Annotated in this window: 55 protein-coding genes and 1 tRNA gene (1 of these 56 cut by a window edge); 27 read left to right on the top strand and 29 right to left on the bottom strand. The window is 41.1% G+C overall.

Annotation, left to right across the window (positions count from 1 at the left end):
- The 3 genes in view from D9K81_RS11305 to D9K81_RS11295 are tightly spaced (at most 17 nt apart) and all read left to right on the top strand, a layout consistent with a single transcriptional unit that may run on beyond the window.
- Nucleotides 1-673, top strand: the 3' portion of a protein-coding gene (locus D9K81_RS11305) for an alpha/beta hydrolase (protein ID WP_120375848.1). 221 nt of this gene lie to the left of the window's left edge; 673 of the gene's 894 nt are visible here — the last part of the coding sequence; the start codon falls outside the window, past its left edge; the stop codon is at nucleotides 671-673.
- Between the two features lie 4 nt (nucleotides 674-677).
- Nucleotides 678-1,109: a thioredoxin TrxC gene (gene trxC / locus D9K81_RS11300; protein ID WP_120375849.1), complete on the top strand. Its 432-nt coding sequence runs from the start codon at nucleotides 678-680 to the stop codon at nucleotides 1,107-1,109.
- 17 nt (nucleotides 1,110-1,126) lie between these two features.
- Nucleotides 1,127-1,555 (top strand): acyl-CoA thioesterase, encoded by a 429-nt coding sequence (locus D9K81_RS11295; RefSeq protein WP_120375891.1) that lies wholly within the window; start codon nucleotides 1,127-1,129, stop codon nucleotides 1,553-1,555.
- A 67-nt stretch (nucleotides 1,556-1,622) separates the two neighbouring features.
- On the opposite strand, the gene D9K81_RS11290 is transcribed toward D9K81_RS11295, so the two are convergent.
- The 3 genes from D9K81_RS11290 to D9K81_RS11280 form a co-directional block, all read right to left on the bottom strand.
- Entirely contained in the window at nucleotides 1,623-2,126 is a 504-nt protein-coding gene (locus D9K81_RS11290; protein ID WP_120375850.1) for a nuclear transport factor 2 family protein, read from the bottom strand.
- A gap of 132 nt (nucleotides 2,127-2,258) precedes the next feature.
- Nucleotides 2,259-2,762, bottom strand: a complete 504-nt coding sequence (locus D9K81_RS11285) for a DUF4442 domain-containing protein (RefSeq protein ID WP_120375851.1) — start codon at nucleotides 2,760-2,762, stop codon at nucleotides 2,259-2,261.
- A 29-nt stretch (nucleotides 2,763-2,791) separates the two neighbouring features.
- Nucleotides 2,792-3,280, bottom strand: a complete 489-nt coding sequence (locus D9K81_RS11280) for a YajQ family cyclic di-GMP-binding protein (RefSeq protein WP_106984567.1) — start codon at nucleotides 3,278-3,280, stop codon at nucleotides 2,792-2,794.
- A gap of 91 nt (nucleotides 3,281-3,371) precedes the next feature.
- Here D9K81_RS11280 and D9K81_RS11275 point away from each other — a divergent pair, with 91 nt between their 5' ends.
- Nucleotides 3,372-3,686, top strand: a complete 315-nt coding sequence (locus tag D9K81_RS11275) for a rhodanese-like domain-containing protein (RefSeq protein ID WP_120375852.1) — start codon at nucleotides 3,372-3,374, stop codon at nucleotides 3,684-3,686.
- Nucleotides 3,687-3,754: 68 nt separating this feature from the next.
- Here D9K81_RS11275 and mnmC read toward each other — a convergent pair whose 3' ends face one another.
- The 4 genes from mnmC to D9K81_RS11255 all read right to left on the bottom strand — a co-directional run bounded on the left by mnmC (nucleotide 3,755) and on the right by D9K81_RS11255 (nucleotide 7,186).
- Entirely contained in the window at nucleotides 3,755-5,656 is a 1,902-nt protein-coding gene (gene mnmC, locus D9K81_RS11270; RefSeq protein WP_407923635.1) for an FAD-dependent 5-carboxymethylaminomethyl-2-thiouridine(34) oxidoreductase MnmC, read from the bottom strand.
- A gap of 78 nt (nucleotides 5,657-5,734) precedes the next feature.
- The gene (locus D9K81_RS11265; RefSeq protein ID WP_120375854.1) at nucleotides 5,735-6,238 is read right to left on the bottom strand and encodes a hypothetical protein; all 504 of its coding nucleotides are present in this window, start codon (nucleotides 6,236-6,238) and stop codon (nucleotides 5,735-5,737) included.
- 4 nt (nucleotides 6,239-6,242) lie between these two features.
- Nucleotides 6,243-6,545, bottom strand: coding sequence for a YciI family protein (locus D9K81_RS11260; protein ID WP_120375855.1), 303 nt, complete (start codon nucleotides 6,543-6,545; stop codon nucleotides 6,243-6,245).
- 29 nt (nucleotides 6,546-6,574) lie between these two features.
- Nucleotides 6,575-7,186 carry a septation protein IspZ gene (locus D9K81_RS11255; RefSeq protein ID WP_106984572.1) on the bottom strand — a complete coding sequence of 204 codons (612 nt, stop codon included), beginning with the start codon at nucleotides 7,184-7,186 and terminating at the stop codon, nucleotides 6,575-6,577.
- 46 nt (nucleotides 7,187-7,232) lie between these two features.
- On the opposite strand from D9K81_RS11255, the gene D9K81_RS11250 reads away from it, so the two are divergent.
- Nucleotides 7,233-8,084, top strand: a complete 852-nt coding sequence (locus D9K81_RS11250; RefSeq protein ID WP_120375856.1) for a PHP domain-containing protein — start codon at nucleotides 7,233-7,235, stop codon at nucleotides 8,082-8,084.
- A 97-nt stretch (nucleotides 8,085-8,181) separates the two neighbouring features.
- Here the strand turns inward: D9K81_RS11250 and D9K81_RS11245 are convergent, their stop codons facing one another.
- Both D9K81_RS11245 and radC read right to left on the bottom strand, forming a co-directional pair.
- Nucleotides 8,182-9,093, bottom strand: coding sequence for a bestrophin family protein (locus tag D9K81_RS11245; RefSeq protein ID WP_120375857.1), 912 nt, complete (start codon nucleotides 9,091-9,093; stop codon nucleotides 8,182-8,184).
- Between the two features lie 77 nt (nucleotides 9,094-9,170).
- Complete coding sequence (gene radC / locus D9K81_RS11240; RefSeq protein WP_120375858.1) at nucleotides 9,171-9,860, bottom strand: RadC family protein; 690 nt, start codon at nucleotides 9,858-9,860, stop codon at nucleotides 9,171-9,173.
- 112 nt (nucleotides 9,861-9,972) lie between these two features.
- Here radC and coaBC point away from each other — a divergent pair, with 112 nt between their 5' ends.
- Nucleotides 9,973-11,247 (top strand): bifunctional phosphopantothenoylcysteine decarboxylase/phosphopantothenate--cysteine ligase CoaBC, encoded by a 1,275-nt coding sequence (gene coaBC, locus D9K81_RS11235; protein WP_120375859.1) that lies wholly within the window; start codon nucleotides 9,973-9,975, stop codon nucleotides 11,245-11,247.
- Nucleotides 11,248-11,359: 112 nt separating this feature from the next.
- Here coaBC and dusA read toward each other — a convergent pair whose 3' ends face one another.
- Nucleotides 11,360-12,376: a tRNA dihydrouridine(20/20a) synthase DusA gene (gene dusA, locus D9K81_RS11230; RefSeq protein ID WP_121523285.1), complete on the bottom strand. Its 1,017-nt coding sequence runs from the start codon at nucleotides 12,374-12,376 to the stop codon at nucleotides 11,360-11,362.
- 309 nt (nucleotides 12,377-12,685) lie between these two features.
- Here dusA and D9K81_RS11225 point away from each other — a divergent pair, with 309 nt between their 5' ends.
- A complete protein-coding gene (locus D9K81_RS11225) occupies nucleotides 12,686-13,330 on the top strand; it encodes a HEPN domain-containing protein (RefSeq protein ID WP_120375399.1) in 645 nt (214 codons plus the stop codon).
- Between the two features lie 77 nt (nucleotides 13,331-13,407).
- Here the strand turns inward: D9K81_RS11225 and D9K81_RS11220 are convergent, their stop codons facing one another.
- Entirely contained in the window at nucleotides 13,408-14,601 is a 1,194-nt protein-coding gene (locus tag D9K81_RS11220) for an MFS transporter (protein WP_120375398.1), read from the bottom strand.
- Between the two features lie 18 nt (nucleotides 14,602-14,619).
- Nucleotides 14,620-15,045 carry a RidA family protein gene (locus D9K81_RS11215; protein ID WP_120375397.1) on the bottom strand — a complete coding sequence of 142 codons (426 nt, stop codon included), beginning with the start codon at nucleotides 15,043-15,045 and terminating at the stop codon, nucleotides 14,620-14,622.
- Nucleotides 15,046-15,114: 69 nt separating this feature from the next.
- Here D9K81_RS11215 and soxR point away from each other — a divergent pair, with 69 nt between their 5' ends.
- Entirely contained in the window at nucleotides 15,115-15,621 is a 507-nt protein-coding gene (soxR, locus tag D9K81_RS11210) for a redox-sensitive transcriptional activator SoxR (RefSeq protein ID WP_120375396.1), read from the top strand.
- 32 nt (nucleotides 15,622-15,653) lie between these two features.
- On the opposite strand, the gene D9K81_RS11205 is transcribed toward soxR, so the two are convergent.
- Complete coding sequence (locus D9K81_RS11205) at nucleotides 15,654-16,571, bottom strand: DMT family transporter (protein WP_120375395.1); 918 nt, start codon at nucleotides 16,569-16,571, stop codon at nucleotides 15,654-15,656.
- 886 nt (nucleotides 16,572-17,457) lie between these two features.
- Here D9K81_RS11205 and D9K81_RS11200 point away from each other — a divergent pair.
- The 4 genes from D9K81_RS11200 (at nucleotide 17,458) to D9K81_RS11185 (ending at nucleotide 20,910) form a co-directional block, all read left to right on the top strand.
- Nucleotides 17,458-18,585 (top strand): Re/Si-specific NAD(P)(+) transhydrogenase subunit alpha, encoded by a 1,128-nt coding sequence (locus D9K81_RS11200; protein WP_120375394.1) that lies wholly within the window; start codon nucleotides 17,458-17,460, stop codon nucleotides 18,583-18,585.
- Between the two features lie 11 nt (nucleotides 18,586-18,596).
- Nucleotides 18,597-18,917 carry a proton-translocating transhydrogenase family protein gene (locus D9K81_RS11195; protein WP_120375393.1) on the top strand — a complete coding sequence of 107 codons (321 nt, stop codon included), beginning with the start codon at nucleotides 18,597-18,599 and terminating at the stop codon, nucleotides 18,915-18,917.
- Between the two features lie 3 nt (nucleotides 18,918-18,920).
- The gene (locus D9K81_RS11190) at nucleotides 18,921-20,375 is read left to right on the top strand and encodes an NAD(P)(+) transhydrogenase (Re/Si-specific) subunit beta (RefSeq protein ID WP_120375392.1); all 1,455 of its coding nucleotides are present in this window, start codon (nucleotides 18,921-18,923) and stop codon (nucleotides 20,373-20,375) included.
- 283 nt (nucleotides 20,376-20,658) lie between these two features.
- Nucleotides 20,659-20,910 carry a hypothetical protein gene (locus D9K81_RS11185; protein WP_120375391.1) on the top strand — a complete coding sequence of 84 codons (252 nt, stop codon included), beginning with the start codon at nucleotides 20,659-20,661 and terminating at the stop codon, nucleotides 20,908-20,910.
- A gap of 54 nt (nucleotides 20,911-20,964) precedes the next feature.
- Here D9K81_RS11185 and rsfS read toward each other — a convergent pair whose 3' ends face one another.
- From rsfS to D9K81_RS11160, 5 genes are all read right to left on the bottom strand, one after another.
- Nucleotides 20,965-21,363: a ribosome silencing factor gene (rsfS, locus tag D9K81_RS11180; RefSeq protein ID WP_120375390.1), complete on the bottom strand. Its 399-nt coding sequence runs from the start codon at nucleotides 21,361-21,363 to the stop codon at nucleotides 20,965-20,967.
- A gap of 82 nt (nucleotides 21,364-21,445) precedes the next feature.
- The gene (locus D9K81_RS11175; protein ID WP_120375389.1) at nucleotides 21,446-22,234 is read right to left on the bottom strand and encodes a hydroxypyruvate isomerase family protein; all 789 of its coding nucleotides are present in this window, start codon (nucleotides 22,232-22,234) and stop codon (nucleotides 21,446-21,448) included.
- 46 nt (nucleotides 22,235-22,280) lie between these two features.
- Nucleotides 22,281-23,150 (bottom strand): NAD(P)-dependent oxidoreductase, encoded by an 870-nt coding sequence (locus tag D9K81_RS11170; protein ID WP_120375388.1) that lies wholly within the window; start codon nucleotides 23,148-23,150, stop codon nucleotides 22,281-22,283.
- A 34-nt stretch (nucleotides 23,151-23,184) separates the two neighbouring features.
- Nucleotides 23,185-23,973 carry a crotonase/enoyl-CoA hydratase family protein gene (locus D9K81_RS11165; protein ID WP_120375387.1) on the bottom strand — a complete coding sequence of 263 codons (789 nt, stop codon included), beginning with the start codon at nucleotides 23,971-23,973 and terminating at the stop codon, nucleotides 23,185-23,187.
- Nucleotides 23,974-24,053: 80 nt separating this feature from the next.
- Nucleotides 24,054-26,867: a GacS-like sensor histidine kinase gene (locus tag D9K81_RS11160; protein ID WP_120375386.1), complete on the bottom strand. Its 2,814-nt coding sequence runs from the start codon at nucleotides 26,865-26,867 to the stop codon at nucleotides 24,054-24,056.
- A gap of 153 nt (nucleotides 26,868-27,020) precedes the next feature.
- Between D9K81_RS11160 and cysM the strand changes: the two genes are divergently transcribed.
- The 5 genes from cysM to D9K81_RS11135 all read left to right on the top strand — a co-directional run bounded on the left by cysM (nucleotide 27,021) and on the right by D9K81_RS11135 (nucleotide 33,308).
- On the top strand, nucleotides 27,021-27,941 hold the full coding sequence (gene cysM, locus D9K81_RS11155) for a cysteine synthase CysM (RefSeq protein WP_120375408.1): 921 nt from the start codon (nucleotides 27,021-27,023) through the stop codon (nucleotides 27,939-27,941).
- Between the two features lie 21 nt (nucleotides 27,942-27,962).
- Entirely contained in the window at nucleotides 27,963-28,781 is an 819-nt protein-coding gene (locus D9K81_RS11150) for a 3'-5' exonuclease (RefSeq protein WP_106984615.1), read from the top strand.
- A gap of 6 nt (nucleotides 28,782-28,787) precedes the next feature.
- The gene (gene rlmD / locus D9K81_RS11145; RefSeq protein WP_120375385.1) at nucleotides 28,788-30,203 is read left to right on the top strand and encodes a 23S rRNA (uracil(1939)-C(5))-methyltransferase RlmD; all 1,416 of its coding nucleotides are present in this window, start codon (nucleotides 28,788-28,790) and stop codon (nucleotides 30,201-30,203) included.
- A 16-nt stretch (nucleotides 30,204-30,219) separates the two neighbouring features.
- Complete coding sequence (locus D9K81_RS11140; protein ID WP_120364009.1) at nucleotides 30,220-32,526, top strand: RelA/SpoT family protein; 2,307 nt, start codon at nucleotides 30,220-30,222, stop codon at nucleotides 32,524-32,526.
- Nucleotides 32,527-32,639: 113 nt separating this feature from the next.
- Complete coding sequence (locus tag D9K81_RS11135; protein ID WP_120375384.1) at nucleotides 32,640-33,308, top strand: hypothetical protein; 669 nt, start codon at nucleotides 32,640-32,642, stop codon at nucleotides 33,306-33,308.
- A 92-nt stretch (nucleotides 33,309-33,400) separates the two neighbouring features.
- Here the strand turns inward: D9K81_RS11135 and D9K81_RS11130 are convergent, their stop codons facing one another.
- Nucleotides 33,401-33,787: a MerR family transcriptional regulator gene (locus tag D9K81_RS11130; protein WP_120375383.1), complete on the bottom strand. Its 387-nt coding sequence runs from the start codon at nucleotides 33,785-33,787 to the stop codon at nucleotides 33,401-33,403.
- Between the two features lie 70 nt (nucleotides 33,788-33,857).
- Here D9K81_RS11130 and D9K81_RS11125 point away from each other — a divergent pair, with 70 nt between their 5' ends.
- Nucleotides 33,858-34,349 carry a DUF2938 family protein gene (locus D9K81_RS11125; protein ID WP_171406918.1) on the top strand — a complete coding sequence of 164 codons (492 nt, stop codon included), beginning with the start codon at nucleotides 33,858-33,860 and terminating at the stop codon, nucleotides 34,347-34,349.
- 138 nt (nucleotides 34,350-34,487) lie between these two features.
- On the opposite strand, the gene secF is transcribed toward D9K81_RS11125, so the two are convergent.
- The 8 genes from secF to queA all read right to left on the bottom strand — a co-directional run bounded on the left by secF (nucleotide 34,488) and on the right by queA (nucleotide 42,682).
- Entirely contained in the window at nucleotides 34,488-35,459 is a 972-nt protein-coding gene (secF, locus tag D9K81_RS11120) for a protein translocase subunit SecF (protein WP_120375381.1), read from the bottom strand.
- Between the two features lie 10 nt (nucleotides 35,460-35,469).
- Nucleotides 35,470-37,368 (bottom strand): protein translocase subunit SecD, encoded by a 1,899-nt coding sequence (gene secD / locus D9K81_RS11115; RefSeq protein WP_120375380.1) that lies wholly within the window; start codon nucleotides 37,366-37,368, stop codon nucleotides 35,470-35,472.
- 53 nt (nucleotides 37,369-37,421) lie between these two features.
- Nucleotides 37,422-37,751, bottom strand: coding sequence for a preprotein translocase subunit YajC (gene yajC / locus D9K81_RS11110; RefSeq protein ID WP_120364013.1), 330 nt, complete (start codon nucleotides 37,749-37,751; stop codon nucleotides 37,422-37,424).
- A 104-nt stretch (nucleotides 37,752-37,855) separates the two neighbouring features.
- A complete protein-coding gene (tgt, locus tag D9K81_RS11105; RefSeq protein WP_120364014.1) occupies nucleotides 37,856-38,986 on the bottom strand; it encodes a tRNA guanosine(34) transglycosylase Tgt in 1,131 nt (376 codons plus the stop codon).
- A 117-nt stretch (nucleotides 38,987-39,103) separates the two neighbouring features.
- Complete coding sequence (locus D9K81_RS11100; protein ID WP_120375379.1) at nucleotides 39,104-39,961, bottom strand: DUF4303 domain-containing protein; 858 nt, start codon at nucleotides 39,959-39,961, stop codon at nucleotides 39,104-39,106.
- A gap of 50 nt (nucleotides 39,962-40,011) precedes the next feature.
- The gene (locus D9K81_RS11095) at nucleotides 40,012-40,578 is read right to left on the bottom strand and encodes a LemA family protein (protein WP_120375378.1); all 567 of its coding nucleotides are present in this window, start codon (nucleotides 40,576-40,578) and stop codon (nucleotides 40,012-40,014) included.
- Nucleotides 40,579-40,601: 23 nt separating this feature from the next.
- The gene (locus D9K81_RS11090; protein ID WP_120375377.1) at nucleotides 40,602-41,630 is read right to left on the bottom strand and encodes a hypothetical protein; all 1,029 of its coding nucleotides are present in this window, start codon (nucleotides 41,628-41,630) and stop codon (nucleotides 40,602-40,604) included.
- Between the two features lie 11 nt (nucleotides 41,631-41,641).
- Entirely contained in the window at nucleotides 41,642-42,682 is a 1,041-nt protein-coding gene (queA, locus tag D9K81_RS11085) for a tRNA preQ1(34) S-adenosylmethionine ribosyltransferase-isomerase QueA (protein ID WP_120375376.1), read from the bottom strand.
- Nucleotides 42,683-42,855: 173 nt separating this feature from the next.
- Here queA and D9K81_RS11080 point away from each other — a divergent pair.
- Nucleotides 42,856-42,942 (top strand) — tRNA-Leu (locus D9K81_RS11080).
- A gap of 356 nt (nucleotides 42,943-43,298) precedes the next feature.
- Here D9K81_RS11080 and D9K81_RS11075 read toward each other — a convergent pair.
- Nucleotides 43,299-45,533: an NADP-dependent isocitrate dehydrogenase gene (locus tag D9K81_RS11075; protein ID WP_120375375.1), complete on the bottom strand. Its 2,235-nt coding sequence runs from the start codon at nucleotides 45,531-45,533 to the stop codon at nucleotides 43,299-43,301.
- 1,012 nt (nucleotides 45,534-46,545) lie between these two features.
- Between D9K81_RS11075 and D9K81_RS11070 the strand changes: the two genes are divergently transcribed.
- From D9K81_RS11070 to D9K81_RS11035, 8 genes are all read left to right on the top strand, one after another.
- Nucleotides 46,546-47,826 carry a sensor histidine kinase gene (locus tag D9K81_RS11070; protein ID WP_120375374.1) on the top strand — a complete coding sequence of 427 codons (1,281 nt, stop codon included), beginning with the start codon at nucleotides 46,546-46,548 and terminating at the stop codon, nucleotides 47,824-47,826.
- Nucleotides 47,827-47,910: 84 nt separating this feature from the next.
- Nucleotides 47,911-50,670: a bifunctional [glutamate--ammonia ligase]-adenylyl-L-tyrosine phosphorylase/[glutamate--ammonia-ligase] adenylyltransferase gene (gene glnE, locus D9K81_RS11065; protein WP_120375373.1), complete on the top strand. Its 2,760-nt coding sequence runs from the start codon at nucleotides 47,911-47,913 to the stop codon at nucleotides 50,668-50,670.
- Between the two features lie 18 nt (nucleotides 50,671-50,688).
- On the top strand, nucleotides 50,689-51,615 hold the full coding sequence (locus tag D9K81_RS11060) for a branched-chain amino acid transaminase (protein ID WP_120364018.1): 927 nt from the start codon (nucleotides 50,689-50,691) through the stop codon (nucleotides 51,613-51,615).
- Nucleotides 51,616-51,698: 83 nt separating this feature from the next.
- Complete coding sequence (locus tag D9K81_RS11055; protein ID WP_120375372.1) at nucleotides 51,699-52,604, top strand: ELM1/GtrOC1 family putative glycosyltransferase; 906 nt, start codon at nucleotides 51,699-51,701, stop codon at nucleotides 52,602-52,604.
- A 143-nt stretch (nucleotides 52,605-52,747) separates the two neighbouring features.
- Entirely contained in the window at nucleotides 52,748-53,776 is a 1,029-nt protein-coding gene (locus D9K81_RS11050) for a glycosyltransferase family protein (RefSeq protein WP_120375371.1), read from the top strand.
- Entirely contained in the window at nucleotides 53,776-54,531 is a 756-nt protein-coding gene (locus D9K81_RS11045; RefSeq protein ID WP_120364021.1) for a polysaccharide deacetylase family protein, read from the top strand. The genes D9K81_RS11050 and D9K81_RS11045 overlap by 1 nt, the downstream gene beginning before the upstream one ends.
- Nucleotides 54,528-55,301, top strand: a complete 774-nt coding sequence (locus D9K81_RS11040; protein ID WP_121523283.1) for a glycosyltransferase family 2 protein — start codon at nucleotides 54,528-54,530, stop codon at nucleotides 55,299-55,301. Before D9K81_RS11045 ends, D9K81_RS11040 begins: the two co-directional genes overlap by 4 nt.
- Nucleotides 55,298-56,335: a glycosyltransferase gene (locus D9K81_RS11035; RefSeq protein ID WP_120375369.1), complete on the top strand. Its 1,038-nt coding sequence runs from the start codon at nucleotides 55,298-55,300 to the stop codon at nucleotides 56,333-56,335. The genes D9K81_RS11040 and D9K81_RS11035 overlap by 4 nt, the downstream gene beginning before the upstream one ends.
- Here the strand turns inward: D9K81_RS11035 and D9K81_RS11030 are convergent, their stop codons facing one another.
- Nucleotides 56,336-57,223 (bottom strand): glucosamine inositolphosphorylceramide transferase family protein, encoded by an 888-nt coding sequence (locus D9K81_RS11030; RefSeq protein ID WP_120375407.1) that lies wholly within the window; start codon nucleotides 57,221-57,223, stop codon nucleotides 56,336-56,338.
- Nucleotides 57,224-57,402: the final 179 nt, after the last annotated feature.

Below are 57,402 nucleotides of genomic sequence, written 5' to 3'. Positions count from 1 at the left end.
TGGTCGACCACGTGAGTTGGTGAGTATTCAAGAACAATTAAGTGATTGGCGGACGATGCTCATGCATGTGTCACAACGTAAGTCGATTAATTCACGTAAAATTGTGTTGTGGGGAATTTCTTTAAGTGCAGGTTATGTGTTGGAATTGGCTTCGGAAAATAAAAATATTCAAGCGGTGATTGCACAAAATCCATTTATTGATGGTGCTGAAACTGCTAAAAATTTTCCTTTAAATTTATTGCCCAAAGCACTCAAAATTTCCAGTCAAGACTATATGGGGGCTAAGGTCGGCATGTCGCCACGGACATTGGCAGTAGCAGACCCATCGGGATTGTGTTTTGTACAAACTCCAGATGCTTATGCAGGCTACCAATCGATTATACATCCTGATTATTATTGGAGTGGGCAAGTGCCTGCTCGGGTGTTTTTTAATCTGATACGTTATAGGCCTATTCAAAATTTACGTAAGATTGCGGTTCCTGTACTGTATATCGCGTCGAAGAATGATAGTCTCATTCCAATTGAATCTAGCCGTGAAGCTGCCACCAATATTGCGCCTTATGTTGAGTATTATGAATGGGATATGGCTCATTTTGATATTTATCATGGTACATGGTTTGAAAAAGCAGTGGCAAAACAGCTAGATTTTTTAAATCAGCATGTAGGAGTGTGAGTTAATGATTATTGTGTGCCCTCAGTGTTTGGCAAAAAATCGTGTGCCAGAAGAAAAGTTGGCAGAGCAACCTGCATGTGGTCAATGTCATGCTGGGCTAATTCCACTGGCGCCAATTGAACTGAATGAACAAAATTTTAGTCAGTTTATTAGTCATAGCGATTTGCCTATTTTAATTGATCTATGGGCTGAGTGGTGTGGGCCATGTAAGATGATGGCACCACATTTTGCGAATGTTGCTAAGCAATATCCAAATGTGATTTTTGCCAAAATTAATACTGAAGAAAATCCACGTTTAAGCAGTGCTTTTAATGTACGAAGCATTCCAACCTTAGTTTTGATGAATAAAACTAACGAACTTGCTAGAATAAGTGGTGCGCTACGCTCAAGTGAATTGCAGCAGTGGCTCGATCAACAATTGACTGCCCATTCATAATGGGGCTTGGAGTTAAAGTGTCAGAAACTCATGTAAAACCGGAAGGTACGCTATCACTACAAACAATTGCAATGCCAGCAGATACCAACTGGAGCGGTGATGTGTTTGGTGGTTGGATCGTGTCACAAATGGACTTGGCAGGTGCGATTCATGCAGAGCGCTTTAGTAAAGGCCGCTGTGCGACGATTTCCATTAACCAAATGACATTTTTAGTGCCGGTAAAAGTGGGTGATGTCATTAGTTGCTATACCAAAATTTTAAAAGTGGGTAATACCTCAATTCAAATGCAAATTGAAGTCTGGGATAGCCATGACAGCTCACGTGATCCAATTCGTGTGACGGAAGGGGTATATACCTTTGTTGCTGTCGATGTCAAAGGTTCAAAACGCCAAATTCCTGCGGAAGCAAAACAGTTATTTGAAGCATCTCAAACTAAAGCAGAATAAGCTTCTGATAAGCAGTTTGAAACAAAAAAACCAGCCTGAGCGCTGGTTTTTTTGTTTCAAAGAGGTCTTAAAACATGCTGTTTTGATTTGCACTTTCAGCTGGAATCGCTTGCTGCACATCCCAATGCTCAACAATTTTTCCTTCTTTTACTCTGAAAATATCCACAATCGCAACGCCTCTATCTTGTGGGTTTTCTTGAGAATGTACATGTAAATACACCAAATCACCCTCTGCTGCTGAGCGTTTAATTACACTTTTTGCCTGCGGATGATCTTTAAAATATTGGCTAAAATAATTCACAAAAGGTGCTTTGCCATTAGGTACATGTGGATTATGTTGAATATATTCTGCACCAATATATTGATCTGCATACGCTTTGACTTGATGCTTTTGGAACACACCATTATAAAAATCGGTCACCAATTTTTTGTTGTATTCGGCTTGTTGAGCTTGCGCTGTTAGCACTTTATTTTGCACATTTTGAGGTGCTTTTTGTACAGGTGAGTTTGCTTGTGCGGTGATAGAAATAAAGGCACACACTATGGCACTCGTGATCAATAAGCGTTTCATTTAGTTTTACTCTTGTGATGAATATATCACCATGATGAGCAAGTATGCGCTATAGAAATAGCGCTCTTTGGTAAAGATTTGGTCTAGATTAAGTAAGTAATAGACTTACCTAAGAGTAAGTTTTATTTACAATTATTTCTTTTTCAGGTAGGACTTTTCTACCCAAGCCCATAGCATTTCACATTGAATGGGCGCCTCGCCAGATTCGTCGGTTACGGTCACTTGAACTAGGGTTTCGCCACGGTCTGTGGTGCGCATGAGTTGTTGCTGTTCTGTGGTCAAAATGGCAGTTGCTTGCATTGCGCCTTTACTTGGACGTTGGAAGTCCACTTTAAAGGATTTGATGAGCACAATGGCACTGTCTGGCACATTCATTGCGGTGACAAAACCAGTGGCGGTCTCTGCAATTAATGCCATAGCACAGGCATGTAATTGCCCAATATGGTTTTGCATAGCCTTGTGATTGGCAATGCTGACAGTGACACGGGAAGGAGTCACTTCAAGATAGCGAATTTTGGCAGAACCGACCATTGGGACGATTTTGCCAAACGCTTTGGACCATAGCGCAGTGCGAATGCTTTGCGGAAATTTCGATGTTGAACTGACCAGCTTGGATAAACGATTGCCTTGCGCCATGATGCCTCTGCTTGGCAGGTGAGCCTGCCTTAATCTTTAAAGTTGTTGAACTGTAAAGGCACACCGAATTGCTGTTCTTTTAAAAATGCCATCACTTGTTGCAAAGTATCGCGTTTTTTATCAGTCACACGGATTTTGTCGCCTTGAATAGAAGATTGCACTTTCACGCCACTTTCTTTAATGGCTTTATTAATTTTTTTTGCAGTATCAGAGTCAAGGCCATCTTTGAGTTTGATCACTTGAATCACATTTTTGCCAGAAGCGGTCATTTTTTGTGGATCAAGTGCTTGAATGTCGACTTTACGTTTAAAGAAATGATTTTCTAGCATCGTATAGACTTGTTCACATTGGAAATCACTTTCAGTACTGATTTTGATTTCTTTGTTTTTTTCGTTTAGCTCGATAGAAACATCTTGTCCACGGAAATCAAAACGGGTCGCAATTTCTTTTTGCGTGTTTTGAACTGCATGATTTACTTCAAAAACTTCTAATTCTGAAACAATATCGAAAGAAGGCATAGTTTAGACCTTTACAAAGGGAAAGAATATCTGAGATGCTAGGGATGTTTTCTTCATTTGCCAAGTGTTGTTTACATCAAAGGAGTGCGCAATGATCCGTAAACAAGAAATTACAACATTTGAGTTCCCAGAAAATGCGATTATCTGGGATGTCCGTGACGCTAGTGCATTTACTGAAGCACACCTAAAAGGTGCTGTGAATCAGCCAATCACTGATTTGTCTGCAGATAGTTTGACTCAGGTGTCAACGGATCAGCCCATCTACATTTTATGTGGTGGTGGTAGTAAAGCACCTCGTGCAGCTGAACTCTTAGAGGGTTTAGACAGTGACCGTGAATATGTTGTGTTAATGGGAGGCACACGTGCCGCTCGAGCAGCAGGTTTACCATTGATTGAAGGCGCTTAAATTCGCCTTAGAAAAAAGCGCCGAAGGGCGCTTTTTTTATATCTCGGTATTGGAGCTATTCATCCAGCCTAAACAGGCTTATTTGAGAGATCTGGCTTAAAATACGCTTTCTTGGCTTTAACTTTCTTTTTAAAACGTTGTACATTCAGCTTTTGTAATAACGCTGTTGGAATAGGGCAAGGTTCAGACAATAACTGTGCTACCAGAACTTCACTACATAGTGGGGCATATAAGAAACCTTTAGAGCCCAGTCCAGCAAATGTATAAACTTCTGATTCAGCTTTGACTTGCCCAAGTACAGGGAAATAATCCAAACTTTGAGCACGAACAGAGGCGCGTCCTTGCCAAGTTTCTACAGCAGGAAGCTGTTTGGCATAGTCTGGAAATACGCTGTGGATAAGCTCATAGTTATGCACATGATCTTCTAACAGGACTTCACAATCTTCACGATTTGGATAAAACGATGCACCCAGAATAAATTGTGTGGCATCGAGTTGCATACAATAACCGCCGTAGCTGTACGCATGCTGTGTACTCAACGCAGATTTTGGTTGAGTGAGCCAGCTGACTTGACCTCGTATTGGCTTAAGCTGCGGATAGTTGTCAATCAGTTGCATGCTTTGACGAGCGGCACAGACCACCACATGATCAAACTGTCCTACAGACTGTGTATCACTAAATAATTCAACAGCTGAATTCAGGTTTTGAATTTGCGTAATCTGTGCTTGCTGAAATTGAATCAGAGGCGATGCTAGGATTTGATCACGAAGTTGATGCGGTGAAACAGCACCTGCTTCATTTAAGCACAGACTGGCAAACTCACTGTGCAACTGTTGATCTTGTGGAAGATCTTGAGCCTGTTGATCTGCAGTGATAACCCCATTGGGATATTGCGGAATTAATCCTAATAATTCTTCGGGCTTTTTGAGCGCGATTTGATGGATCTGTAACGCTCGAAAAGCCTTAAATTTTGGATAATGTCGCATGGCATGTTGCCATGTTAGCGTCATTAAATGTTCTGCACTTTGTTCAATTGGACAAAGCTTAGGATTTAGAAGCGCCAGCGGATTACCAGAACCACCTGCTAAGGGCTCAGTTTGATCGAAGAGCTTAACGATATGGCCACGCTGTGCGAGTGCCCAAGCACAGCTTAATCCTGCAATTCCAGCGCCTATAATCGCAATATGACGTTGTTTATGATGCTGTGACTGTGTGAGCGGTTGTGTTGGTGGCTCAGCACGAATAAGTAGGTCATCTGTAGAGGCAAGGTCTTTATCTTCCTCTAACCAAATGGCTTTGAGCATTTCACGTTTATGGCGAAATCCGCGTGGGCGACTAATACGAATACCGTGTTGTTTGAGGCCACGCTTTAATATGCCTGCCACACTAAATGACGAGAAGCTTGTGCCATAGCCTGAAAGTCGAACAATATGGCTTAAAACATGCTCTTCCCACATATCTGGGTTGCAGGCTGGAGCAAAGCCATCTAAAAACCACGCATGAATTTGACTGGTTTTTGCCATGACAGGAAAAACGTCATGGGCATCGCCTAACCACAAATCTAGGGTAAAGCGTTCATCTGGAAAAGACAGTCGATGACAGCCTGCGATGGGCAAAGGATACTGCTCAAGCAACTGTTCGGAGAGGGGTTGCAATTCTGGCCAAGCATTCAAAGCGCGAATTAAGTCTGGCTTAGACAATGGAAATTTTTCGACAGAAACTACATGTAAGCGACTATGGTTTTGTGGGCGAACTTGTTGCCATAATTGCCACAAGGCCAAAATGTTTAAGCCCGTACCAAAACCTGTTTCACCCACATGAAAAGACTCGAAGTCTTGCAGTTGTGCCAAACGCTCAGGGAGATCATTACCCTTTAAAAACACATGCCGTGTTTCGAGCAGGCCATTATCTCGGGAGAAATAGGCATCGCCAAATTGTTTAGAAATTGGAACATCAATTCCATCGATCATACGCCAATCAAGATCAGCCGTTTGAATTGCTTGAGACAAAGCAGAAGAGCCTTTTACAGATACAGATAAAAACTTAAATTACCACTGACGGCGACGTTTAGTATGAATATAGCTCGCCATTAAGAAACCAAGCAGTACGCCTACTGCAATGGTCACAGCACCGTATAAAAACATTTGTGCACTACGTTCACTTTGTAAAACTTGCACTTGCACACCCAAGCTATCATTTTTCAATTGTAGCTCTTGGTTTTGTGCCAACGCATCTAAATTGGCTTTTTCAAGTTGCTGTAAGCGTGAGTGTTGATCTTTCACCAGTGCTTTAATTTTCGCGTCTTGCAAAACTTTATTTTTAATCTGTTGCTCAGCGGTGAGCGGGGTATTTTCTGCGCTTGTCATGGCATTGGGCTGTGAAGCCACACGCATGGTTGCAGGTTTATTGGCAGGCAATGTTTGAGGAACAGCAGCGGGAGTTACCGCTACTGCCGTTGTAACTGGCTCAGTGGGCGCAGAGACAGGCTCTACTGCCCAAGTGACAGAACTCAAAAGACAGTAACCTAATATGCAGGTAAAAACGGCACGCATGAACTTATCCTTTAGGGAAGGCTTTATTGAACGGTTTAACGTCAATATGACTATATACGCCTTCCTTTAGGAATGGTTCATCTTGGAGCCATGCATCGAGAGCTTCACGTGTTTCAAAATCGACAATAATCGTACTACCATAAAAGCCCACTTGCGGATTGCTTGGATCTTTCGGCATTGCACCTGCAACAATTAAACGGCCTTCAGCATCTAACTGTTCTAAACGCGCAAGATGTTGTGGGCGAACCGCTAGGCGTTTTTCGACTGTACCTTCACGATCTGTACAGCTAACGACAAATAATGGCATGTGATTTCTCGATTTTTAAACTAGAAGTATTATTCAGAAGTCTTAAAGTATTTACGCAATACAATAAACTGAATAATGATAAAGGAAAACATCACGATCATGTCGCCAAATGCAGTGAATTCGCCCCAATATTTTCCGCCCATAAATAAATAAGCAAAGAAAATATGTAAGCAAGACATCACCACAAACATACAAGCCCATGCAAAGTTCAGTTTTTTCCATCCTGATGCGCTCAGTTCGAGTACAGGCCCAAACAAACGTTCGATGAGTGGTTTACGATCTTTACTAAACCAAGGCGAAAGCAAGAACGCACCTGCGAAGACTAAATTCAACAACACAGCTTTGAGACGGATATAAAAATCGTCACTCAATACCAAGGTAATTCCACCAAAAATAACGGTCATAAACAAAACAATCCATTGTTGTTTGTCTAAGCGGAATTTTTGAATAAAAAATAATGCGCCGTAAACCACAAGCATCGAAAGCATTAAACCTGTAGTTGCAACTAAAATATTATTATTATCAATGCCTCCAGCTGAGCCGAAGAGTTGTAATAATGGATGCTGAGTATCTTTTGGATCTACAGTTTTATATAAATAAAAGAAAATAATGAGTGGCACAAAGTCTAAAAGTGCTTTCATGTTAGAGTATCTGGTATCTGATCAAATAAATGACATAGTATAAGTGATGCTAGGCGTAGATTTACATACACACAGTAATATTTCTGATGGAACTTTGTCTCCAGAGCAACTGGTGCAAGCAGCGCACGAAATTGGCATTCATACCCTAGCGCTGACAGATCACGATACCATGGATGGCTTAAATGTAGCTGAAAAAGCCGCGCATTCATTTGGCATGCGCCTCATTTCTGGGGTGGAAATTTCAAGTCAATGGTCACGGCCAGCAACTAAAAAAAGCTATGGTGTACATGTGGTTGCATTAAATATGCAAAATCCTGCGCCTTTACTTGAACTACTCGAACAACAAAAGCAAATACGTGCGGTAAGGGCAAAGCAAATTTGCGATTTACTCATTCCTTTAATTGGTGAAGACATTTATGCAGATGTCATTGCTAAAGTAGACAATGTCGCTGACCGCGTTACACGAACTCACATTGCCAAAACCTTAGTAGAAAAAGCTTATGTCAGCCGTGCGCAACAGGCATTTGATAAATATATTAAAGAAGGCAAAAAAGCCTACGTTAAATTTGATGGTTTAGGCTTGGAAGAAACCATTCAAGTGATACATGCCAGCGGCGGTTTTGCTGTGCTGGCGCATCCAACCCGTTATGATTTATCTGCAACCAATATCCGCTACTTAATCGAAATCTTTGCCAAATTTGGTGGTGATGCTGTAGAGCTTCCACCGTCTATAGAACCATTAGGCACAAGGCAAATGGTCGATCGTATGATTGCTGAATTTGGTTTAAAGGTTTCAGTCGGCAGTGACTATCATGGGGCCAATATGCCGTGGATTAAATTGGGCAATATTCCACGGGTCAATGAAGGGCAAATAGGTGTGTGGGAAAGTTTTGTTTAATTGTTTCCCTCATCTCCATGCGGAATATATTCCTCATCCACGAGGGAAAAGGGGTTTCCTCGTCTTGTAGGAGATGATCAGGGAAGAATGGAGTCAATCAAAGCAAATTATTATCTTGTGCTTGAATAGGTGGAGGCGTTGGTTTACCCAAAGTGCCAAGTAGTTCAATTTCAATGGTACGCACCATTGAGTCCAACGGTAAATCGTTACTTTGCGTGCCAAAAGGTTCTTCAATTTCAGAGCTAAGAGCATCTAAACCTAAAAACGTATAAGCCAAAATACCCACCAATAACGGTGTGACCAGTCCTAAGGTTGAGCCCAAGCTAAACGGCAACATAAAGCAAAAGAAATAGACTGTGCGGTTGAGCAATACCGAATATGCAAAAGGCAAGGGGGTAGTTGCAATGCGATCACAGCCGGTTTGTACGGTGCTTAGCTCCATCACATGCGCGTTCATTTGTGCATAAATAATGTCGGAAATTTCGCCTTCTTTTAAGGCTTGCATGAGTTCCCATTGCATGAGGCTTAAGGTGTATTGAGGCGCATTGACTTGTTGATACAGTTGCTTGAGAGCTTGGGCACTCATACCACTGGTCTCAATAAGCTCTGTAGGATTTGCCGTGTCGTGACGCAGACGATCTCTGAGCACATTGGCAAATACAATCACATGCTGAATGATACGCTCACGGCGACCTTGGCTTAACATACGACAGTCGCGATCAAAATGCCGTGCATTGGCAATCAAAATGCCCCATAAACGCCGTGCTTCCCACCAGCGGTCATAGCAGGCAGAGTTTTTAAAGCCCAGAAAAATCGATAGGACGACACCAATTAAGGTAAAGCCCACCAAGGGTAATGCTGGAAAGTGAAAAATATTAAAATATGACAGTCCACCAATCACGGTTGAGAGCAACATAACCACGCCTAAAGGCGGTAAAACCTTAGGTAAAATGGTTCCTCGCCATGAGAACAACAGCTTAAATACGCTGGTTTGATCACGAACAATCATATTATTAGAATCTTCACAAATTTGCTCTGATCTTCATCTCTGCCCACAGCTTTGTCAATATATCAAAATGGTCGTTTTTAATGATTGATGAGCCCGTGTTCAGCAAACGAATAATTTCCTTCCTGCGCGATGATGCAGTGATCAATCAGCTGGATTTCAAGGAGCTGACAAGCCTGATGAATCTGCGTAGTGAGTGCTCGATCTGCTTCAGAGGGAATTGCCATGCCAAAGGGATGATTGTGTGCGATAACGATTGCGCTTGCATGCTCTGAAATGGCATAGCGTAGTAGTTGATTGATCGAAATTTCGCAGGAATTGATAGCGCCAAAAAATAATTTTTTAAAGTTTATTTTTCTTAAATGCGCATCTAAACAGAGCACTGCAAATACTTCCTGAGTTTCGGACAAAAACTCAAAGCGCAAAAAATCGATCAGCTGGGTGGAATGCTGTAAAGCCAATGCGCTTTGACTCATTTGCTGGCTAATATAGCGTTTGCCTAGCTCTTTTACTGCCATGAGCTGTGCATATTTGCTGGCACCAATGCCATGAAATTGGCTCAGATCACTCAAAGATGCATTTAAAATAGGACTTAGACCATCAAAATGTTGAATTAACAGCCTCGCCAATTCTACGGCTGAATGTTGCTGTGAACCCGAGCGTAAAAATATTGCCAGCAGTTCAGCATCGGATAAGCTTTGAGCACCTTGTTGGAGTAAGCGTTCACGAGGCCGTTCTTGACTCGGCCAATGTTTAATTGAGAAATTCATTGTTGTTATACTTTTTTATTATCAGTTGTTGTAGTTTTTCCAAGTGCAATCTTGGGTCTGTCCATATTTAATGCTATTGTGAGCGCCACTGCAACAGATAGGAAGCCTGTTTGTGAGCTTCGACTTGAGTGTAATTCCAAATAAAAACATTGTTTTGGCTGTTACGGGTGGGATCGCTGCCTATAAAAGTGCGATTTTAGTACGTCGTTTAAAAGATGCTGGATTTAATGTACGTGTGGTGATGACCGCTGGCGCACAAGCGTTTATTACGCCACTCACTTTTCAAGCGCTTTCTGGCAACCCAGTTCATACCACTTTGCTTGACCCAGAAGCGGAAGCAGGCATGGGACATATTGAGCTAGCGCGTTGGGCAGATTTATTACTGGTTGCTCCAGCAAGCTGTGATAGCTTGGCAAAATTTGCGAGCGGGTTGGCAGATGACTTGCTGTCGACACTCTATTTGGCAACAAAAGCACCTGTTTGGGTTGCACCTGCAATGAATCAACAAATGTGGGCAGCCAAAGCAACGCAGCGTAACTTAAATACTCTCATTGAAGATGGCGTACATGTAATTATGCCTGATGCGGGTTCACAAGCATGTGGCGATGTGGGTTTAGGGCGTATGCCTGAGCCTGAAGATATTGCAATTCAAGTGACAGAATATTTCCACCGCGCACAACGTGCGATTGCCGAAAAATTTGGTTTATTGGCTGGCAAGCGCGTTACCATTACAGCTGGGCCAACCCGTGAAGCGATAGACCCTGTACGTTATATTTCGAACCACAGCACTGGAAAAATGGGCTTTGCTTTGGCTGCAGCATGTTATGCTGCTGGCGCGCAAGTCACTTTGTTAGCAGGCCCCGTAAGCCTTGATACACCAAATGGTGTGCGCCGTGTTAATGTTCAATCGGCAAGACAAATGCTGGATCACAGCATGCAACAACTGGATCAAGGTTGTGACATCTTTATTGCCACTGCGGCTGTGGCTGATTATCGCGTGGCAGAAGTGGCTGAGCATAAAATTAAAAAAGCTGGTGATGAGCTGAATGTATCTTTGGTGAAAAATCCAGATATTGTGGCGACTATTGCCCAGCAAGATAAGCGTCCATTTATGGTGGGCTTTGCTGCCGAAACGCGTAATGTTGAAGAATACGCTGCGGGTAAATTGGTTGCTAAGAAGTTGGATATGATTGCCTGCAACGATGTGTCACGCCCAGACATTGGTTTTGCGTCTGATGAAAATGCCATGATTGTATTTTTTGCATCTCAATATCAGATGGAAAAACGTGATTTAGAAAAAGCGTCTAAGCAAGAAATCGCGCAGCAGTTGGTGGAAGCGATTCATGATGCGTTACATCATGAACCTGAGCAGGAAGACTTGCTTTAACGTGTAGCTACATTGCTCAGTTAAGGATGGTTGTTTGACCGTCTTCATATTAAAAAAGCCTTCAACAATGAGGGCTTTTTTAATACTGCTGAGAGCATACTTTAAAGGCGATTTAAGCCTGATGCTCACGGACATACTCTTCAGTACGTTTCATGGCATCTTGAATATTAAAGAGGGCTGTTTCAACATCTTTCAGTGTTTTGGCATTACCACCACTTAATGCCTGACGCCATTTACGTGCGCCAGGTAAATTTTGGAATAGGCCTAAAATATGACGGGTAATAATTGAGAGCGGTGCACCTTCAGCCATGCGCTGTGAAATATAAGGCATCATACTGTGCATGATCTCAAAGCGATCTGGGGCGTCAAGATTCCATAATTGGCCCATTTCTGCCAAAAGGTAGGGATTATGATAGGCCTCACGTCCAATCATCACACCATCGACATGTTTCAAATGTTCTTCGGTTTCAGCAAAAGTTTTGACGCCGCCATTAATTTCAATCAATAGATTCGGACGTTCTTGTTTTAAACGGTAGACATCTTCATAACGTAACGGTGGCACATCTCGGTTTTCTTTAGGAGATAAACCCTTCAACAAGGCAATACGCGCATGCACAATAAAGTTATTACATCCCGTTTTTGCTACGGTATCGACAAAGTGAAGCATTTCTTCATAAGACTGCATGTCGTCTATACCAATACGGTGTTTGACTGTAACTGGAATATCTACAGCATTTTGCATTTCGGCAATACACTCAGCCACTAAATCAGGCTCCGCCATCAGGCATGCACCAATTTTATTGTTTTGTACGCGGTCACTTGGGCAACCCACATTCAGATTAACTTCGTTATATCCCCAGTCTTGAGCCATTTTAGTACAGATCGCCAAATCTTTGGGATTTGAGCCACCAAGCTGAAGCACAATCGGATGTTCTTCTTGGTTAAAGTCTAAATGACGATTTGCACCGCCAAATAAAATCGCACCTGTAGTCACCATCTCTGTATATAAAATCACGTTCGGGTTAAACAAACGCGCAAAGAATCGGTAGTCTTTGGTGGTCCAATCCATCATCGGGGCAACGCTGATTCTAGGTTTGAGTTTATTTTCAATAGATAATAATGCTGTCATGAAAAAATCAGGCCTTGGCAAACAAAGATGGAAAGTAGGAGAGAAGTTAAAGTGCAATAATTAGCTATGCTATGTGCAGTTGAAACAAGGTTTCAAAATTGGGCGCTATCTTAGCATAATTTTAACTAGGCTTTGTATCGTTTGAAATTTAAGCAAGAATACTCAGCATTGCATTGCACAGGCCGATAGCTCCAAGGAATGAGCACAAAATATAGAACTGACTGGCTCAGTCATGTTGATTGAGTTCTGTACATAAATTGTTTAATTTGCAAAAGAAGAATAATAAACAATTTATAGGGGGGAGATTTGATGATGATGTTAGAAGAAATTTTTAAGGACAAAAAAGCGGAAAATAGCGACCAATTTAATTTAAGGATACATCGTGGACTGAGTTGGCTGAAAAAAGCCAAACAACTCGACCAAGAGCTGGACTTACAATTCATTGCTCTTTGGGTATCGTTCAATGCTATTTATGCACAAGATTTGCTGATAAGTCAGGACAAACAAAGTTTAAGACAGTTTTTGCATTTAATTTGTCAAAAAGACCAAGAAGATAAGATCTATAATATTTTATGGGAAAAATACAGTCAGCCCATCCGTTTACTCCTTGATAATCAATATATCTACCAAGGTTTTTGGGACTATCAGAATCAAAAAATTAGCTTAGACGCGTGTAAAACAGGTTTATTAGAGGAAAAACAAAAAGTATTACATGCCTTAGGGCAAAAAGACTCTGTGGATATTTTAATGGTACTGTTTAACCGCTTATATACCTTACGTAATCAAATCGTACATGGTGGCGCCACTTATAATAGTTCTGTAAATCGTCCACAATTAAAAGATGCTTGCCGTATTTTAGATGCGTTATTGCCCGTGTTTATTTTGGTGTTGTTGGAAAATGCGCCCAGTCTAGATTTGGGAAAACCGTTTTATCCAGTGGTGCAAGTGAGTTAATACACTCCAACAGTTATAGGCCTAAATAACCAAAGCAGACGCTAAAAAAGCATGCTTTGGTTTGATTGAAATTGAACTTAGTTCGCCTTGAGGCGTTTGTTTTGCCAAATTTGATCCAACAATGCCATAAGCGATGCACCGCAGACCAAAATAAATCCTGTTAGGCAGGCTGCAGGCCAGCCACCATGGTGCCATGCATACACGCCCAAAGCGGAGCCAGCTGCACCCCCAATAAAGTACGAAGTCATATAAATCGAGTTGATGCGTGAACGGGCATTGGGGTTAAGTTTAAAAATTACATTTTGGTTGCAACTATGCACCATGGCTAAACCGAGGTTAATGATCGCATAGCCTAAAGCATAGCTGATAAGAGATTGACCACCCAAATAGAGCAGTCCCCAGCTGAATGCCAAAATACAGCAACCCGCCCAAGTCAGTACTAAATTATGGCCTCGATCTGCCCACTTCCCAATCCATTGAGTTGACAGTGCACCAAATACCCCAACCAAGGTTAATATGCCGACCCAGACATCAGGAAGTGAAAAGGGCGGTGCTGTCAGTAACATGGCAATGGTTGAAAATAAAATACTCATTGATGCAAACGCACAGCCACCAATTAAGGCGCGGAACACTAAACGACGCTCTTGACGGAGTAGCTGTGCCATAGATGCAAAAATTTGCGTATAACCTAAGGTACTGGTATTGACCACAGGTAATTGGCGTTTGAGTAGCACCGCGAGAATCAGCATGAGCACAGCACTGACGATATAGATGACATTCCAATGCCATAAATTAGATAACAGCCCTGCCATACTGGTCGAAAGTAAAATACCCACCAATAAGCCACTCATCAAAAAGCCGACCGTTTGTCCTACTTTTTCAGGGCGTACAGCAAGTGTAACTAATGGAATAAGCACTTGTGCGGCCACAGAAAATAAACCTGTAATGATCGTACCAATCCAAAGCATAGTTAAATTATTTGAAAGCGCACAAATACTCAGACCAATAGCTGCGCCAAACATTAAAAGCGGAATAAATTTGCTTTTATTGACAATATCCCCCAAAGGAACAATAAACAGTAAACCCAAAGCATAGGACACTTGGGCAAAAGTTACCGTGAGGGCTACTTGCGACTGAGGGACTTGAAAGCTCTGTTGAATGGAAGCAATTAAAGGCTGACAATAATAATTCGCACCTGCACAGAGACCACATGCAATTGCCATAAGCCAAAGTAAGGTTTTATTTTGGCTAATATCAATATTCGGGTTCATAGGTTTCCTTACTTTTATTTATGCGCAATAAGCCGTGGCTTCAATTTCTATTTGCATGTCGGGGAGTGCCAAACAGGGGACGGGAATCAGTGTACAGGCTGGCAATGCATGTTCTTGCCATAGCGCTTTTAAGTGCTGAATAATCAATTGATGTGTGTGTTGATCATATTGGCACACTAAGATCCGTAACATAGCAATATCGTACAGCGTTGCATCTGCTGCCTGTAAAGCCAATTGTACATTCTTCATCACTTGAGTGAGTTGTGATGCAAAGTCAGCTGACAATGTTTGGTCATGTTGTTCGCCCCCTTGGCCAGCAATATGCACAATTCGACTTAGCTGATGCACATGAATTTGTGCAACGTGGCTATATGCAAACGGAGTAGGATTATACAGCGTATTTGGGTTCATCAGATGAATGATAGAGCACGGATTTTTTTGCATTATCAATTCCTTGAAAGTTAAAGTCTTGCTAGTATCAAAGCTCAAGTTAACTTGAGGTCAAGCGCAAATATGCAAGAATCTATACAACAATGGCTCAGTATTGGTCAGCTTGCCGAACGTAGTGGTGTGAGTGTGCCAACGGTACGTTTTTATGAAGAAAAAAATCTGATTTGGAGTACCAGAACCATAGGTAATCAACGGCGTTATCAACGTGCGATGCTCCGCCGTATTGCGATTATTAAAATTGCCCAGCAAGTGGGTATTAGTCTACAGCAAGTGTATGAAGCTTTTGAGGTTTTACCAAAGCATCAAGTAGCATCTAAAGCAGATTGGCAGAAGATGTCACAACAATGGCAACAGCAATTAGATGCCCAGATTACGTATTTATTACAATTACGCCAGCAACTGGGCTCATGTATTGGTTGTGGCTGTTTGTCCTTGCAACAATGTCCCTTACGTAATCCAGATGACCAACTGTCTCAGCAGTCCGCAGGCGCACATTTTCAGCAGGTATTAATGCATTTAGATCATTTTACAGCTTCTATAGCTGATGATGAGCCCATGAATATAGCTTGAATGATTACCCAGTGATGGCTGGAAAATTGATATTATTTTTTGGATAAACTGATCATCAGTACACCCACAATATTTAACAAACAGCCCAGCCATTGGATTGTATTGAGATGTTCATCTAAAAAAGCCACTGCCAGTAAAATTGTTAAAATTGGGCCAATGGATGCAATCATGGCGGAGTGGCCAGGGCCGAGTCGTACAATACTTTGCATCATCAGCACAGTGGGCAGTACTGTCACAAATAGTCCAATCGCAATGCCATAACCCCATACAGCCATAGGGAGGTTTTGAATCAGTTGAATAGGTGCGGGCACAGACAAAAAATAATGCGTGAGCGTGCCTAGGCAAGCGATGCTTAAAGCCAAAGCATTAAAATGCCATGAGCCAAACTTGCTAATCATTTTGGGGGTGAGTAGTAAATACGATGCAAAGGCTACGGCACTGGCAAAAACAAAACTTGCACCAATCCAGAAATTACCATCATGCGGTGAATTAGACTGTTCTTGTAACATTACTAGCACAGTCCCGCCGTAACTTAACAAGATGGCAAGGTAAGTTTTGATACTGAGTTTTTGCTTATAAATAACACTGGATGCCAAGACCGTAAGCGTTGGATATAAAAACAAAATAATACGTTCTAGCGAAGCACTGATATACATCAGGCCCATAAAATCTAACCAGCTTGAAAAATAGTAGCCTAGTAAGCCTGCAAGAATCAGCAGCCCCCAATCACGGCCAGTGATATGCGCATAAGAGCGACGGGTGAACCACAACATAAGGAGAAAAAAAGGCAAAGCACTGCCCATACGTAGAGCCATTAACACGGTGGCATCTACTAAAGGGGATAGAGCATAGGCTTGCTTAATAAATATGGCTTTGGTGCTAAATAAGAAGGCCGCACAAATCGCACAAAGCGCTCCTATTTGGCGAGGAGATAGACTGAGCTTAGGCATAGGGTTGCAATGGCCGAGAGTAGAGAATATGAGGCTAGTATAAGAAGCCAGCCTAGAAAAATTAAATGCAAAAAATGAATGGGCGCCATACCTAAATGGAATGTTTAATTTGAAATTAGCATAGTTGTGGTACAAAAAATCTGAGTGGATGAATCGCGTGAAGTTTCAAATTTAATGCGATAGCCCTAAAAATAAGAGATTGAGCATTGAAATACATAGAGTTTTTAATAATGCACAAATATAGTGCATAAAAGACTCGGATTGAGTAGATTGGTTTGGGTTCATCATGGTGCAAAATGTCGTAGAAATTATTTTTTTAGCAAAAATTGATAGGTATAGACTTAAGGCGAATGCCATAAAAGGTACAATTTAAGGATAAACTGTGCTGATCAGGCTAATTCCGTAATAGAACTTAAGCTGAGTTGCATTGACTCAAGTCTTTAAAATACTAGTTAATTTATTCCAGTTTAAAAATTATAAAATTTGTCATTAGGGTCAACTGCTGTTTTTGAAACTTTTAAATGGGTTGCTATATAAGGTACTTAAAGGCTTTGAGGAGTTAAAATATAAAAATCAACGAGGCTTTTTTTTGTCATTTAGACCAATAAGCAATAAGTTTAGATTTAAATCGGCTTAATAAAACTTAAAAACAGCAATTTTTCGTATAAATAATATTCATACCATTAAAAATAAAAATGAATAACTACTTTATCGCATCATATTTTTTATGAATCATCAGTTCAAAATATGGGTATTTATTAACTAAATATTGGGTGGTAATTTAAAAAAGTTCCATTAGAATCCAAAAATTCAACAAAAGAACATCCTGAGGGGAAGCATCGTTTTTACGATGTTTACTTAAGAAAAATTAGCTTGAGGAACGCTCATGCAGATCGGAATTCCAGCCGAAACTGTCGTCGGTGAACATCGCGTCGCTGCGACGCCAGAGACAGTAAAGAAGTTGATCAGCGCTGGTCATAATGTCGTTATTGAACGTGGAGCAGGTGTAAACGCTGCTTACATCGATAGTGCCTATGAACAGGTTGGTGCCAAAATTACAGATGATGCCTATACTGGCAGTCAAATTATTTTGAAAGTACGTGCGCCGAAGGGTGACGAAATTCAAAAGCTTGCGCCAAATACCGCAGTCATTGCAATGTTTGACCCATACCGTAATTCGGAGTTGGACCAATTTGCTACCCAGCAAGTGTCTGCATTTGCGTTGGAACTATTGCCACGTACTTTATCTCGTGCGCAAAACATGGACGTGCTTTCATCTCAAGCCAACTTGTCAGGTTATAAATCTGTATTGTTAGCTGCTGCTGAATATCAACGTATGTTCCCAATGCTGATGACAGCTGCAGGTACAGTTAAACCTGCACGTGTAGTGATTATGGGTGTGGGTGTTGCGGGCTTGCAAGCGATTGCAACAGCAAAACGCTTAGGTGCAGTTGTAGAAGCAACCGACTTACGTCCAACTGCGCGTGATCAAGTGGAATCACTGGGCGGTAAATGGTTAGACGTACCAATGTCGCCAGAAGAACAGCAAAAAGCAGCAGATGCAGCTAAAAATGGTTATGGCTGGATGCCGGGTGAAGAATACATCCGTGATCAAGCGATTATTGTCGATAAAGCGGTATCGAATGCTGACATTGTGATTACCACAGCCTTATTACCAGGCCGTGATGCACCACGTTTAATCAAAGCAGAAACTGTTGCCAAAATGAAACCAGGTTCAATCATCTTAGATATGGCGGTTGAAACTGGCGGTAACGTTGAAGGTTCTGTGTGCGGTGAAAATGTGATGACTGCTAACGGTGTAAAAATCTTAGGCATTCCAAATATTCCTTCTACAGTTTCGACTGAAGCTTCGGCACTGTATGCACGCAACGTTTTGAATTTCTTAGACACATTATTTGATGCTGAGAAAAACTTCGCAATTAACCCAGAAGAAGAAATTCAAAAAGCCCTATTGGTCACTCACAGCGGTCAAGTGCTGTTGAAGCGCGGCTAAGGAGACTTGTCATGGTTGAAACGATTACGATTTTTGTCCTCGCTATCTTCGTAGGTTACTACGTGGTTTGGGGTGTAACGCCAGCTTTACACACGCCTTTAATGGCGGTAACTAATGCGTTGTCTTCAATTATTATTGTAGGTGCAATGCTACAAACCGTGGGTATTCCGGGTGTATTAGAAGCAAGCGTACAATTCCAAAGCGTGAACGTAGTGAGCGTATTGGGTGCAATAGCAGTATTTTTGGCAAGTATTAACATTTTTGGTGGCTTCGCTGTAACAGCGCGCATGCTCGAAATGTTTAAGCCAAAACAAAAGAAAAAAGAGGGCTAATCCATGGAATTCATTAAAGAATATGCGGATTGGTTCTACCTTGTTGGTGCAGTCCTTTTTATCTTAACTTTACGTGGTCTTTCGGGTCCGAAAACTGCGATTGCGGGTAACCGCTACGGTATGATCGCTATGGCGATCGCTGTAATCACTACATTCTTTGTTGCAGATCATCCTGTTGTTTGGATGATTGGCGGTGCAATGGTGCTTGGCGCGGTCGTGGGTATTGCTCGTGCACGTACGGTACCTATGACGCAAATGCCAGAAACTGTAGCTTTAATGCACTCATTGGTGGGTTTAGCAGCAGTACTCATTGCGATTGCAGCAATTTTACATAATAACCAGTTAACTGCACTATTTGCCCAAAATGAAGCAGCTTTAACAGCAGCAGGCGTACAACATGCGCACATGAGCAGTGTTCATTTATTTGAATTGTTTGTGGGCTGTTTTGTGGGTGCGATTACCTTTACTGCATCTGTATTTGCTTACGGTAAATTGGCAGCTAAAAAGTGGGCAAAAACCATTTCAGGTGGTTGGGTCAAACCTGTGCAAGCATTGTTGTTTATTGCAATGTTGGCATGCGGTGTTTACTTCTTCACGACTGGTAACATGAATGCATTCTGGGCAATGACTGCACTTGCACTTGCATTTGGTTGGGTGTGGATTGCACCAGTGGGTGGTGGCGATATGCCAGTTGTGGTATCGCTATTGAACTCTTTCTCGGGTTGGGCTGCAGCAGGTATTGGTTTCACACTTGAAAACAACATGCTGATTGTTGCGGGTTCACTGGTAGGTTCATCTGGTGCGATTCTGTCTTACATTATGTGTAAAGCCATGAACCGTTCAATCATCAACGTTTTGTTTGGTGGTGCAATGGGTGGTGCTGCAGTTGCATCTGCAGACAAAGGTGAGCAAGTTCAACGTAACTACCGTTCAGGTTCTGCAGACGATGCTGGCTTCTTAATGTCAAATGCAGACAGCGTTGTGATTGTACCTGGTTATGGTATGGCACAAGGCCGTGCACAAAACGCAGTGAAAGAGTTGTGTGAAATCTTAAAAGAACAAGGTGTAACTGTTCGTTTTGCGATTCACCCAGTGGCGGGTCGTATGCCGGGTCACATGAACGTACTTTTAGCTGAAGCAGACGTTGCTTATGAAGACATCTTAGAGATGGATGAAATCAACTCAGACTTCCCAGCAACAGACGTTGTACTGGTGATTGGTGCGAATGACGTTGTAAACCCTGCAGCGAAAGATGATCCAACATCGCCAATTTATGGTATGCCAATTCTTGAAGCACATAAAGCACGTACGATCATGGTGATCAAACGTTCTATGGCGACAGGTTATGCAGGCCTAGACAACGACTTGTTCTATAACGACAAGACGATGATGATCTTTGGTGATGCGAAGAAAGTTGTAGAAGATATGACAAAAGCAATCAACGGCGGCGGTCACTAAGACTCAAGCCTCTGATGAGAAACCGCCTTCGGGCGGTTTTTTTATGAAAAATGAAAAAAATGGCCATGCTGTACTGCGCAAAAAATGCTACAGATTGAGAAATTATTCTCTAAAACTGGTCGTAAGGTGACAATTTTTGTAGGCAAGTGAGGGGAGTGATGTAGGCAAAGCCTGATGATTGCTGTGTTTTATATTGTTGGCATTTTTCTTGCAAAACGATCATCAATAAGCAGTTTATAACCGTAGTGAAAGGCATGTTGATTGATTTGAGCAGAGGGACGCTATGAGTACAGAACGATTAAATATTGAAAACCGCAGATCTGCAATTGCGAGTAGTTTAGAGCCTTATATCAGCAGTGCGGCTTTAGAAGATGCTTTGAGTCTTTGGGAACAACGTTACAGCGATCAACCCGTATATGCATTGAATCACTTTTTAAATGATGTTTGTGAAACAGATGATTTAAAGCATTGCCGTCGCCATATTATGCGTCAAATGTTGCGGGCTTTGACGAGTTTAGAACAGCGCGATTGGTAAATATTTCAGGCAATAAAAAAGCGGTCTATAGACCGCTTTTTTATTGATAAGATTTTATGCCACAGAATCAGGTGCTGTGCGCCATAAGCTTTCTAAATCATAGAATTTGCGTGCTGTAGGTAGCATAACATGAACAACGACAAAGCCGAGGTCAATTAAGATCCACTCTGCATCATGCTCGCCTTCAACGCCAATCGGGCGGAAGCCAGCTTTACGTGCTTCTTCAGCAACGTTGTTTGCAAGGGACTTAAGATGACGTGTTGACGTACCGCATGCAATCACGATTGCATCTGCAACGTTACTGATTGCGCTAACATCAATTTCGACGATTTCTTTCGCTTTTACATCTTCGAGAGCTTCACGTACCACTTCTAAGCAAGCTTGTACGTCTTTTTTTGAACTTAGTGAAAGTTCTTGAAAGTTTGAAGCGCCGGGCGATGGTTCTAAATTCATGGGGGTTATGGTTTCCAGACAATTATTCATTATCTAATATAGCGGTTTTGGTGTTGAATTTCAAATCAACACCGTGATCTACTCAGTTTATTGATGAGAAGTATTTGTCTTTCCACGCAAAAGAATTTTGTGACAAATTTTGTGGGCGATATTCGGCTGCACTGAATCCATTATATTCACTGCACTTGAGCCAATCAAAAAGGGTTGCATAGTCAATATTGCCTGTATCTGGTTCATGGCGACCAGGGTTGTCTGCAAATTGAATATGACCAATCGACTCAATATTTTCTTGCAAGCTTTCCGGTAAATTTTCACCCATCATGGCCATGTGATAGCAGTCAAATTGCATTTTTAAAGCAGGGTGGCGTACTGCTTCTAACATTTCTTGTGCTTGTGCAATATTTTGTATCAAGAAGCGAGGCATATCTGTCCCATTAATCATTTCAAATACAGGCTGAATACCATGATCTGTACACATGTGGCATGCCAATTTTAAATTGGTGGCTAAGGTTTTTAAGCAGGGTAATAGATCTGCATCTAAGGGTTGTTTGCCAGCGAGTATATTAATGCTAGGTACTTGTAAGGCTTTGGCATAGCGGATGGCTTTTTCTAGCCCGTGATGAAATTCAATTTCTTGGCCTGGAACTCCCGCAAGGCCATTGCCACCTGTCATTAAGTCGCCTGCAGGTGCATTAATTAAACATAGCTTTAAGTCGTATACGGTCAGTTGCGTTTGAATTTGCTCAATGCTCAACTCGTATGGAAATTGGATTTCAATATGATCGAAGCCATGCGCACGTGCCAGTGCAAAGCGTTCAAGCAATGGCACTTCAGTAAAAATCATGGACAGATTAACGGCCAATTTAATCATGGTTGGCACCCTCTGAAATTAAGCGAAAAATAATGACATGACACAGTTAATTAGATTTGACCTGTAAACATACGGTAGACAAGTCTGCTTCGGCATAGCCATTGGCTTGATGTTGTTGTAATTGATCAAGTGCTTGTGTGGCAACTGGTATATGTAATTGATATGAAGCTGCCAGCTTTACTGCATTGTTTAAGTCTTTCGATAACGTTTGCACTTTCCATTGTACGGGTTCAAAGCTTTGGCTGGCCATACGAGGTGTAAGAATTTGAAAAGGCTTGGAGTCAGCAAAACCACCTGCTAAAGCTGGTGCAAGAAGAGTGGTGTCTACACCAGCATGCTGTGCAAGCGCCACAGCTTCTGCAATGAGTGTGCTATTGGCTGCCACAATCAGTTGGTTACAAATCTTGGTGGCTTGGCCAGTGCCCGTTTCGCCCATACGAGTGATACGTTGTGATAACACATTATAAATGAGTTCTAGGCGTTGAATGCTACGAGCATCACCACCAGCAAAAATGACCAAAGTACCCAGTTCAGCACCTACGGTTCCACCAGAGACAGGGCAGTCAATCCAAGTGACGCCGTGTTGTTGTGCCTCTTGAGCAAGTTGCTGTGTACATGCTACAGACAGGCTAGAAAAATCTGCAATAATTTGTCCTTGGCTTAAGTGTGGTTGAATTAAGCTAAAGACATTCTGCACAGCATGATCATCGGCCAAACACGTTAAAATCACAGGATATTGGCGAAGTTGGCTCAAATCGAGAGCCGTTGCACCGTGTTCAATCACGGCATCACAAGCACTCGGACTACGGTTCCAAACTGCAACCTCAAAACCAGCTTGCACGAGACGAGTCGCCATACGGCTTCCCATTAGTCCCATACCCAAAAATGCAATTTTAGTTTGAAGGTCGAAGTTCATGCGTGTTCCATTAGATGATCATACTGTTTTAAGCTTAGCGGAATTGGCGCGGTAAAAATTGAACTTCAGGGTTCTTGTCTTTTTTACGTGCCAGTTTGCTATTTTTGCCGAGCAATAATTTTAACTGCCAAATTTTTTCTAAACGTAAAGATTTATTTGGTTGATGCTGCATTGCATCCAGTACACGTTTAGCTGCGGTTAAGGCATCAGGTGAGCGTCCAAGCATTTCTTCGGCTAGGGTTTGTGCATGTTGAAGAGGGGTTGCGTTCAGATGCGTCACCAAACCAATATTTTTGGCATAGTTTGCATCAAAAATACGGGCAGTGAGGGTTAATTCTTTTGCCAAATCTAAGCCAATAATACCTTTAAGTGAACGGCTTAAACCCATATCTGGAACTAAGCCCCAACGACTTTCCATGATGGACATTTGAGTATCAGGATGTGCAATACGAATATCGGCGGCAAGTGCAAGTTGCATGCCTGCACCAAAGCAATAGCCTTCAATTGCCGCAATGACAGGTACAGGCAATTCTTGCCAAATCAAAAATGCTTTTTGAAAGAGGCTTTGACCAGGACGAATTAGCTCCCATGCTGCATAGGCGGTGTTTTTGGGGTTGTTTAAATCACTTAAGTCAATGCCTGCACTAAACACCTGTGCTTCGCCCGTTAAAATGACACAACGAATAGAGCGATCTTTTTTTATACGATTAGCAGTATTCACCAGCTCCTTGAGCAGGGCGAAGCTCATGGCATTGCGCTTGTCTGGGCGATTAAGGCTAACGGTTGCTATACCGTTGTTATTTTCAAATTTGACCAAAGCCATGTTGTACACTCTTCTTGTTTCTTTGCGATGAGCATAGCATGAGCTTATCCTGCATGCATGACAGCTCAGTCACCCTAAATTTAATTATTGTGCTGACTTAAAATGTGCCGTGCTGCCAAATCAACTTGCGCAATAATGGCTTTCATTTCATCTAACCGCTTATGCACTTCTTGAATAAATGCATCATCGGCTTTACGGCGTTCTTTGCGTAAGGTAGAAACGAACTGTTCAAAACTCCCTGTTATATTTTGCAAACTTGGTGTGCCCACATAGCGGGTAGCTCCATATAAACGATGTAACACATGTTCGAGTTGCGGGAAGTCCTCAAATTCAATCAGCTGTTCAATTTCATTCACCTCTGTTTCGAAACTGTCAGTCAACATTTTAAGCAAATCGACAGCCAAGTCTTCTTTGTTGGCAGCCAACATTAAGCATTGTTGCCAATCTAAAATGTTACTGTCGAGTGAATCAATCACGCTTGCCCGTTCTACGGCAACAGGCTTTTTAAAGTTTTCTGAGGTCCAATGCGTTAAGATTTGAATAATCTGTTCCATCTGGATCGGTTTGGTTACGTAATCATCCATACCACTTTGCAGAAGTTTTTGCTTTTCATCTGAAAGCGCATGTGCTGTAAGCGCAATAATTGGCAGGCGCTTTTGCTCTTCTTTGGTCGATTCTAATGAGCGCAGGGCACGTGTGGTATCAATCCCAGACATGACGGGCATCTGAATGTCCATGAATACCAAATCAAAATCTTTGAGCCCTTGAGCATGGCGAGATTGAATAATGTCTAAGGCTTCTTGACCACTGAGTGCTTTGGTGGTGGTGACGTTAAGTTCTGATAATAAAGCTTCTAACACAATGAGGTTGGGTAGATGATCATCGACCGCCAAAATGTGTAAGCCTTGCCCATCAAAGTTGTCCATAGCGTCATGTTCAAACAATGGCTCATTACCCAACAGATGTGCCAATGCACTACGGCTCAACGGTTGATGCAATGGACGAGCACGATATTCATTCAACATGCTTGGGTCGAGGAGCATTTGATAGCCATAAATAGCCAAATTGCCATGGTAACGTGAGCGGATTTCTTTCAGCATAGCTTCTGTATCGCCACTATGATCTAAAATCAGCCATGTATTTTCAGCATGTTCAAACTGATTCAGACGGCTAAACAAATCTAAAATCGACTGTGCCTCCACATGCTGGACTGCATAATCTTCCAGATAATGGCGAAGTACATTGGCAGTGGCAGGATGAGCTAAATACGACACCACTGTTAAGTGTTCAAATTGTGGATGGATGACTTCTTCATCTTCATTCACGCTAAAGGTTGCGGTAAACCAAAAAGTTGAACCTTTTTCTGTAGGGGCGCGTTCTTGGTTGTCTTCAAAGCCAATTTGACCATGCATGAGGCTAACCAATTGCTTAGAAATTGCCAGCCCCAGACCTGTACCACCAAATTGACGCGTGACTGATGCATCGCCTTGTGAGAAAGATTCAAAGAGTTTTTTACGGTCTGTGCCACTTAAGCCAATGCCACTGTCTTGAACGCTAAAGTGAAGTAAGCATTGACCAATGTCGTCATGCTCCATGCGAACACGGACAATAATTTCACCATCAGGGGTGAATTTGATGGCATTGGAAATTAAGTTGGTCAAAATCTGCTTAAAGCGTAGCGCATCACCAATTACATGCACGGGCACGTTATCGGCATAGTAAAAAGTCATATCAATATGCTTTTGTGCCGCTAAGGGCGAAAGCATGTCCATGACATCAAAAACGGCTTCTTCTAAATCAAACGGTGCCATTTCGAGTTCGAGCTTTCCGGCATCAATTTTAGAAAAATCCAACACATCGTTAATCAGTGCCAATAAATGCGCCGAAGATTTGCGAATGGTTTGTAAATATAAATTTTGCTCATTGCTCAAATTACCTTGGCGCAGTAACAAATGAATAAAGCCATCAATACTATTTAAAGGGGTTCTAAGTTCATGTGAAATATTGGCTAAAAATACCGATTTAGACTGATTGGCATGAATCGCTTGGTCGCGCGCTTGACGGTACGTGATATTTTGTACTTCTAAAGTGTCGAGCGTACGGCGTAAATCATCTTCGGTTTGTTCTGTATGTTCGCGTAATTCTAAAAAACTAAAATGCAGACGATTCACCACATTGGCTATGTCACGCTGTAAAAGACGAAGCTCACCTGTACTGTTAATAATCATGTGCTGATCTAAGGTGTCAGCATTTAGGCGTTGTAACTGCATGCGAATTTCATACATCGGCGCAATCCAGCGACGCGAATAAAAATTAAGGCATAACAACAATAAAAGTAGTGTGAGTAAGCCTGTTGCAACCAACACCATAAGCACGCGATAGTGCGCAATTTCTAATGGTTGGTTGTCGAGCTCAATCACCAGCCAGTACGGCGTATTCATTTCATCATGAATTTGTGTGGCATACACATTACTGTGATTTAAACGAATAGGCCCAATGAACTCTGATTTTTTACTGCTTGCAAGCGCTGGCCAAGGCGCATCATCTTGGAAGCCAAAACTAATTCTATTTTTTTCTTGGCTGTCTAGAATTGCAGCACGAATCAAGTGCTTTTCACTAAACATATTTTGCATGGCATTTCGTGCTTGATCAAATTGCCATGGGTATTGTGCCAACAGATTAAGTGCACCTTCAGATGCAGGTTGAAAACGCGTCAAAATTGCAATCGCCATTTGGCGTTGTTGCGCTTTAGCGGCATTGGAAGTTTCGGTGATTACCAAGGTTGCGCCTACACAGGCCAAAATGGTAATTGGCACAAAAATTAAAGCAATCAGCTGTCCATAGGCATGATTTAAGTGTAGGCGTTTAAAAAGCTTTTTGTTGATATTTGACATGATTCAAGCAGTTTATTCCTTATGCACTGCATATTAGCACGCTTTATTTGAAACTGATTGCGCTTTAATCACTTTCACGAAAAAGCCCCGTAAATGGGTGCAGGCGCAGTCATTTTTTCATACAATAAGCGCACCTCGATAAAGGTACAAATAATGAGTAATATAACCCCTGATTTTCAAGCAGACGATTTTTTGTTAGACCACTATGTCGGAAAGACTCCGTTGGTGCGTTTACAGCGTCTGGCATGTCACACTCAAGCAACTGTATTGGCCAAGTTAGAAGGCAATAACCCAGCAGGTTCAGTCAAAGACCGTCCAGCATATAACATGATTATGCAAGCCGAAAAGCGCGGACAGATTAAGCCGGGTGATACGTTAATTGAAGCGACAAGCGGAAATACAGGTATTGCATTGGCAATGGTTGCTGCCATGCGTGGTTATAAGATGAAGCTGATTATGCCAGCGAACTCAAGCCAAGAACGTAAAGATGCCATGCGTGCCTACGGCGCAGAGCTAATTGAATCTGCCAGCATGGAAGAAGCACGTGATATGGCGGCTCAAATGCAAGCAGATGGGATTGGCCTTGTGCTGAACCAATTTGGTAATCCTGATAACTCAGAAGCGCATTATCTGACGACTGGCCCCGAAATCTGGGAGCAAACAGGCGGGAAAATTACGCACTTTGTGAGCGCGATGGGTACCACAGGAACCATTATGGGGATTTCAAAATACCTCAAAGAACAAAATCCTGATATTCAAATTGTTGGCTTACAGCCTTCCGAAGGTTCAAATATCGCAGGCATTCGTCGCTGGCCGAAAGAATACTTGCCGACTATTTTTGATGCGAGTCGTGTTGACCGTATTATGGATATTCCACAAATTGAAGCAGAAAAAACAGCACGTAAAATGGCTCGTGAAGAAGGTATTAGCGCGGGTACATCTTCAGGTGGTGCGGTATGGGCTTCAGTGAAATTAGCTGAAGAAAATCCAGATGCAGTTATTGTTTGCATTATCTGTGACCGTGGCGACCGCTACTTGTCTACAGGTTTATTCTCTGTAGTTGATGCAGAATAATTTCGGGGTTTAAGAGTCTTTATGCGTTTACCTATTTTAACTTTCGATATCGAAACTTTGACTGATTTAAAATCAGGCGCGCATTTATACGGACTCGATTTACCCGAAGCCGATTTAGACGCGGCTTTAGCAAAGTTAAGACGCCAAGAAAGTGGTACAGATTTTCAACGTTTAGCTTTGCATGAAATTGTCTGTATTTCAGGTTTTTGGTTAGATGAAAACGGTATGAAACTGTTTTCATTTAGCCGTGAAAACTACAGTGAGGCTGAAATTTTAAAGCGTTTTTTATCAATATTTGATAAACGCCAACCGACTCTGGTGAGTTGGAACGGCTCGCAATTTGATGTGCCTGTGATTTTATTCCGTGCGATGTACCACGGTTTATCTGCACCAAGTTTGTTTGATCAGGGCGAGATTGATTCACAAAAGCGTTATAATAACTACCAAAATCGCTATCACCACCGTCATGTCGATTTAATGGATGTGATGGCCATGTTTAATGGTCGTCATTTTCAGAAGCTTGATGACATTGCACATCTATTAGGTTTTCCTGGTAAGCGCGGTGATGGGGCATATCATGTGCCTGAATATGTCCGTACCGAGCAATGGCAACAACTCACTAGCTATTGCGAAGGCGATGTACTAAATACATGGCTGATTTACTTGCGCTGGCAATTGTTGAAAGGGCAAATTTTAGCGTCCGATCATCAACATTTAGTGCAATCCACCATTCAGTATTTAGCCACCCAGCCCCAGCAAGCTGAATTTTTAGCGGTTTGGCGAGAAAACTCGAAGCAAACCGATTTTACCCAATTTGATTTCCCATCTTCCACACATTAGGTCCACATGAAACACAAAGCCAAGTCCCCAAAAGCACCAGCGCAAAGTTATATTTTTCAAGTTGAGTCGCTGTCACATGAGGGGCGTGGCATTGCTCATTATGGTTCACATCCTGAGCATCCAATTGAAAAGCAGGGTAAAAAAGTCTTTATCCGTTATGCTTTACCCGGTGAAACTGTACGTGCAACTATTACCCATACTGCAAAGCGTTTAGAAGAAGCCGACAGCCTAGAACTGCTCAGTGGAGCGTCTGAAATACGTGTGCCGGCGCCGTGTCCGCATTTTGGGATTTGTGGCGGCTGTAATATGCAACATATACATCCAGATGAGCAAATTCGCTTAAAACAGGATGTATTAAAGTCGCATTTAAGCCATTTTGCAGGATTAAGCCCAAAAGAGTGGCTAGCGCCTTTACGCTCAGGTCGTGAGGATTATCGGCGTAAAGCGCGAATTGGCGTACGTTACTTGCCACACAAAGATAAATTGGTTGTGGGTTTTCGTGAAAATGCCAGTAATAAATTGACCTCTATTGACCGATGCATGGTGTTAGATCAGCAATTTGGTTCGATTACACGGTTAAAACAATTACTCCAAAGTCTAAAAGGCAAAGCGGACATTGGTCATGTAGAATTGGCCATGGGAGATGCAGACGTTGCTTTACTGATTCGACATACCGATAAATTATGCGATGACGATGTCAACGAATTGCGAAAATTTACGTTACAGAAGCAGTGGCAACTTTATTTACAAGCAACAGGGCCAGAAAGTTTAGTCCGTGAGGATGGTCAAAGTAATGAAATGCGTTTGCATTATAGATTAGAAGAATTCGATACCAATTTTGCCTTTAGTCCATTGGATTTTACTCAAGTGAATTCAAGTGTTAACCCAAAAATGGTGAAGCTGGCATGTGATTTGCTTCAGTTGAAGGCAGGTGAGCGTGTTTTGGATTTATTCTGTGGCTTGGGTAATTTCTCTTTACCGCTAGCGCGCTGTGTTGGTGCACAGGGTAAAGTGGTGGCTGTTGAGGGAAGTGAAGATATGGTCGCTCGTGGTACAGAAAATGCAAAAAATAATGCAATTTCTTGGCTGAGCTTCTATTCACAAGATTTAACAAAAGATTTTTCGCATCAATCTTGGGCAAATCAAGGATTTGATGCATTATTGATTGACCCTCCACGTTCAGGTGCGGAAGAGGTAATGCATTATCTGCCCAAATTTGGTGCAAAAAGAATTGTTTATGTCTCGTGTAATCCTGCAACACTTGCACGTGATGCAGGTGTGTTAGCACAGCATGGTTATCAACTGAGCCGAGCAGGTGTCATGGATATGTTTACTCATACTGGGCATGTAGAGTCTATCGCGTTATTTGAACAGATTGATCTAAGCACTCAGATTGACGATTTAAGTAGTAATGAAAAGTAAAAAAGAGGAGTAGGGTATGGTCACAGTACGTGAACAGCTCCCGGGGCGTCTCAATGAGTTGTCTCAGGAAACGACTGTAGAACATGCCGATCAAGCACTACATGATCTAGACGAATGGCTAGATCGTGTGCGTGGCATACTAGATGGTGAATCTTTAACGCAGCTTGAAGAAGTTGCACACTTGACGCTACAGAAAGAGCTTGAGTCGACGGTTCATCATCGTTCCAATACCTTTTATACAGGTATTGAAATGGCTGATATCTTAGCGCATTTACATGTAGACGAAGATACCTTGTCGGCAGCAATGCTTTACCGTGGCGTACGTGAAGGTGTGATATCACTGGATGAAGTACGTGAACAATTTGGTGAGCAAGTTTTTGCATTGGTCAAAGGCACTTTGGCCATGGGTAAGCTTTCAGAGCTGATTGAACAAAATAAACGTCTGGAAGACCATTTTAATAATAATCAACGTGAGCACTTAACTGGCATTTATAAAATGCTGATTTCTGTGACAGAAGATGTTCGAGTTGTTTTAATTAAGTTGGCAGAACGAACTTATGCCTTACGTGAATTGGCGAATTCTTCAAAAGAGCGTCAGGAACGTGTTGCGCGTGAAATTTTAACTATTTACTCGCCTTTGGCGCATCGCTTAGGCATTGCTCAATTGAAATGGGAGCTAGAAGATTTAGCTTTCCGTTATCTGGCTCCAGAGCGCTATAAAGAAATTGCCTCGCTACTCAATGAAAAGCGTTTAGAGCGCGAGCAATATATTCAATTCGTCACCGATAAATTACGCCAAGAATTACTCGATCATGATATTGAGGCCGAAATTAATGGCCGAGTGAAACACATTTATTCGATTTATCGAAAAATGAAAAGTAAGAATTTGAGCTTTGATCAGTTGTACGACATTCGTGCGGTACGTGTATTGGTCAAGAGCGTTCCCGAGTGTTATCACACCTTGGGTATCGTTCATCAAATTTGGCGTCATATCCCGCATCAATTTGATGACTATATTACCAACCCAAAAGCCAATGGTTACCGTTCATTGCATACCGCTGTGATTGCTGAAAATAAATCACTCGAAGTGCAAATTCGTACGCAGACCATGCATCAAGAAGCCGAATTGGGTGTATGTTCGCACTTTAACTATAAAGAAGGTTCGAAAAATACCGACCATTCATTCAACCATCGTTTACATTCATTACGTTCAGTTTTGGAACATTATCAAGAACGTAATGATGCCAGCGCACATAAAGACGAAGAAGGCGAAGAAAGTTTTGAACAAATTCAAGACTTTGAAGGTTTCGAGAAAATTTATGTGTTTAGCCGTGATGGCGACATTAAAGAATTACCGCGTGGCGCAACCGTATTAGACTTTGCTTATCATGTACATACGCAGGTCGGAAACAAGTGTTATGCTGCACGGGTCAATCAGCGTTATGTTCCTTTAACCTACACCTTAAAAACAGGTGAGCAGGTTGAGATATTAACCAAGAAAGACCGTGAGCCGAACCGTGATTGGATTGTCAATTCGCTGGGTTACATTAAAACCGCCCGCGCTCGTGATAAGTTACGTCATTGGTTCCGTCAGCAAGATCGAAGCAAGAATTTAGAAGTTGGACGTGAGATTCTGAATAAAGAATTAGCACGTTTGGCAATTCACCCGAAAAGTATTGATTTAAATGACTATTGCAGTCACTTCAATGTTAAAACGGGCGAAGATATTCTCATTGGCTTAGTCAGTGGCGATATTAGCCTGCATGCGCTCATTAATCAGGTCAACCGTCACATGCATTTGGATCAGGATGAACCTGAACTGGTGCTGAAGCCGACATTAAACCCACGTGCCAGCCATACGCTATCTGCACATGGTATTTTAATTGATGGTTTAGACAATGTAGAATTACATGTAGCACAATGCTGTCAGCCTGTTCATGGTGAATCGATAGGGGGTTATATCACACTCAATCGTGGCGTGAGTATCCATAAAGTTGCCTGCCCAGACTATATGCGCATGATTCAGCAAGAGCCTGAGCGTGCAGTAGAAGCCGATTGGGAAATGCAACCAACACGTGGTCAAAGCGTGCAAATTGTGGTGGAAGCATACGACCGCCGTGGTTTGCTGAAAGACTTAACGCAGGTGATTTTCTCAGATCAAATTAACATTCGTCAGGTGAATACCATTTCAGAGTCTGATGGTATTGCGAATATGAAATTGTTAATTGAAGTCAAAGGTTTGGCACAGCTTTCGCGTCTGCTTGCACGACTAGAGCAACAGCCTGGCATTATTAGTGCTCGACGTCTAGTTCAAGGGAATTAAGCTTCGGACTTGATATAACAGCCGTATAAATTGATGAAAAAACCCGCATGCCAATGCGGGTTTTTTCATGTAAGGTATTTATTAAGCATGAATAAAAATACATATTGCGAATTATGAATAACTCAGATCGGCGCAGAGATAATTTAAATCAATGGTTTGAACATTTAATGCAAACTCAGTTTCAAACAGGGAAGGCTATTTGTGAGCATTATGGTTTGAGTGTGGCTGAAGTTTCTCAACTGTTAAATAGCCACAGGCCAATTTCACAAAAAACAGCACGCTTGCTTGAGCAACAATTGCAATTGCCTGATGGCGTATTAGATTCAGAAAATATACTGCAACTATGTGCTCATCCACCCGCATTAGAACAGCTTGAGAATATAGATCATCGTCATCATGATATTCAAATGTATGAAATGGCAAGGGTAGAAAAACAGGCTTTTCATTTAATCCTGAGTCCAGAGGGATACAATATCGATCTAGATTCACAGACATATCACCCAAACGATGTATATGGTGTTCGTATTGTGGAGGCTAACTACGCTCCGATGTTGAATGTAGGTTGGACGGTGTTGTGTAATCGACGAAGCTTAGACATAAAAACGCAGGACTGGGTGTGTGTAAAGCTGGTCAATAATATCTGTTTATTTTTACAGTTTTTGCAAAGCACGCAGACAGATCACTATTTTCAAAGTTTAGACCAGCAAAAAACTGTCAATTTTGCTTGTGCAGATGTGTTGCATATTGATCCTATAGTACTGGTTTACATGCGTTCTAGTTAGGCTTGATGTTGACTGGCTCAATTTTTATTTCTTTAGAAGCGCTATAAATTCACCATAATTTGAATTTTTCATCATATTTATTTGAGGGTGCTTTAATCGTTTAAATTGAGCATTTTGATAAAATCAGGACAGGATAGGTGTTCTTTATAAGGACAGGATTTCAGATGCTGAAGGATGATCAGTAGTTGTTTTAAATTATTAATTTTCTTTTCAATTTGATCCGTCTTTTCATCGATCAGTTTTCTATTGATATTAATTTTACTGTTATAAATAAAAACTTCCCCGATTTCATTTAATGATAAGCCACTTTTTTTTAATAGCTTGATCAATGAGATGATTTCGACTGTATGTGCAGGATATTGTCTTCTTAAGCCTTTTCTTCCTATAGATTTAATTAAACCTTTTGACTCATAAAATCGGATCGTGGCAGTTGAAACATGCATTTTTAAAGATAAAACACCGATATCGATTTCTTGCATAACAGTTCTTGACTTAAAGTTAACTTTAAGTTGGAAACTATACAATAATTAAGCACACTAGATGGCATATATGGATAAGTTAATTATTGTTCAAAGCATTTTTATTGGCATAATTTCAACCGCCTTTATGGATGTTATTGCATGGATACTCAGAGCATTATTTAAAATCAGTCCAATGAATTATGCATTTATTGGCCGATGGTTTTTATCTTGGAAAGATAGAAAATTTAGTCATAACACCATTGTTCAGAGTCCATCTAAGAAAGGGGAAACGATATGCGGTTGGGGAATTCACTATTTGACGGGAGTGATTTGGACGCTGATCTATTTAGTATTAAATAAATTTTATGTATTCAATTATTCTTTTATCAGTGTCTTTATTTTTGCTGTTTTGACGACATTCGTATCTTTTACCATGATACAACCTGCGCTTGGATTTGGTTTTTTTGCTAAAAAAATGCCGAATCAAATGATGAGTATTCAAAATAGTTTAGTGGCACATATTGCTTTCGGGTGTGGGTTATATCTCTCTTTGAACTTATTCATTCATCAGTTGACATAATGCTAAGCTAGGGAAGCTTGTTCAATTCTTTATGAAATTAAGTGCTATTAAAACAAGAATGCCTCAGCTATGTATTTGCCTTCATCAAGACATTAAAAAACCCATCAGATGATGGGTTTTTTAATCCGTTAACTTCAATTAGTGAGGAATTTCTTCTTCATCAAATTCAGGTTTAACTTGTACGATAAAGTCTTGACGGTTCAGGCCACGCCACAAAGCGAAGGCTGTACCAATGTAGATTGATGAATATGTACCTACAAAAACACCAACAAACATCGCAACAGAGAACCATTTAAGGCCATCACCACCCAAGAACATCATGGCTAAAACTACGAGTAATAATGTCATTGAAGTGTGGACTGTACGACGTAAAGTTTCAGTCAAAGCAATGTTGATAATCTCAACAGGCTCAGCACCACGAATCTTACGGAAGTTTTCGCGGATACGGTCTGATACAACGATGTTATCGTTGAGAGAGAAACCAATAATCGCCAAAATTGCTGCCAATACCGTTAAGTCAAATGGCCATTGCATTAGGGCAAATATACCCAGTGTCACGATAATATCGTGAAACAACGAGAGTACAGCACCCATTGCAAGCTTGAATTCGAAACGGATGGTCACGTAGACCAGCATTAATAACAATGCAAGGGCAACAGCACCACCCGAACGAAGGTAAAGCTCGTTACCGACTTGGCCACCTACAACATCTACTTTATGAACTTCGGCTTTGTTCCCAGGTAACTGAGCTGCTGCAGTAATTTCTTGCGTTAAATTTGCCGCTTCAGCATGTTCTTGTACAGGCATACGGACCATAAGGTCACGGTTTGAGCCTAATGTCTGTACCACAGAGTCTTTGAAGCCTGCTTCAGCAAGTGCAGCAGTCACATCAGTGGCTTGAACAGGCTTGCTGTAGTTCAGTTCAGCAGATACACCACCTGTAAAGTCTAAGCCGAGGTTGAGACCTTTAGTCGTAATAAAGAAAATACTGGCAACGGTCAGCAGAATCGAAATGATTGCAGCCGGAACTGAAATCTTCATGAACGGAATTACACGTTCATTGTCTGGTCGACCGTATTTTTTAGGATCCAATTGATTATTTTCAGTCATGATTGATCTCCTAAATGCTCAGCTTGCTTAAGTTACGTTTTTTGCCATAAATGAGCTGTACGATTGCGCGTGTTACTGTAATTGCAGTAAACATTGAGCAAACAATACCAATCATAAGTGTTACGGCAAAGCCTTTGATTGGGCCTGTACCAATGGCAAAAAGAATAAATGCAACCAAGAATGTAGTGAGGTTGGAGTCGAAAATGGTGTTATAAGCCCGATCATAGCCAGCTATAATAGCTTGCTTAGGCGATGCACCCCATTTCATTTCCTCTCGTATTCGCTCACAGATCAACACGTTGGCGTCGACGGCCATACCAATGGTAATGACAATACCTGCAATACCTGGCAGGGTGAGGGAAGCGCCAATCCATGACATCACTGTCAAGATCATTGCCAAGTTTACCACCAAGGCAAAGTTAGCAATTAAACCAAATAGACGGAAGAATACCACCATCCAAATGGCAACCAGCAAGAAGCCGATTTGTGTAGACAGTACGCCTTTATCAATGTTTTCTTGACCAAGACTAGGCCCGATGACACGTTCTTCGACAAAGTACATTGGCGCAGCCAAAGCACCTGCACGGAGCATTAATGCCAATTCAGCCGCTTCTTGTGGTGACGCTAAACCAGTAATACGGAATTGTGAGCCTAATACAGCTTGAATGGTTGCTGCATTAATGACAACAGATTCAGTATACGGTGTGCGAACTTCTGTTTGAGCACCTGTAGCTGGGTCTGTTACATAGCTAATTTTCTGTTTGTTCTCAATGAACAATACCGCCATACGTTTACCAACAGCAGCACGTGTAGCCTCAGACATGAGCTTACCGCCCGCAGTGTCCAAGGTAATGTTTACTTCAGCACCGCCAGTGTCTTGGCTAAAGCCTGAAGAAGCATTTTGTACGCGTTCACCAGTAAGAATACGGTTGCGGTTAAGCAGTAATTGACGACCACTATCTAAAGACTCATAAGCGAATGCTTCTGTGCCTGGAGGAACTGAGCCTTTTGCCTGACCTGTATACGGATCAATGTATTGATCATTTTGATCAGATACTAAACGGAATTCGAGGTTTGCAGTACGACCTAAAACACGTTTAGCTTCTGCAGTATCTTGTACACCAGGTAACTCAACCACAATACGGTTGCTACCTTGTGTTTGTACCAATGCTTCTGCCACACCTAACTCGTTAATACGATTACGAAGTGTGGTTAAGTTTTGGTTTACTGCATAAGATTGAATTTCTTGCTTACGAACGTCGGTATAGGTTAAACGCAAAGTTGAGCCATTATCAGTGGCAATCGCTTGTTGCGTATATTCGTTACCGTTACGACGTAGAAAATCCATCACAGCTGAACGGTCATCGTTATTTGCAAATTGCAAAGTAATCGAGTTGTTGTTGAGTGTGAGGCTATTGAATTTTAATTTGCTGTCACGCAATTGACGGCGCAAATCTGCAGCTGATGTTTCCATACGCTGAGAAATGGCTTTATCCATATCAACTTCAAGCAGGAAGTGAACACCACCACGTAAGTCCAGACCCAATTTCATTGGCTTAGCACCAATTTTTTGGAGCCATTCTGGTGTTGTTGGTGCCAAGTTAAGTGCGACAACATAGTCATCACCTAAACCACGGCGTAGAGCTTCTTTTGCTTTTAATTGTGCTTCACTTGAATCTACACGTAAAAGTGCAGCATTGTTGGTGAAACTATTGTCATGCGATGCAATATTGTCACTTTTTAATATTTGCTCTGCTTTTTGCACGATGCTCTGATCAATTTGAGTACCGGCTTTGGCACCCGAAATTTGAACAGCAGGTTCATCTGGATACAAACTTGGCAGGGCATATAATGTACTGATCACGAGAACAACGATGATCAGCAGATATTTCCATGCTGGGTAACGCATCTGTTTTCTTCTTAAAATGAAAAAAGTCGTGCAAATGCACGACTGTTTTTTGATTAAAGGTTGTTTAAAGTGCCTTCAGGTAGAACTGAAATCACGCTTGCACGTTGGATTTTCACTTCGACACCGCGGCTCAATTCAACCACTGCAAAATCACCTTCAATTTTAACGATTTTGCCCATAAGGCCACCAGCAAAAACAACTTCACTACCTACACCTAAGCTTTCAACCAGTGAGCGGTGCTCTTTCGCACGTTTAGACTGAGGACGCCAGATCAAGAAGTAAAAAATAGCAACAAACACAGCGATCATGAGCAAGTTTGCCATCATGCTTGGTTGTTGTGCTGCTTCACCAGCTGCGTGAGCTGTAGAAATAAAAAGGCTCATTTGTATTTCCTAAAACGAATAAAATTGTATATCAATTACATGACAATAAATTGGCTTGTTCTGCAATTTACCTTGTCTTTTTCATTAGCGCAAATGCTGAAGGATTAATCTTCAGGACAAGGCGGAACTTCTAGACCACGGCGGGCATAAAAGTCTTGCACAAATTCATCAAATGTACCGTTGTCGAGTGCGTCGCGCATCATTTCAGTTAAACGCAGGTAATAGCGTAAGTTATGAATCGTACCGAGCATTGAACCCAACATTTCGCCACATTTCTCTAAATGGAATAAATACGAGCGAGTGAAGTTGGTACAAGTGTAGCAATCGCAATGTGGATCAAGTGGGCCTTGGTCATGGCGATATTGGCTGTTACGAATACGCACCAAACCATCCGTCACAAAGTAATGACCATTACGTGCATTTCGAGTTGGCATTACGCAGTCGAACATGTCTACACCACGGCGTACAGCTTCCACAATATCTTCAGGCTTACCAACACCCATCAAGTAACGTGGTTTATCTGCGGGCATTTTTTCAGGAAGATAATCCAATACTTTGATCATTTCTTCTTTAGGCTCACCTACTGAAAGACCACCAATAGCATAGCCGTCAAAGTCAACTTCGAGTAAACCTTTTAAAGATTCATCACGTAGGTCTTCGTACATACCACCTTGGATAATACCAAACAGGGCATTACGGTTTTTGAGAACTTCATGATGTTGTGTTTTACATCGTTTTGCCCAACGAAGTGAAAGTTGCAAAGATTTTTGCGCTTCTTCATGTGTTGCAGGATATGGCGTGCATTCATCAAAAATCATCACAATGTCAGAGTTCAACGTATGTTGAATGTCCATCGAGATTTCTGGTGATAAAAATACTTTTGAACCGTCAATTGGAGAACGGAAGGTTACACCATCTTCTTTAATCTTACGCATTGCGCCAAGGCTAAATACTTGGAAACCACCTGAGTCAGTTAAAATAGGTTTATCCCATTTCATAAACTGATGTAAGCCACCGTGTTGCTTAATAACTTCTAAGCCAGGGCGTAGGTATAAGTGGAAAGTATTCCCCAAAATGACCTGTGACTTAATTTCTTTAATATCACGCGGTAATACGCCTTTTACTGTACCGTAAGTACCAACAGGCATGAACATTGGCGTTTCAACGACGCCATGTTCTAAGGTTAAGCGACCACGACGGGCACGGCCCGACTGCGCTAATTTTTCAAACTTCATAGGTGTTCCAAATCAAGGCGAAAAAACAGTTCGCTGATTGTTAATACTAAAACGCGCTATTTTCCTTGATTCTGCACCTAAACACCAGCTTTGCATCGTGTAGTCGATGTAATTTTCTTAGAGTGAATCTGCTGGATGTTGAGCAAAGTTTGATAGATGATAGAACTGGCTTAGTCGTGCCAAAATTTCTTTTTTGGGCATTTCACAGCTACCACGTTCGCCAGATGGCATCGCTGCAATGGTTTGCACCAGCTTTTGTATATAAATATTGGTATCAACAAAATGCGGTTCGAGCGTGAGCATGTAAGCAGCTTGCGCCACTTGTAAATAGTCATAAGGTTCAACTTCAACCAATTGCGCAATATCAATCAGCATATCTTTATCAGCTTGGGTGAGTTTAAAACGCTTACTATTAGGTTGGTCGGCTTTCTTTTTTGGTTCTTTGATTTTAAGAAAATTCAGCAATAAGCGGTTTTCTGGATTGAGATAGCGTGCCGATTGCAATTCAATTTCGGGTTGCGTCGGAATGCTAATAAAAAATAAAATTTGATCGATGTCTAAGCCATAAGAATCGACTAAGGCTTCTTTGGCCTGTTTAAACGCATTGAGTAGAATATCGAGGTTATTACTCGCATCAGGTTGTGGATTATCCAAAAGGGGATTACCAAAACTATGTTGCGAGTTGAAATAATCCGCCAAAATAAACTTAAAGCGGGTCAGGCCAGAGTCTACAGCTGGGCTAGAGCGATAACGCCACTTCGGCACATTCCATTGATCATTCGGCGATAAATACTGCTTACTATCTTCTTGTTCAGAAAAGATACTTCGTTTAGTGGATACGGCTAAATAGTCGATTGATAAATATTTGTTAAACACCAAAGTACAGGCGTAAATTTCATCTTCATAATAATAATCATAGAGTTGATAAAACTCTTGAATGAGTGCCGTTTTTAAAATATCAATATGTTCTATCATGAGCTGTATGTTCTTTTTTTAAGGGGTATTCCAAGGAATACCGTTTTATTTTAGAAATTAGGTTTGTAGTCGAAGCTTTGAGTTGCTTGAGCATCGCGAAAAGGACGAATTGCTTTCTTACTCAATGTCATGGTATTGACAATGTTGTTTGGAAAAATCTGAATGTGATTATTAAACAATTCGACATTGCGGTTAAAAATACTAATCGCAGCCCCTACATTTTCGTTTTGTTCTTCAATTTCATTCATCATTTTAAGATAAATTTCATTGGCTTTTAATTCTGGGTAGTTCTCGACCACAACATTTAAGCTGTGCATTAACTCTTTGTTTAAAGACTCAATACGCTGTAACTGTGAAACATCCGTATTTTTAAAATTCAGATTCAGAATATTTTGTCTTAGTTCCGTGACTTTTTCTAAAGTGCCTTTCTCAAAGCTTGAGTATTGCTCAACTAAGGTTTGTAAACCATCTAAAATTTTAATTTTTTGGCGTTCATAGGTTGCTACATCTGCCCAAGCACGCACCGTTGCATTGTGATGACGCACAATGTTATTGCGAATTGCAATACAGGCAATCACCACAGCCACGATTAAAAGCAGAAAAATGAGTAAACCCATCGACTTAAGCCCCCATAAGTCCTTTACTTTAAAAAAAGTAATAAATCACGTTGTAAGTTTTCTAATTCTCTTAATTTAAATGTTCTTAGGTGTCCACGCAATGCTGAAATGTCCTGAATCACATTTGTTTTACTACTAATTTTAAATAAATCATGCGGACCAAGGTAACACAGCACCTTACTTTCAGGATGAAAAAGCAAATCGCCTTCGCGGTTTCTAAAAAAATCAGCCAAGCGCAGTACAAATGCTGGGGTCATTAATTTAGCCATTTCCATTTCATCACTGCCATAAAATTTAAGCCGTTGATTGATTTGGATATCACTACTGTGCCAAGGGTAACTATATGGATAGTAGAATTTTTTATTGGATGTACTTATTGCAAGCCCTTGTGTGCTGGTGTCAAAAACAAATACACCCCACAGATCTTTGTGAATTTCTCTGAGTTGACGTTCATCGCCATTTTTGTCACGCACTCGAATTTCATTGACATAATGGTACTGAAATACCAAAACTTGATGCTGTTGACCATCTTCATCTTCCCAAACGGCACTGGCATAATTGCTAATATCGTTAGAAATAGAACCTTGTTTAAAAACTGGAAACAGATTTTTTAAATGCACCATGAAATGAGTCGGATTCATGGGAATGGAGATATGTTGAGGCTGGCGTCCAAATTGCAGTTGATATTTTTTGGTGATGCTTTGTTGTTCTAAGAATCTAATCACTTCTTCAATCGGGTCATCTTGCTCATAGCTTAAATAGGCCCATCCAATAATAACCAAGCCTACAAGAAAACTCAGTTGCGCCCAAATATTTGAAGGCGTAAACCAGATAGGCCATAAGAATAATATCCCTATACAACCTTGAAACCAAGCCAATACATTTTCAAACTTAAGCTGAATCGGGGCGTTCCATGGATGCAAGCCATCGAGGAGAGCTTGATGGCTATGTGCGCTACGCCCCAATTCCCAAAGCCGAGCAATATTCCGAAAAACCACGTCGTTTTTTTTGCGACGAATATGAAAAGAATGTTTAACGGATTCGATCGGCATAGGTAAGTCTTTTATTTAACGTTTAAGTTATCAATCAGCATGGCATCGCCATAGCTAAAGAAACGATATTTGCTTGCTACTGCATGGTTGTAAGCATTTAAAATATTGTCGCGGTTAGACAATGCAGAGACCAACATGAGTAGGGTAGATTCTGGCAAATGGAAGTTAGTAATGAGTCGGTCAACGACTTTGAACTCGTAGCCCGGATAGATAAAGATTTGCGTATCACCCGTCCAGCCTTTGAGCTCGCCACCATTGGCTTGAGCTGCACTTTCTGTTGCGCGAGTTGCGGTTGTACCTACAGCAATCACTTTGTTACCGCGCGCTTTAGTTTCACGTATTAATGCCATTGATTCATCAGATACTTCACACCATTCGCTGTGCATAATATGATTTTCAATATCTGTTGTACGTACTGGTAAGAATGTACCTGCACCGACGTGCAAGGTCACAAATGTGGTTTGCACACCTTTGGCTTTGAGTTTGGCTAATAGCGCTTCATCAAAGTGTAAGCTTGCTGTTGGCGCCGCTACAGAAGCAAGTTTAGTTGGGTCATTAAATACGGTTTGGTAACGTTCGGTATCAATGGCTTCAGCTTCACGGTTAAAGTAAGGCGGAATAGGTAAAGCACCGTATAAATCTAATACCTGTAAAATAGGCTGTGAAAATTCAACCACGAATAGATTTTCATGGCGGCCTTTTACGGTCACTTTGACTTCATCAGAGCCAATAAAAAGCTCAGCACCTTCTTTAGGTGTGTTGCTGGCTTTAATATGACAGTGAGCGGTTTGCGGATCTAAAATACGCTCGACCAATACTTCAACTGCACCACCTGTTGCACGTTTACCTTTTAAACGTGCTTTCATTACTTTAGTGTCATTTAAAACCAACAAGTCGCCTTCATTGAGTAGGTCTAGAATGTCGGTAAAGCAATGGTCATGATATTCACCTGTTGTATCGAGGTGTAAAAGGCGTGAAGCTGTACGGTTTTCGAGTGGGTAGCGAGCGATAAGCTCATCTGGGAGATCAAAGCTGAAATCTGAAAGTTGCATGGTGTGTGCTTAAAACAGTAGGGGATTGAATGCCGTCTATTATATGCTTTTTTGATTTTTAGCGCTGATTTTGCTTAATTTTAAGACGAAAAATTCTGACTTGATTTAAAAATAATCAAATAGGGCTTTGCAGTGTTGACAGTGTTTGAAAACAAGGTATTATAGCCTTCATTCCCGAGGTGGTGAAATTGGTAGACGCGGTGGATTCAAAATCCACTATCAGAGATGATGTGTCGGTTCGAGTCCGACCCCCGGGACCAAGATTCAAAAAACCCTAAGACTTAAAGTCTTGGGGTTTTTTATTGTCTGTGATAGAAATTAAAAAAGTATAGCTGCGATCTTTTAATTAAAAATCCTAAAAGGCCGGTTATTCATCCGAAGGATCATGCTCTTAAAATTTTTTGCTACGTTGCTGGTATGCCATAGCGATTAGGATGCTGGCTTGGCTACATGGCCTACAGTTCTGAGAGTTATAGATAATTTATTTTTCTTGTACTTGGTGTGCTAGTAGTTTGGAAATATCTGGGATGAGATTTCAGTCTACAGCCCAATAAAAAAACCAGCGCTTTCGCGCTGGTTTTTTTACGTCACTAACTTGAGTTAGTTCAGCATCAACTTATTGAGCAGCAGCAAGTGCAGCGTTTAAAGTTGAACTTGGACGCATTACGTCATTTACTTTTGCTGTATCAATTGCGTAGTAACCGCCGATATCAACAGATTTGCCTTGAACTTCTGCAAGCTCAGCAACAATCTTGTCTTCATTTTCAGCAAGTGCTTGTGCAAGTGGAGCAAATTTTGCTTTAAGTGCAGCATCTTCGTCCTGAGCAGCAAGTGCTTCAGCCCAGAATTTAGCAAGGTAGAAATGGCTACCACGGTTGTCAAGCTCACCAGTACGACGTGATGGAGACTTGTCGTTGTCTAGAAGTTTGCCAGTTGCTTGGTCTAAAGTCTTCGCAAGAAGTTTTGCTTGAGCGTTGTCTTCTTTAATGCCCATTTCTTCTAAAGAAACAGCCAATGCCAAGAACTCACCTAAAGAATCCCAACGTAAGTGGTTTTCTTCAACAAGCTGTTGTACGTGTTTAGGTGCAGAACCACCCGCACCAGTTTCGTACATACCGCCACCCGCCATTAACGGAACGATAGATAACATCTTCGCAGATGTACCCAATTCCATAATAGGGAACAAGTCAGTGAGGTAGTCACGTAAGATGTTACCAGTTACAGAAATTGTATCTAGGCCACGAGCAACACGTTCAAGTGTGTAACGCATAGCACGTACTTGAGACATGATTTGGATGTCTAGACCGTCTGTGTCGTGATCTTTCAAGTATTTTTCAACTTTTTTGATCACTTCGTTTTCGTGTGGACGGTACGGGTCTAACCAGAAGATCGCTGGCATACCAGAGTTACGAGCACGTGTTACAGCAAGTTTAACCCAATCTTGAATCGGAGCGTCTTTCACCTGACACATACGCCAGATATCGCCTTCTTCAACGTTTTGAGACATCAACACTTCGCCAGTTTCGATATCAACAATGTTTGCAACGCCAGCTTGAGCGATTTCAAACGTTTTATCGTGTGAACCGTATTCTTCAGCTTTTTGCGCCATCAAACCAACGTTAGGTACAGTACCCATAGTACGTGGATCGAAGTTACCATTCCATTTACAGAAATTGATCATTTCTTGGTAAATACGTGCGAATGTAGATTCAGGCATTACAGCTTTACAGTCGTAAGGTTTGCCATCAGCGCCCCACATTTTACCGCCACCACGGATCATTGCAGGCATAGAAGCATCTACAATTACGTCGTTAGGTGAATGGAAGTTTGTGATGCCTTTAGCAGAATCAACCATTGCAAGTGCAGGACGGTGTTCTTGACAAGCATGTAAGTCTTCGATGATTTCTTCACGTAAAGAAGTCGGAAGAGTTTCGATTTTTTCGTAAAGACCAGCCATACCATTGTTGATGTTAATACCTAACTCATCAAACAATTTGCCGTGCTTTTCGAAAGCTTCTTTGTAGTAAATCTTAACACAGTGACCAAATACGATTGGGTGTGACACTTTCATCATTGTCGCTTTCACGTGCAATGAGAACAAGATGCCAGCTTCGCGACAATCTTCGAGTTCTTTTTCATAGAAATCGCAAAGCGCTTTCTTACTCATGAACATAGAGTCGATGATTTCGCCGTCTTGAAGTGCAACTTTTTGCTTCAAAACGATCGTTTCGCCAGTCTTAGTGATTAGCTCCATTTTTACATTGCGTGCACGGTCAAGTGTCATAGATTTTTCACCGTGGTAGAAGTCGCCTTCATCCATGTGAGACACGTGAGTTTGAGACCATTGCTTCCACTCGCTCATAGAGTGCGGGTGTTTTTTCGCATAGTTTTTAACAGCAGTAGGTGCACGACGGTCAGAGTTACCTTCACGTAGTACAGGGTTAACAGCAGAACCTAAACATTTGCTGTAACGCGCTTTAATTTCTTTCTCTTCTTCAGTCGTTGGGTTTTCCGGGTAGTTCGGAATAGCGTAGCCTTTAGATTGAAGCTCTTTGATACAAGCTGTCAATTGGCCTACAGACGCACTGATGTTCGGTAACTTGATGATGTTTGTGTCTGGATCTTGAGTAAGACGGCCAAGCTCTGCTAGGTTGTTTGGAACCTTTTGCTCTTCGCTTAAGAAGTCAGAAAATTCTGCGAGCACACGTGATGCTACAGAGATATCGCGTTTAACGATTTCAACGCCGGCAGGCTTAGTAAAGGTCTCAATGATCGGTAGCAGTGAGTATGTCGCCAATAATGGCGCCTCGTCGGTCAGTGTGTAAATGATAGTTGACTTTCCACCAGCCATATATAGCCCCTTGCTTGAGATAGTGTTTTGAGGGCCGAGCTTATGACTTAGCCCCTTCGAACCGATTTGCTTAAATAAAACTATGAAAGTATCGGTGCTCATCGCATTTCAGTCAACGCTAGATACCGTGATGACGTCATTTCGCTGAAAAATAATACAGAAAAGTGTCTACTTTTCGCACAACTATTTTGTGAGAAATTGAAATTGAATTAAACAATCCAATAAAAGGCAAGATTTGAGGCGGGTTTGGGACAATAACGCTTAAATTTAGGTATACCATTATTTATATAGAATGGCTATTGACCCGAGTGACGAAAGCAAGAAAAACTTCGGTCAACAAGCTTATGTTTAAAAGTGTTGCTCAATTCAAAAAATATAAGGCTTTAAATATAAAGTGGTCATCTATGTAAAGAGCTTAAAAATACAAAAGATGTGATACCTCAATTTTACTTGCGCAATATTAACAGTCGGTTTTAATCTCTGTGCATAAACTGCATAGAGCTTTATTGATGAAGATCTCGGCTTAATTCGTCGCTTACTGTTTGAAGCTAAATAGAATTTCAATGAAATTAGACAGTGGGCAGGTTGAAAATCTTCAAGAATTGTCAGTAATTGAGTGCCTAATTTTATGATCAGTGGGTAAGTTGCGCTAATTATGCGAAATGTAAAGTATTTGCTGAAGTATGAAACTGTGATGTAAATAACAAAACATAAAAACTAAATGTAATCCATCTGTAAAAAATGTAAGTGAGCATGCTTAAAAGATTAATTCATTTGGGCATGTTTCGGCTTTTTGTTATGATGAATTATTAGAAAAACATTGAAAATTTTTTCTAGAAAATTCAGATATGTATTTGAATTATGATCGTTGAGTAGTTTGAAGTTTTCACCAAAGCAAACTCCTTTGGTCGCAATGTTGCTTTTTGTTGTTGCTATGTGTGCTTAATCTTGCTAATTAAGTAGAGTGTAATGCTCGGTTTTGCAAATTTAGTCAATTCAAGAGAGGATGTCTATGGCGATAAATTTATTAGAAATAGGCGCACAGACGGAACAGCTGGGTGCATGTCGGCTTTCTTTGTTGATGGGTGTCTATACTGACGATAATAAAATTGCGGATTTCCTCAAGTTTGCTCGTAGCATTTTAGGCATGGAAAGTGCCATTTTGGCATTTAAAAATGAGCCTTATATTTGGTACGGTTCTGACGAGGGGGTAAAAGCCTTCTTAGCAGATGCCAATGAACAATTAGAGCGATTTTTTGAAGGTGATAACACTATTATTAATCACCAACATAAAGACTATTCGGCTTTTTCTGGCTATGTACATGGCTTAGGCGTTGAGCATCAGCGACTGGTGGCATTTCATTTAAGAGATGAGCAACAAAGTATTGGTACGGTACTATTGTTTGATGATCGAGCTGATGAATACACAGCTAAGCAATTAGAAATCGTGTCTGAATTTGTGCAAAGCTTACTGAGTGTCTTAAAGCTCAGAGTTGAAAATGCTGAATTAAAAGAAATGTACGAACAACAATCAGCATTAAATTTTAGCAAAACCAAATTTTTTCAAATTATTGCACATGACTTACGTGCACCTTTTCATGGATTACTGGGCTTTTCTGAAGTCTTGGCACAAGAGCGTGACAGCTTAGATGAATCAAGTATTCAAAATATTGCGGATTATTTGTGTGATACAGCTCAATCGACCTATAACTTACTAGAAAGTTTGCTGAATTGGGCCATGGCCGAAGGTGGTCGCTTTGAATATCACCCAATTAATTTTGATTTGAATCAGTCCGCTAAAATTGTATGTAGTGTGCTCAATAGCTTGGCAGTTAAAAAGAATATTCAACTTTTAAATGAAATTCCGACAGGGCTAAAGGTGAATGCCGACATTAATATGATTACGTCGGTTGTTCAGAACTTGGTGTCAAATGCATTGAAATTCACTAATACGGATGGTGAAGGCAAAGTGATTCTGCGTGCAGAAGAGCGCGATGAGTTTATTCGCTTTAGCGTTCAAGATACAGGCTTGGGCATGAATCAAAACCAAGTCGCGAATATATTTGAGCAACAAATTAAAGTCAGTATTAAAGGTACTGCTGGAGAGCAAGGCACGGGCTTAGGATTGGTCTTATGTAAACGGTTTGTGGATTTAAACCACGGTTCGATTAGCGTACATTCTAAAGAAGGTGAGGGAACGCTATTCGTGGTGGATTTGCCTAAAGCCACCAGTTCACATCAAGTACTAAAGGTAGAGACCTTACCTAAAGTGAAGGCTGAAGCGAAACTATAACTTGATGTGATGAACGCTAAATTTTTCCCCATTTGCCTTGTGCAACTGATATAACTAGAAAAAAACAGGCTTATGGGTTAACAAATGAATGTGGAACAATTGCAGAAGACCTTGCGTGCTAGCCAATATGCAGAGCAAGTGTTGGGAATCCATCGCAATTTAATAGAACAAGATTATGCAATTGACCAATTTTTATTACCTTTAAGCACCGAAAAAATACAAGAATTTGTTGAAGTCGCGCTATGCGAAATTCAAGATGAGCAGGTTTGGATGCGTGAAATGCGTATTTTACGTGCGCGTTTAATGTTTCGGTGGATTTGGCAAGATGCTAACCAGCTCACGAATGTAATTACCCTTACCCGAGAGCTTTCAGACTTTGCCGATATTGCCATCTGTATGGCGAAAAAATTTGCTTATGCACCTTTGGTGGCTAAACATGGTGAGCCAATAGGATATAACGGCAAAGTTCAAGATTTGATCGTGATTGCGATGGGAAAACTGGGTGCACAAGAACTAAATTTGTCCAGTGATATTGACCTAATTTTTGCCTTTGATGAGCAAGGTGAAACCAATGGCCGTAAATGTATTGATGTACAGCAATTTTGTATTTTGTGGGGACAAAAACTGATTTATCTGCTGGATCAAATTACCGCAGATGGTTTCGTTTTTCGAGTAGACATGCGTTTGCGTCCATGGGGTGATGGTTCCGCGTTAGCCATTAGTCATGTGGCATTAGAAAAATATTTAAGCCAGCATGGACGGGAGTGGGAGCGCTATGCATGGATCAAAGCACGCATCGTGACAGGCGGTCAAGAAGGTAATGAATTACTCGACATGACTCGACCTTTCGTGTTCCGTAAATACGTTGACTACACTGCATTTGAAGCCATGCGTGAAATGAAGGGCATGATTGAGCGGGAAGTACTCCGCCGTAATATTGAAGACGATATAAAGCTCGGCGCAGGTGGTATCCGTGAAGTTGAATTTATTGTACAAGTCTTTCAGCTTATTTACGGTGGTTCAAAATTAGAACTCCAAGACCGACAATGTTTGGTGAGTTTGCATCATTTGGGTGAAGTGGGCTTACTCGATATGACAGCGGTGCAAGAATTAGAAGATGCTTACTTATTTTTACGTAGAATCGAACATGCGATTCAGGCCTTGAATGATCAGCAAACGCAGTCCTTACCGCATGAAGATGAGCCACGTCAGCGTATTTTAGATACCTTAGGTTATGCAACTTGGGGTGGATTTTTGCAGGTACTAAACAGCAAACGAGCACGGGTAATTTATCAATTTGAGCATTTGATTAAAGAAAAAGAACCCGATCCATTAGTTGAAAGTTTTAGTCAATTGGAAAAGCAACTCAATGATGTGCTGGATGATAATGCTAAAAATTTAGTGCATGAGTTTTGGCATGGCCATGCCTTAAAAAAATTACCTGCTAAAGCGGTACAGCGTTTAAAAATGTTTTGGCCACATTTGGTTGAGGCGGTTATTCAGTCAGACAGTCCACAAGTGGCTTTGCAGCGTTTAATGCCTTTGGTTGAATCAGTCATGCGCCGTACGGTGTATTTGGTGATGTTAATTGAGAGCAAAGGTGCATTACAACGACTGGTGAAAATGGCCACCGTCAGTCCATGGATTTGTGAGGAATTAACGCATTATCCTGTGTTGTTGGATGAGTTTTTATCTATGGATTTTGAGCTTCCTAAACGTAAAGATTTGGAAGACTCCCTACGTCAGCAACTCCTACGTATAGAGCTGGATGATGTTGAAGACTTAATGCGCGTACTGCGCTTATTTAAAAAATCCAATGTATTAACTGTGGCGGCCAGTGATGTATTGGCAGAAAGTCCATTAATGAAAGTATCTGATGCTTTAACCGATATTGCTGAAGTGTCAGTCGAAGCAACATTAAATTTGGCTTACCAAATTGTAGCTAAAAAACATGGTTATCCTGTGGATGCTGATGGTCAACGCTGTGGTTTAGATCATATTGCTTTTGCAGTTGCAGGTTATGGCAAGCTGGGTGGGATTGAACTGGGTTATGGCTCAGACCTCGACTTGGTATTTATTCATTATATGGACGAACAAGCAGATACCGATGGTTTGAAACCGATTAGTGGTTTTGAATTTGCAATGCGTGTGGCACAGAAGTTTATGTCTTTAATGACCACACAAACTTTAGATGGCCGAGTCTATGAAATTGATACCCGTTTAAGACCTTCAGGTGAAGCAGGTTTGTTGGTTACGAGCTTAAAAGCTTTTGAGCAATATCAATTTAAGAGCGCATGGGTGTGGGAGCATCAAGCACTGGTGCGTGCCCGTTCAATTGCTGGTGAACATTCATTGCGTCAGAAATTTGAGCAATTACGCCGTCAAATTTTAACCTTACCGCGTGATGAGCAAAATGTACGTGCTGAGGTTTTAAAAATGCGTCAAAAAATGAAAGACCATTTAGGTTCTTCTAAAGAACAGCAAAAAGATGGGATTTTTCATTTAAAACAAGACGCAGGAGGTATCGTTGATATCGAATTTATGGCACAGTATGTGGTATTAGCATGGAGTGGGACGAATTCTGATCTCGCCCACTACTCCGACAATGTACGAATCCTTGAAGACGCCGCAAAAGCAAGTCGCTTATCCAGCGACGATGCGACAGCATTGATTCAAGCTTATCTTCGCGAACGCGCCGAGAGCCACCGTTTAGCCCTTGCAAATCAATCAATGCAAGTAAATGCGACGGATTGGCACGATACCCGAGAGGTCGTTTGTAAGTTATGGCAAAGATTAATCGATCCGAGTGCAATGTTTGCCTTGGATAAAAATGACTGTGTATAAAAATTTGGAGTTTAGGTCATGAATTTGGCTGATCGTGATGGTTTTATTTGGCAAGATGGACAATTAGTTGATTGGCGTGAGGCAAAAACTCACGTATTAACACATACATTACATTACAGTATGGGTGTGTTTGAGGGTGTCCGTGCTTACGAAACTCCGAATGGAACGGCGATTTTCCGTTTAAAAGAACATACTAAGCGTTTGCTAAATTCTGCGAAAATTTATCAACTGAAAGTTCCGTTTGATCAAGCAGCATTAGAACAAGCGCAAATTGATGTGGTTCGTGAAAATAAATTAGCATCTTGTTACTTACGTCCAATTATCTTTATTGGTTCAGAAAAATTAGGTATTGCAGCATCTGACAACACAATTCATGCCGTGGTTGCAGCATGGAGCTGGGGTGCTTACCTAGGTGAAGAAGCGATGGCGAAAGGCATTCGCGTTAAAACTTCATCTTTTACACACCACCATCCAAACGTGACGATGTGTAAAGCAAAAGCATCAGGTAACTACACCTTGTCTATTCTTGCACACCAAGAAGTCGCGCATTCTGGCTACGACGAAGCAATGTTGCTAGATCCGCAAGGCTATGTATGTCAGGGTTCTGGTGAAAACGTATTCTTGGTACGTGATGGCGTGATTCATACACCTGATATCGCTGGTGGTGCATTAGACGGTATTACGCGTCAAACTATTATTACCATTGCTAAAGACTTGGGTTATGACGTTGTTGAACGCCGTATCACACGTGATGAGTTCTACATTGCAGATGAAGCATTCTTTACAGGTACTGCAGCTGAAGTAACACCAATCCGTGAATATGATGATCGTCAAATTGGTGAAGGTGTTCGTGGTCCAATCACAACTCAAATCCAAAAAGCATACTTCGATGCAGTTCAGGGCAAAGACCCTAAATATGCACACTGGTTAACTTACGTAAAATAAGCTGATCGGTTAAGATGAAAGGCGAAACAGATGTTTCGCCTTTTTTTATTGGTTGTAATGAATAGATCATTTGGAAATTGAATATGCACATTGTCTATGTCAGTGATGGTAAGGCAGGGCATCGTTCGCAAGCCCTCGGCCTGTTTAAAGCGATGCAGCGCCAATCTACTGAAACAGTGACTTTTCAAGAAGTTTCGATTGATGATCTGTCACTTTTTACTTTAATTAAAGCCATACTTCAGTCCAAGACGAACGTATTTACTCAAGTACCTGATTACATTATTGGGGTCGGTAGTCATACGCAGTCTCGTGTGTTGCTGTTGGGCATCGCATATCCTGAGTCAAAAACAGTGATTTTAATGAAGCCGAATTTTCCATTTGGCTGGTTTGATCATGTGGTTATTCCTGAGCATGATGGTATTGCTGAGCTGGGCAATGTGATTTTGACACAAGGCGCATTAAATCCAATTATTGATGAGCAACGTCATCAGCCCAACAGGGTGTTAATTGCTTTAGGAGGTTCATCTAAACGTCATCAGTGGAATACGTCTAAAGTACTCCATTCGATTCAGAAGATTACAGAGCAAAATCTGGATGCAGACATTATTTTGACTACATCGCGTAGAACGCCCAGTGAATTTTTAGTGCAACTGAAACAACAAGCTTTTGCCGAGCAGTTGCAGATTTTTCCTGTAGAAGAAACGCCACAGGGATGGATTTTTGAAGAAATGCAAAAAGCTGAGGCGGTTTGGGTGACAGAAGATAGTGTGTCTATGATTTATGAGGCACTGACCGCTGGCTGTAAAGTGGGTGTAATTCCAGTGGATCGTTTAAAAGCGGATCGGATTGTGAAATCTGTAGATGGCTTGTTGGATAAAAAAATTGTTTCTACGCAGTTTAATGTGAATGAATTGCATGTGGCGCCAGCATTTGAAGAAGCGAACAAAGTTGCGCAGAAGCTTTTAGCCCAATACCTTAGTGTGAAATAGTTCATATACAGAATTTCAATGGCTTAGCGCAGAAAAGCAAACAGTCAGTTACTGCTGTTAAAACCGCTTTATGCTATGCTTTTGAATTGAATATTAGAATATGCCGAATAGGCAGACGTTAGCAGCTTGTTTTTGAGTGATTTATGAAAATCTTACATATCGCGAATTTTGGATTTAATAAGCAGGGTGCACATTTCTATTGCACTGACCGCAAAATTTCCGCTGGTTTAATTGAAAATGGACACTTTGTTTATGATTTCAGTTTCCGTGATATGGCGCGTATGGGCACTATTTTTAAAACTAAAAAATTGGGTGCAAATTGGGCCAATAAAGAAATTTTAAAAATCGTCAATAATATTGAACCTGATTTAGTATTGATCGGCCACAGTGACTTGATGAGTCCAACAGTATTGCGCGATATAAAACAGCAATTTCCACAAACAAAAATTGCCTTTTGGTATGTCGACCCATTGTACTTGGAACAAAAGCTCGGCTTTGTTCGCGAGTTTTCGCCGTATTTAGATGCAATTTTCTGTACGACAGGTGGCGAATGTCTTAAAAAATTGCAACAACCACATTTAAAAACAGCCTATATGCCAAATGTAGGGCATCGTAATGTGGAAGTGTTGACACAATTTAAATCGGATCACATTAATAAAGAATTCATATTTTGTGGTGTGGTGTATAAAGAGCCTGTTCGAGAAAAATTCTTAAAAGACTTAGCAGATACACTCACTCAAAATAGTATTCAATATCAGTATTATGGTTGCTTTGAACAACCTGGCGTATATGGCAAAGGCTATTATAAAGTGTTGTCTGAATCTCGAATGGGCCTAAATTATTCACGTAAAAACGACGTGACTTTATATAGTTCGGATCGAATTGTACAGTTAACGGGCAATGGCTTATTAACCTTTAGTCCGCGTATTCCTGGTTTTGATCAGTTGTATACAGAGCAAGAAGTGGTTTATTTTGACGATCAAAATGACTTGGCTGCTAAAATTAAACACTACGCAGATCATCCTGACGAAGCTAAAAAAATTGCAGAAGCAGGTTGGAATAAAACGCGTAGTAGTTTTAATGCAAAGCGTATTACACAGTTTATGATTGAAGTCACTTTTGATCAGCCATTGTCTGAACCTTATGAATGGTCACACGAGGTATATGCTTAATGTGGATTCTTTATGTGCTGGTAGGTTTAGTGGTGTTGGCAGGCGTGCTCTATCTGTTGGGTAATTATACCTTTTGGTTACCGCCATTACGCACCGCAAATATTCCACGCGTCGTGATGTTGCATCAAGTCACACCGCATGCAGAAGCATCGGGCATGAATATGCCACCTGCCAAGTTTGAAGAGTTGCTCCAGTATTTGGTGAGTAAGAATGCCACATTCTGTTTTGTTTCTGAAATTGATCAGTACCAAGGGCAAAAAGATGTGTTCGCGCTGTCATTTGATGATGGCTTTTTAGATAACTATGAACATGCCTATCCACTACTGAAAAAATACAATGCCAAGGCAACCATTTATTTGGCCACTCAAATTGAAGGTATTGAAAAGCTAGGTACAGATCAAATTATTGAAATGTCTAATTCCGGTGTGATTGAGTTTGGTGCACATACACAGCATCATGTAAACCTACTGAAATTGTCAGATGAACAGGCATTTGCAGAAATGCAGGCATCTAAAAAAGATGTAGAAGCGATTGTTGGTCAATGCCCAAGTTTTGCTTACCCCTTTGGTCGTTTTAATGAAAAGCACCAGCAAATGGCCAAAGAAATCGGCTTTAAAAATGCAGTGTCTACGCGTAAAAAAGTAGAACATATCAGTACAGCCAACCAATTTAATATTCCACGTGTGAGTACACATGGCGCAATGAATGCGTTACAAATGCGCATTGCCTTAGCGAAAGGACGTTATAAATTATGATTCCATGTAGTGTTTATATCGTGACTTTAAACTGCGGGCCTTGGTTAGAAGACACCTTGCAGAGCGTTAAAGATTTTTCTGAAGTTATTATTTTGGATTCTGGCAGTATCGATGATACCTATGCGATTGCACAGTCTTTTGCCAATACGCGTATTTCACATCAAGATTGGCAGGGTTATGCAGCGCAAAAAAGTTTAGCTTTGGCACAGTGCAAAAATGATTGGGTACTCAATTTAGATGGTGATGAAGTCCTGTCTGCTGAGCTTAAAGCTGAGATTGAACGTACAATTCAAGACAATCAAGTGGATGCACTCATCACACCTATTAACGATGTATTTTTAGGCGTGCCCAATAGTAAGCATACGAAAAAACATGCCAAAGTACGGTTTTTCCGTAAAAGCAAAGGCCAATATGATCTTGCAAATAAAGTCCATGAAAATGTGATTGTCGATGGGCAAAGTCTTAAAGCAGAGGGTGATATTTATCACTATGGCGAGTCGAGTATTTTTGTCAAAGTTGAAAAAAATAATCAGTACTCCAACTTAAAAGCTGCAGAAAAATTTCAAAAAGGCAAAAAGCCAAGCTTGTTGAAATTAAGCTTGGTTATGCCGGTGACCTTTTTAAAGTCCTACTTTATTCGACGTAGTTGTCTAAATGGCTGGCGTGGTTTTGTAAATAGCATGATCAATGCATTTTATGCCTTTTTAAAAGAGGCAAAGCTTTTTGAGCAACATCAAAATGCTGCAAAGAAAAAACAGGATCAGCCGTGAAAATTGTACAAGTTCTAGCAACGAGTGGCGGTATTGGTGGTTTAGAGCAACATACCTTTAACTTAGTAAATGAAATGTCGCTCCAACATGAAGTGCATATTTTGGCGCACCCATGTTATGCCGAAAAATTTAATGAAAAGGTTCACTTTCATCCTGTTGATTTTGCCCGTAGTCGCTGGAATTTATTTTTGCTTTGGCAACTCAAAAGTCTGATTAATCAAATCCAACCAGATATTGTGCATGCGCAGGCGGGTAAGGCCACTGAGCTGATGAGCAAAATCCGTGGCTGGCTGAAACCTGTAAAACTGGTGACTACAGTACATGGGACCAAAAAAAATAAAGCCATTTATGCTTCTGGTGATGCTGTCATTGCAGTCAGCCAAGCGCTTACACAAGGCATTCCCGCTGATAAAGCACATATTGTATATAACGGTGTTTATCCGCAACCTACACTGTCGGGTGAGCAGAAACAGCAACTGAAAGCAGATATTTATACAGTGCATCCAGCCATGGATAGCTCAAAAAAGCTGGTGATGTGCATTGGGCGTCTAGAACCTGTAAAAAATATCCGTCTGTTGATTCAGGCCATGCAGGGGATTGATGCTAATTTATGGATTGTTGGTGATGGTTCTTTGCGTAGTCATTTAGAAGCGCAAGTTCAGCAACAAAATATGCAGTCTCAAGTTGCATTTCTAGGCTTTCGCACAGATGCACGTGATTTGATCCAGCTGGCTGATACCGTGGTACTTTCCTCAGATCGTGAAGGCTTCCCATTAGTCATGGTGGAAGCGCTACAAGCAGATAAAACCATGGCATCAACCAAAGTAAATGGGGTGGTTGAGTGGTTACCCTCGCCATACTTAGCGGAAATTGGCAATGCTGAGCAGTTAAATGCCTCAATTCAGCAAGCGCTGTCAGATGTCGCCGAGCAGGATTTTTCGCCTTTATTTACAAAGGCAAAAGCAGAACTTACAGTTGAAGCCATGACACAGCAAACCCTTCAAATTTACAAGGATTTGCTACGCTCAGCATAATCATTTACTTTTGGCTGTTAAGCGAATAGCATCGAGTACCACAAAGTTATCTTCAGCATTGATGGTATGACAGCCGTCATCTTGGGTATTCCAATCTGGCAGAACCACCTCTAAGAGCTCTTCTTTATAGGTAGTTGGACTGAGTTCTACAATATGCTTGAGCTCAATGTTGCCACCGTAACGTTTGAGAGAATCTTGGCTTGGGCGCACCAGTTTCCCATCATAGATAAATGGTTTTCCTGCCATGCGGAATTGCTGATGTCCTTTGCATACAGGGTTTTGTGGATGCTCTTGCCAGTTAGGATTTAAAATATCTTGCGTCATAAATAAATCTAAACGGTCACCAAATTTTTTACAATTTCGACGGGTTGAAGTAAATAAATACCACATTCCATGATGCAAAAAGGGCGTTGTATCTACCGCTTCTATATCTTCCAGTAAATTACTGTGTTTTTCCCATTTTAGAGGAAAGTCTATGCATTTCCAAAGTTCAATGGTTTTGTTGGCGCTAGTTTCTGGAATCATAAACCATTCATTTTTAACCTGAAAAACACATGGGTAAGACAGGTGATAGTCAAGTTTTAAGATGGTCTGTGGTTCTGTATAAGTTCCATCTTTAAATATTTCTAGAACTGACAAAAAACCAACAGGATGAATATCATCAACTTCTTCAAAGAAAATGAAATGTCGATCATTGTCTTGTGCATAAAAACAATCAGCGAAAGTAAATCTGCGTGGTGAGTGAATTTCAAAAAGCGTTTTTAGCTGTTCTTGATTGTTTAATGGTTGTTGCAACCAGCCAAAACGCATGTACCAATGAGAATCAAATTTTCTAGCATGTTGCTTTTGTTGAAATTTATACCATTTCTTTAAAATTGTGCGCATCATAAAGCTGTGTAAAGACATAATACTATTTATCTAATTCTACATTAGGTATGATATTCATTCAGTAAAATATTGGTGTTTGGCACGGCTTATACATCAATAGAATCGTGTTGTTTTAAATTTTATGAGCGCTTACGGCATTATTTTTATCTGACTATGGACGGATTTGATCTTTGCTTTCA

The sequence above is a fragment of the Acinetobacter chengduensis genome (genome assembly GCF_003664645.1).
GTDB lineage: Bacteria > Pseudomonadota > Gammaproteobacteria > Pseudomonadales > Moraxellaceae > Acinetobacter > Acinetobacter chengduensis.
This window is presented reverse-complemented; position numbering and strand designations above follow the sequence as displayed.

Excerpts from the sequence above, each read along its gene's own strand:
- trxC (WP_120375849.1), top strand. The coding sequence starts at position 678 with ATGATTATTGTGTGCCCTCAGTGTTTGGCAAAAAATCGTGTGCCAGAA.
- D9K81_RS11290 (WP_120375850.1), bottom strand. The coding sequence starts at position 2,126 with ATGAAACGCTTATTGATCACGAGTGCCATAGTGTGTGCCTTTATTTCT.
- D9K81_RS11285 (WP_120375851.1), bottom strand. The coding sequence starts at position 2,762 with ATGGCGCAAGGCAATCGTTTATCCAAGCTGGTCAGTTCAACATCGAAA.
- D9K81_RS11280 (WP_106984567.1), bottom strand. The coding sequence starts at position 3,280 with ATGCCTTCTTTCGATATTGTTTCAGAATTAGAAGTTTTTGAAGTAAAT.
- D9K81_RS11275 (WP_120375852.1), top strand. The coding sequence starts at position 3,372 with ATGATCCGTAAACAAGAAATTACAACATTTGAGTTCCCAGAAAATGCG.
- mnmC (WP_407923635.1), bottom strand. The coding sequence starts at position 5,656 with ATGATCGATGGAATTGATGTTCCAATTTCTAAACAATTTGGCGATGCC.
- D9K81_RS11265 (WP_120375854.1), bottom strand. The coding sequence starts at position 6,238 with ATGCGTGCCGTTTTTACCTGCATATTAGGTTACTGTCTTTTGAGTTCT.
- D9K81_RS11260 (WP_120375855.1), bottom strand. The coding sequence starts at position 6,545 with ATGCCATTATTTGTCGTTAGCTGTACAGATCGTGAAGGTACAGTCGAA.
- D9K81_RS11255 (WP_106984572.1), bottom strand. The coding sequence starts at position 7,186 with ATGAAAGCACTTTTAGACTTTGTGCCACTCATTATTTTCTTTTATTTA.
- D9K81_RS11250 (WP_120375856.1), top strand. The coding sequence starts at position 7,233 with ATGCTAGGCGTAGATTTACATACACACAGTAATATTTCTGATGGAACT.
- D9K81_RS11245 (WP_120375857.1), bottom strand. The coding sequence starts at position 9,093 with ATGATTGTTCGTGATCAAACCAGCGTATTTAAGCTGTTGTTCTCATGG.
- radC (WP_120375858.1), bottom strand. The coding sequence starts at position 9,860 with ATGAATTTCTCAATTAAACATTGGCCGAGTCAAGAACGGCCTCGTGAA.
- dusA (WP_121523285.1), bottom strand. The coding sequence starts at position 12,376 with ATGACAGCATTATTATCTATTGAAAATAAACTCAAACCTAGAATCAGC.
- D9K81_RS11225 (WP_120375399.1), top strand. The coding sequence starts at position 12,686 with ATGATGATGTTAGAAGAAATTTTTAAGGACAAAAAAGCGGAAAATAGC.
- D9K81_RS11220 (WP_120375398.1), bottom strand. The coding sequence starts at position 14,601 with ATGAACCCGAATATTGATATTAGCCAAAATAAAACCTTACTTTGGCTT.
- D9K81_RS11215 (WP_120375397.1), bottom strand. The coding sequence starts at position 15,045 with ATGCAAAAAAATCCGTGCTCTATCATTCATCTGATGAACCCAAATACG.
- soxR (WP_120375396.1), top strand. The coding sequence starts at position 15,115 with ATGCAAGAATCTATACAACAATGGCTCAGTATTGGTCAGCTTGCCGAA.
- D9K81_RS11205 (WP_120375395.1), bottom strand. The coding sequence starts at position 16,571 with ATGCCTAAGCTCAGTCTATCTCCTCGCCAAATAGGAGCGCTTTGTGCG.
- D9K81_RS11200 (WP_120375394.1), top strand. The coding sequence starts at position 17,458 with ATGCAGATCGGAATTCCAGCCGAAACTGTCGTCGGTGAACATCGCGTC.
- D9K81_RS11195 (WP_120375393.1), top strand. The coding sequence starts at position 18,597 with ATGGTTGAAACGATTACGATTTTTGTCCTCGCTATCTTCGTAGGTTAC.
- D9K81_RS11190 (WP_120375392.1), top strand. The coding sequence starts at position 18,921 with ATGGAATTCATTAAAGAATATGCGGATTGGTTCTACCTTGTTGGTGCA.
- D9K81_RS11185 (WP_120375391.1), top strand. The coding sequence starts at position 20,659 with ATGAGTACAGAACGATTAAATATTGAAAACCGCAGATCTGCAATTGCG.
- rsfS (WP_120375390.1), bottom strand. The coding sequence starts at position 21,363 with ATGAATTTAGAACCATCGCCCGGCGCTTCAAACTTTCAAGAACTTTCA.
- D9K81_RS11175 (WP_120375389.1), bottom strand. The coding sequence starts at position 22,234 with ATGATTAAATTGGCCGTTAATCTGTCCATGATTTTTACTGAAGTGCCA.
- D9K81_RS11170 (WP_120375388.1), bottom strand. The coding sequence starts at position 23,150 with ATGAACTTCGACCTTCAAACTAAAATTGCATTTTTGGGTATGGGACTA.
- D9K81_RS11165 (WP_120375387.1), bottom strand. The coding sequence starts at position 23,973 with ATGGCTTTGGTCAAATTTGAAAATAACAACGGTATAGCAACCGTTAGC.
- D9K81_RS11160 (WP_120375386.1), bottom strand. The coding sequence starts at position 26,867 with ATGTCAAATATCAACAAAAAGCTTTTTAAACGCCTACACTTAAATCAT.
- cysM (WP_120375408.1), top strand. The coding sequence starts at position 27,021 with ATGAGTAATATAACCCCTGATTTTCAAGCAGACGATTTTTTGTTAGAC.
- D9K81_RS11150 (WP_106984615.1), top strand. The coding sequence starts at position 27,963 with ATGCGTTTACCTATTTTAACTTTCGATATCGAAACTTTGACTGATTTA.
- rlmD (WP_120375385.1), top strand. The coding sequence starts at position 28,788 with ATGAAACACAAAGCCAAGTCCCCAAAAGCACCAGCGCAAAGTTATATT.
- D9K81_RS11140 (WP_120364009.1), top strand. The coding sequence starts at position 30,220 with ATGGTCACAGTACGTGAACAGCTCCCGGGGCGTCTCAATGAGTTGTCT.
- D9K81_RS11135 (WP_120375384.1), top strand. The coding sequence starts at position 32,640 with ATGAATAACTCAGATCGGCGCAGAGATAATTTAAATCAATGGTTTGAA.
- D9K81_RS11130 (WP_120375383.1), bottom strand. The coding sequence starts at position 33,787 with ATGCAAGAAATCGATATCGGTGTTTTATCTTTAAAAATGCATGTTTCA.
- D9K81_RS11125 (WP_171406918.1), top strand. The coding sequence starts at position 33,858 with ATGGATAAGTTAATTATTGTTCAAAGCATTTTTATTGGCATAATTTCA.
- secF (WP_120375381.1), bottom strand. The coding sequence starts at position 35,459 with ATGACTGAAAATAATCAATTGGATCCTAAAAAATACGGTCGACCAGAC.
- secD (WP_120375380.1), bottom strand. The coding sequence starts at position 37,368 with ATGCGTTACCCAGCATGGAAATATCTGCTGATCATCGTTGTTCTCGTG.
- yajC (WP_120364013.1), bottom strand. The coding sequence starts at position 37,751 with ATGAGCCTTTTTATTTCTACAGCTCACGCAGCTGGTGAAGCAGCACAA.
- tgt (WP_120364014.1), bottom strand. The coding sequence starts at position 38,986 with ATGAAGTTTGAAAAATTAGCGCAGTCGGGCCGTGCCCGTCGTGGTCGC.
- D9K81_RS11100 (WP_120375379.1), bottom strand. The coding sequence starts at position 39,961 with ATGATAGAACATATTGATATTTTAAAAACGGCACTCATTCAAGAGTTT.
- D9K81_RS11095 (WP_120375378.1), bottom strand. The coding sequence starts at position 40,578 with ATGGGTTTACTCATTTTTCTGCTTTTAATCGTGGCTGTGGTGATTGCC.
- D9K81_RS11090 (WP_120375377.1), bottom strand. The coding sequence starts at position 41,630 with ATGCCGATCGAATCCGTTAAACATTCTTTTCATATTCGTCGCAAAAAA.
- queA (WP_120375376.1), bottom strand. The coding sequence starts at position 42,682 with ATGCAACTTTCAGATTTCAGCTTTGATCTCCCAGATGAGCTTATCGCT.
- D9K81_RS11075 (WP_120375375.1), bottom strand. The coding sequence starts at position 45,533 with ATGGCTGGTGGAAAGTCAACTATCATTTACACACTGACCGACGAGGCG.
- D9K81_RS11070 (WP_120375374.1), top strand. The coding sequence starts at position 46,546 with ATGGCGATAAATTTATTAGAAATAGGCGCACAGACGGAACAGCTGGGT.
- glnE (WP_120375373.1), top strand. The coding sequence starts at position 47,911 with ATGAATGTGGAACAATTGCAGAAGACCTTGCGTGCTAGCCAATATGCA.
- D9K81_RS11060 (WP_120364018.1), top strand. The coding sequence starts at position 50,689 with ATGAATTTGGCTGATCGTGATGGTTTTATTTGGCAAGATGGACAATTA.
- D9K81_RS11055 (WP_120375372.1), top strand. The coding sequence starts at position 51,699 with ATGCACATTGTCTATGTCAGTGATGGTAAGGCAGGGCATCGTTCGCAA.
- D9K81_RS11050 (WP_120375371.1), top strand. The coding sequence starts at position 52,748 with ATGAAAATCTTACATATCGCGAATTTTGGATTTAATAAGCAGGGTGCA.
- D9K81_RS11045 (WP_120364021.1), top strand. The coding sequence starts at position 53,776 with ATGTGGATTCTTTATGTGCTGGTAGGTTTAGTGGTGTTGGCAGGCGTG.
- D9K81_RS11040 (WP_121523283.1), top strand. The coding sequence starts at position 54,528 with ATGATTCCATGTAGTGTTTATATCGTGACTTTAAACTGCGGGCCTTGG.
- D9K81_RS11030 (WP_120375407.1), bottom strand. The coding sequence starts at position 57,223 with ATGATGCGCACAATTTTAAAGAAATGGTATAAATTTCAACAAAAGCAA.